Raw genomic sequence first — 55,755 nt, 5'->3', positions numbered from 1 at the left:
GGATTCGCCCTGCTGCTCAAGGTGAATTGCGGTACCGCCGAAGATGGCGAACCACACCACGGACACACCGGAGGGAACCAGCATGACGCCGAAGAGGAACTCGCGAATCGTGCGGCCACGGGAAATGCGAGCCAGGAACATGCCCACGAAGGGGCTCCAGGAAATCCACCATGCCCAGTAGAAGATGGTCCAGCCGTTGAGCCATTCGCCAGCGGTGCCGTCAGCGGACTCGGCCGTGCGGCCGATCATCTCGAAGAAGTTAGACAGGTAGGCACCGATGGAGCCGGGGAGGAAGTTCAAGATGGTCACGGTTGGCCCCACAACGAACACGAACAGCGCAATCAAAGCTGCCAGCACCATGTTCATGTTGGACACATACTGGATGCCTTTACCCACGCCAGACATTGCCGAGATCAGGTAGGCGAGGGTGAGCACCGAGACGATCATGATGATGCTCTTCATGCCGGGGTTTTCAATGATGCCCGCGGCGTCGAGCCCCGCGGCGATCTGGGTGGCACCGATGCCGAGGGAGCAAGCGGTTCCGAAGATCGTGGCGAGGATGGCCATGAAGTCAATGAAGTTGCCGAGCGAGCCCTTGGCACGTCGTTCGCCGATGAGCGGAATGAACGCGGAGCTCAGCAACTGACGGCGCCCGAGGCGGAACGTCGAATAGGCAATAGCCAAGCCGAAGATGCCGTAGATGGCCCAAGGGTGCAGCGTCCAGTGCAGCAAGGTAGTGGACATAGCTTGCGCAACGTCGCGCTCCTCGTGTCCAGGAACACCGTTCAGGTAATCGGTCAGCGGCTCAGACACGCCGTAGAACATCAGGCCGATGCCCATGCCGGCGGCGAACATCATTGCGATCCACGAAACCGTGGAAAATTCCGGTGCTTCGTCATTGCGACCGAGCTTGATGCGCCCGAACTTGCTCAGCGCCACCCCGAAGCCGAAGACGAGGAATACGGTACTGAAGAGCACGAAGGCCCAGCCGAAGTTCTCAACCACGAAGCTCAGCGCGGTCGAAGAGAAGTCCGAGAAGGTATCCCGACCAAAAATGCCCCACACAACCACGACTAGCGAAACAATGATGGCTGGAAGCGTGACACTCCAGTTCACCTTCGCGGCTGCCTCACCTTTGTATGAGCGATCCTCTTCTTTGTAGGTGCTCACGGTTTGGTCAACTTGACTCGCTTCGCTCAGAAGGGCTGCCAACTGCGCGGTGGCAGAGGACCCCCTACGCTGCTCTTCAAGTTCCGAGTTCGCCGAAGCCGACGCGGTGGCTAACTCCGGCGTCTCGTGGGGTGACACTCCCCCCTCGTTCTCATAATTTTCACCCGGTTGAGGGTTATTTTCGGCAGATTCTTTCATAGTTCCAATGATCCGAATAATCTTTGGCAATTCAAATTGAATCATCAGAATTTCAGCATTTTTGGGGGCTTCTGCCACGCTTTGCTCAAATTCATCTCTCGTATAAGCCCACTACGATCCATAGAAGCACCCCAAAGAAATAACAAAACTATAACAATTGCTGAGTACAGCCCTTTTTCGCCCCAACTACAACCGTTGCAGTCGCTTTCAAGCATCTCTCCTTGGCTAGGTTTTCGCTTCAGCACAACACCAAGTCAGTGCTTCTCGGGGGTCGTGTTCTACACTTTTTGCATGCTCGCCAAGGAACGTCTGCACACTCGATCACGTACCGGTGCGCCGCAGCGCTACGTTCCTCGATTCTCCACTCAGGCCGGGCACCTCGCGCCGGGAAGCAAGCCCTGGACTCGCGCCGATTCGATCAGCACGGCCATCATCAGCTCTCTGGCGATTCTGACTCGTTTCATTCGCCTGGGTGCTATCACTGATGAAGGCACACCGGTTTTCGATGAGAAGCATTACGTACCACAGGCCTTTGACATACTCGAGTCCACTTCGAACCCCTTGGTTGGCGGAATCGAGCTCAATCCGGGCTTTGGCCTCGTGGTGCATCCCCCTTTGGCAAAGCAGCTGATCGCGCTCGGTGAATTTCTGTTCGGCTATTCCCCTTGGGGTTGGCGCGTCATCAACGCCTGCATTGGGGTAGGCGTGGTGCTGCTGATCATGGCGATTACCCGCAGGCTCAGCAATTCCACCTTTGCCGCCAGCATCGCGGGTGTGATCGCGGTGTGCGACGGAGTACTGCTGGTCACCTCACGGTTCGGCATGCTCGACATCATCCAAGTCTTCTTTGTACTGTGCGCAGCGTATTGCTTTCTCCGGGACGCTCAGCAACAAGACGCTGCTTACTCTAACGCCTACGCATCAAGAGCCAACATTCCTACGCTCGGGTTTCGCATTGGGTTTCGTTGGTGGCGTTTTGCCTGCGGCATCTCCCTCGGCTTGAGCCTGAGCGTGAAGTGGTCCGGGCTGTACTATATGGCGTTTTTTGGCATGCTCGCTGTGGCTTTGGATGCTTTTCGACGCCACCGCGGCCAGGCCAAACGCCCCATCCTCGGAGCTATTGGCCTTGATGCCTTTCCGGCTTTCGCTTCCCTAGTTTTGCTTCCCGTCGCTGTTTATCTTCTCTCCTGGCGATCCTGGTTTGACAGCGAAACATCGGTGTACCGGCATGCACTCAGTGATGGCACCATTGCCGCGGATTCTTTCTTGCAGCGCTTGCCGGAAGCCATCGCGGGCTTTGTGTACTACCACACCTCAGTCCTGCAATTTCATTCCACCCTGACCAACGCAAATGGCCACCACCACCCCTGGGAATCTAAGCCGCTGTCTTGGTTAGTTGCGGGGCGACCGGTGCTGTACTACTCCAACACCGACGTCGCTTGTGCTGCCGGAAAATGCCAGCAAATGCTCTTCTTGTTCGGCACTCCTGCAATTTGGTGGATGACGATTCCGGTGCTGCTGTGGGCTGCATACAGCTTGATCGTTCGACGCCAAGTTCAGTATCTCCTGCCCTTCGTTGCATTCATGGCAGGCTTTGTGCCCTGGTTGCTGAATTATGACCGCCAGATGTACTTCTTTTACGCAGCAGTGTTGGTTCCCTTCACCATCGTGCTGTTGGCATTGAGCTGCCACGAGGCCGCCAATGCCTCTACGGGATGGCTTTCCCGCGGCCGGCGCTATCGCCTTATGCCGAGGTGCTTGGCGCTTTGCAGCAATGGACAGAGGCTCGTCCTGTGCTACCTCTCGCTGGTGGTGGCTGCCTTCGTGTACTTCTTACCCATCCTGTACGGCATTCTCATCCCAGGTACCTGGTATTCGCAACTGATGTGGCTGCCGTCTTGGTACTAGAGCTCCGAACGCGGGGCGGAACCCAGACTCCTCAACGCTTCGCGCACCATAACCCAACCGACGTGCGAAAGCCACGCCCACGCCAAGGTCATGAGCGTGGAAAGCAACAACACTAACTGCAACAACAATCCGCCACCGATGGTGCCTGTGATCAGATCGCGCACTGCCATGCCGAGGCTGAACATCCACAAACCACCGACAAACGGCAGCATGCCCACAATGAGTCGCGGCTGCCATGCGGCGAAGAATAATCCGAAAGCCAAGGCGCAGCGCATCGATACAGCCTCGATAAATAGCTGCGTTCCGTAGGCGTCATTACCCATAGCGCTGCCACTGGGACGAAGGAGAACTACCACAGCCCAGCTCAGCCACGCCACTGCTACGAGCACCATCGCGACACGGGCGAAAGCCATAGAGGTCGCTCGGCGCGCCGCACCTTTTTGAAATTCCGACTCCACACCGTCCAAAATCACTTCTGAGAGATCGGGCGCGGGCGCTTCCGGGGTGTGGAGAGCGAGGGTGCGATTCATCGCCGCTGCTTGTTCAAAAAAATTTGCGCAGTCCGTGCAGGCATGCAGATGCGCGTCGATGACGTCTTGAGGAAGCGGAGATTCCTCCCCGTCGAGATTGGCTGAAATCGCCGCTTTAACGTCCTCACAACTCAGCACGACTGAGCACTCCATCGATGCTGGCGCGACCAGAGCCAAAAACGATTACCACGATGAGCGAGGCGATGAGCACCAAGGGATATTCAAGCCCCGTATCCTCTAGAAAGAAGCCATTGCCCATGTGTACAAAATACAAGGCTGCGAGCATGAGGAGCGCCAACGCCCCAGCCACGAATGTGGTGAGCAGACCGACGATCAACAGCGCTCCGCCAAGCAACTCGCCAGAAGCCGAGAGCACAGCGCTCAACTTGGGCTGAGGAATCCCGAGAGCGCTGAATTGCCCGGTCACTTCAGTGATGCCCAGGAGGAAGAACTTTTGGTAGCCGTGCGCCACGAACACCACACCGATGACTGACCGGAGAATGAGTAACGCGGCATCGCGAATCGCTGGACGATCCATGGGTTCCTAGCCTGCTCGACGCTCTTGGTACTCGTCGAATTCATCGAGATGCTGCGCCGCGGCCGAGTCCAGGTAGGCGAAATCTGGGCTGTCGTCGTCGATCTCGAGCACCACTGCACCCGGGCGCCGAAGACGATCCGGTACGCCGTACTCCGCATCTTCTGCGTGGCGCACGCCAAGTCGCGCTCGACGAAGCTGGCGGATCCTCCTGCGGCGAAGCGCTTCTTCGGCGAGCACTTGGCGTCGCAAAGCAACCAAGTACACCACGAGCAGCACCGTGGCCAGACCAAACAGGAACCACAGCCAGCCCCCGAGGATCATGGCGGCGAGCAAACTCAGTAAGAAGGCTGCGCCGAAGCCGCCCACCCACTGCTTCCGTCGGCGCTGCAACTGCTCACGATGCGCACGCGCAGCCTCCGGGTCCCAGCCGCCTCGACCAACGCGACGAGCCGCAAATTCGAGATCGCTCTTATCCAATTCTTCTGGCTCGTCCTCGAGTTCATCTTCCGATGCAACATGGATGGGAGCCTCTTCAGCGGCGGCTGGATGCAGCAGATCGCCGGGCCCTTCATACGCTTCGCTGTAGGAGTATTCGCTGAGGTCCTCCTCCTCAACCGGCAGGTGTTCCGGCTCGGGCGCAGGCTCTTCCTCAGGTTCTTCTGCTGCGGGAAGTTCGTGGACTACTTCGCCTTCGATAACGGTGGCGTCCGAAGTTTCGGAGCGCTTCATCTTGAGCTTTTCTTTGGCGTCACGCAGCAAATCTCCCAGGGTTGCACCGGGGGTATCTTCAAGTACTTCGTCAACATCTTCAGCCACGAGTACCTCCGAGTTATCCGGCTCGTTGGAAAGATGAATGTCATCCTTGCTCAGCCTTGGCCTGCGGCTACGCGGCAGATCATCCTGGCCGCCCTGGTACACCACTCGGGTCTCTTCGAAGGCGTCACCGGCTTTGGAAATGGGGCGGTGACCACGAAGTAGCCAGGGAGCGAGCACGAACAACCACACCGAGGCGATGAGGATGATTGCGATAGTTCCAGACACGAGCCACAAGCCTTTCCAAAAATATTCGACACCGCGCGCGGTGAAACTCCCTTGATACGCGCAAGTGATACTTATCGAACCTTCAATGTATCTTCAGCACCGCATATCTCTGGGAAGGCGCGCCGCACAGCCAGCGAGCCTCAACGGTGGTGGCTTTGTTTCCCCAACAACCGTTGGACCGCGGTCCTGGTGAAATCATCACGGTTCAGCCCCATAAAGAAATGGTCCTCAAAGCGGCCATTGATGTGCATATTGCCGCGAAGCAGCCCCTCCTCCTGGAAACCATTACGCGCCAGCACTTTCCCCGAAGCAGGATTGTCTGGCATGAAGGTAGCCGTAAGTCGGTGGAGCCCAACCCTCTCAAATGCGTGATCGATTGCCAGTGCACACGCGGCGCTCGCGATGCCTCTGCCCCAGTAGTCGCGATCTACCCAGTAACCGAGTGTGGCATCGCACCAAGGCATGCCTCTGATCTCGTCTATCGTGATCTGACCTACGAAGGAACCATCTGCGATGATGGCGAAGGGAATCGCGTTGCCTTCGCGCGCTGCTTCTTGGAGAGAATAGAAATAGCGTTTCCAACCGGCGTCATCATGAGCGGATTCCCAAGTGCCGGGCAAGGTTGGTTCCACCGGTTCTAGGTGAATCTGATCGCGTAAACGCAGGCGGGACCATTCCCGGGAATCCTCAAACAACAAGGGGCGTAGGCGCACCTTCGTTTGCGTAGCCTGGTTCGCCACCATGCGCGGAACTACAATTTCCTTGGTGTACTCGCACCAACCCGGATGTCGAGGATCGCGTGGACCGGTCGCCGGCCGCATTGTCGGTTTCAACCAGCGCTGCAGCCAGTCGATCATCGCAGCCCCTGAGCCATGAAGAGGACTTCGACGATGTCACCGGGACGAATCTCAGTGACTTCTTCTGGAATTTGAATCATCGCGTTAGCTTCTGACATACCCGCCAATAAGTGGGCAGGTGCGCCGTTGGCGGCACCCAAGCCCTCAACCAGGTAATCCTGCGTTTCCGCATCACGCATCAGTCGGGCGCGAATGAAGCCACGCCGACCCGCCTTCGATCCCACATGGTTGAGTGCGCGGGCGCGTACGGTGCGTCGCTGGGCATTGCGTTTACCCAGGCTCAAGCGGATCATCGGGCGAACGAAAGTTTCAAAGATGACCAGCGAGCTCACGGGATTACTTGGCAGCAGAAACACTGGCGTTCCATCTGCGATTTTGCCGAATCCCTGCACGCTGCCCGGATGCATCGCCACACGGGTGGTGTCGATCTCGCCGATCTGTTGCAGCACTTCGCGCACATGCTCCGATCCCGAGCCACCAACCGCGCCCGAGATCACGATGATTTCACTGCGTACAGCTTGGGCCTCGATGATTTCCCTTATGCGCCGTGGTTCCCCGGCAGCAATGCCCACCCTGTGGACATCGGCACCGGCATCGCGGCCGGCGGCGGCGAGAGCATAGGAATTGACGTCGAAGATTTGCCCCAGCCCAGGATCTCGGTCAATATCGACCAGCTCATGCCCAATGGAAATCACAGAAAGACGCGGGCGTGGGTACACCAGCACCTTGGAACGCCCCACCGCGGCCAGCAGCCCGATATGCGCAGGGCCGATAATTGCCCCGCTGCTGACAGCTACATCACCGGGTGTAATGTCATCGCCTGCTTTACGTACGAACTCGCCCGAGCGCACCGGGCGGGTGGCTGTCATTCGCTTTTTCCCGCGATCCGACCATTCGAGCGGCAACACGGCGTCGGCAAGCGCAGGGATTGGAGCGCCAGTGTGCACACGAACCGCCTGCTTCGGCTGAAGCCTCAGGGGCTTTTGAGAACCAGCCGCAACCTCGCCCACCACTGGCAGCGAAGTCTCCACCTGCGCGGGCCCGGCGTCACGGGTAAGGCCGCGCTCACCGCCAACGTCTACTGCACGAATAGCGTAGCCATCGATCACTGCCTGATCGAATCCAGGAAGCGGGCGCGTTGCCTGCACCTCCTCGGCACACATGAGACCCAAGGACTCAGCGATGGCAATGCGGACAGGCTCGGGCACCACCGATGCTTCTTCAACGATGCTGAGCTGTTGCTCCACTGAGCGCATCCACACTCCCCTTTCTTCGACAATGGCCAACGGGTTGGCATTCGTTCTGACTTTAGCGCAGCAAGCCGATGGGCAACATGCAATGCATCACGGCTCTAGGCGCCGTGCGCATCCAGGATTTCGCGCAACACCTGCTTCAAATGGGGACCGTACACGGGGTGCGCCAGGCCGAAGTCCACCACAGCGGGGATATATCCGCCAGGATTGCCCAAATCATGACGCTTGCCCTCGTGAACCAGAATGTGCACCGGATGGCCTTCGTGAATGAGCAAATCGATGGCATCGGTGAGCTGCAGCTCGCCGCCCGAACCGGGTTCGATCCTGCGCAGCGCATCAAAAATTGCCCGATCCAGGAGGTAGCGGCCAGTGGCAACGAACGTCGAAGGCGCCTCATCCTTTGTGGGCTTCTCAACCATGCCACGTACCCGCTTGACGGTGTGCGCGCCTTGGTATTCGGCTTCTTCGATGGCGAATACGCCGTAATTGACTACTTCATCTTCGTCTACATCGAACGCGCACAACACACTGCCTCCGAGCTGCTGGCGCACCTCAAGCATTTTTTCCACCGCCCCGGTGGGCAGCACGAGATCGTCGGGAAGCATAACAGCAACGACGTCCTCATCTTCATCGAGGACTTGCTCGGCCAGCCCAACGGCGTGCCCAAGCCCGAGTGGTTCCTGCTGCTCAACAGCGACGGCCTTGATCAATTCGGCTGCCCGGCGGACCTTCCCAAGTTGCTCAGTCTTGCCGCGCGCCTCGAGTGTCTGCTCAAGGTGCGGGAAGCGCTTGAAATGCTCGAGCACCTCCTGCTTGTTCGGGGCCGTAATAACAGCCAGCCGGCTTGCCCCCAATTGGGCTGCCTCTTCAGCGATCAACTCAATACCGGGAGTATCAACTACAGGTAGCAGTTCTTTTGGCACAGTTTTCGTGGCCGGCAGGAATCGGGTACCCATTCCTGCTGCAGGTACCACCACGGTTTTCACTGCACACGCTTGGCGCTCGCTGGGTGTGGTCATAGGGGGAAGTGTACAACGCAGCGGGGGTGATTCCGACGCACGCCACAGGAGATATTGCACATAATTTCAGCCAAACGCCCCCTCTTTTAAGGGGTAGCTAGCATGGGGGCCATGGAGCCATCACAACAGCCGCCCTCTGCCCCGCAGCCGCCGCACAGCCTGAAGAAAGCTGCGCAGCGCCAGCATTATCAAACTCTGAGGAGATCCCAATCTGCTGAGGATCGTGCACGAGCAAACGATGCTATTCGGAAAAATATCAGCACACTGATCAGGAACCTTCGTGCCAAACGTGTCGCCGTGTACGCGGCTGACGCCGACGAGCCGGGCGGGGTTGGGCTCGCCGATTACGTTCTCAGTTTACATTGTGAAGTGTGGCTGCCGGTGAGCTTGCCTCAAGGTGTGTTGGAGTGGGGCCAATTTACTGGGCCTGAAAGTTTAACGGGAAAGCGCTACGGAATCCCCGAACCAGCGCAACCACACTATACAAGCGCGCTACTTTCTGAGCTCGACCTCGTCTTCGTTCCCGCACTCGCAGCCACGGCTCGCGGGATCCGGCTTGGCAAGGGGGGCGGGTATTATGATCGAGCTTTGGAGCACTGCCATACCCCCACTGCCTTGCTGCTGTTCGAGCATGAGGCCAATCAGACAATTGTGACGCATCCTCACGACGCGGCTTGCGATTGGACCATCACCCCCGGCAGCATTCAGGCGAACCTCATTGAGCCAACTTAAGCCAAGGGAACCTCACCGGTAGTTATTACGTCTAACAAGAGGTATGAGCACCTTGTTGGCACGCCTACAGCAACCAGGCTTCGCACGCAGCCGCTTGCTGAGGAAAATCTTCACTTTTATGCTGTTTGCCACCGCAGCCTTGCTGTTGCTGGCGTCTCGGACTACGCAGGAATCACAAGCGTGGCGTTATGCCCACGATGTACCTGCTGGAAACGTGCTACGCGAAGACGACCTCGAACGCATTGCAGTTCCCCCTGATTTTGATACCGCACTTTCCAAAGATCACTTGCTAGGCGGAATTACCGTGGTGGACCGCAAAGCCGGCACACTTGCCGCTGAAGGCGACGTGCTCGATCCACGCCTCCAGGCGGGCAATGTGGGCGAAATCTCTCCAAATTCTCCGGGGGGCTCACTCCACATTGTTCCACTCAAGCTTGTCGACGCCTCCGTGGCCGCTTTGCTGGTGCCGGGCGATACCGTCACCGTAGTTACCGCCTCAGAAGACGAAGGACCGCCGCGCGTGGTTGCAGACGGTGCACGCGTTATTTTCGCTGCTAGTGGCGTTGATATTGAGAACAACACTTTTCGAAGCAACCAGACAGCAGTGTTGCTTCAACTGCCGGCGGACGCAGCCAGAGAGGTTGCGGCCGCATCCCTATCGCAGCCGTTGGCGGTGGTGCTCAGTGGGGCTCGCGCACAATAGTTTGAGCGAATCTGCACGAAATACTTTCATTACTGAATTCAACAATTCGCTTTCGTGCGGACACGTCAACTAAGGTTGCAACGATTCCGGGCTGCAGACCGCAGCTCCTTGTACCTCGTTCACTCCCCAGAAAGGTAGTGCCCTCATGCTCAAAGGCTTTAAAGACTTCATCCTGCGCGGCAACGTCGTGGAACTCGCCGTTGCCGTGGTGATCGGTTCCGCGTTCACCGCCATCGTGACCGCGTTCTCTGATCACCTGATCAACCCCATGATTGCCTCGTTGGGGGGCGCAGATGTTTCCGGTCTCGGTTTCTATATCCGCCAGGGCAACGAGGCCACCTTTATGGACTTCGGCGCAGTTCTGACCGCCGCTATCAACTTCCTGATCGTCGCCGCAATCGTCTACTTCATTCTCATTGTTCCGATGAACAAGCTCGATGAGCTGCAGCGTCGCCGCAAGGGCGTTGAAGAGAAGGCTGAGGACGAGGCACCCGCTTCCATCGAGGCTGAGCTGCTCACCGAAATTCGCGACTTGCTGCGCAAACAAAACGGCGAGACTGCAATCCAGCAGGATCTCAACTAACTCTCCTGCATTGAAAAAGCGCCCTCGATAGGGCGCTTTTTGCTATATATCACCGCCGTAATGCGGCGGGCGCTGTTCGCGCCAAAATTGCTCCTCGGTCTGCGGAAGCTCCTCTTCACCGAGCCGAACTGTGCGAAGCTCATCCAAGCCGTCGGGATTCTCCTTTTCCTCGGCACTACGGTCGTAGTCTTCCGGGCTTACCCTTTGCGCGAATCTTCTCTGACGCCTGGGCACGATTACACGTCCATGGATGCGCGACGTAGTTCGTCGATAAGGTGATGCACCAAGGGGGTTAGTGTGGCCATGCCGTCACGAATGGCCGAGCGAGAATCCGCAAGATTCACGATCACAGTAGAGCCAGATACACCGCATATACCGCGCGAGGTACAGGCATCCACTGCTCCACACGCGAGCCCCGAAGAACGAATCGCTTGAGCAATTCCCGGAACGTTTTTGTCCAGCATGTCTCGGGTTGCCTCTGGGGTGAGGTCGCGCGGACCCACACCTGTGCCGCCTACGGTTAGCACTAGATCCACGCCACCGGCGACACCAGTTTCAATGGCCTTGCGGATTTCGGCCTTACTTTTTGAAACCTCAACTACGCCATCCACTTTGAAGTTGTCTTCACTGAGCAACTCTGCGATGAGCCTATCGGTATCTTTGCCGGAGCGGACGGAGTGATCGCTCACCAAGACGATGAGCGCGCAACGTGGTGCGTCAATGTGCGTCGATTCTTGTGCTTTAAAGAAATCCTCGGATGGTTCTTCGAAATCGAAGGCATCAACGTCGCGTTGACTAGTGGGAATGGTGTGCTTGGTCAATGCTATCGGCCTCTCAGATATGCGACGTGTGCGGCGTTCAGGTGGGTCTATTCACTATTGCTCATAAACTTACTCGCTCGTGAGCGTGACCTCTACCGTGTGGGAGTTCGATCCATTTTCATCACTCACTTCGAGGGTCACCGTTTCCCCGAAGTCGCTGGAGCGAACAGCCGCCACCAAACCGTCTGCACTTTCAATCGTGCGGTCATTGACTCGCGTGATCAAGTCGCCCGGCTTAATACCCGCCCGATCGCCGGGGCCGCCGGGCTTCACGGCAGAAACGAGAGCACCGCGCACATTAGCGTTTGCTGCCACTTCAACACCGATCATCGGCTGGGTGGCTTCACCTGTATCGATCAGCTGCTTCGCCACTCGGCGCGCAAAGTCGGCTGGAATGGCAAAACCAAGTCCGATCGAGCCTGCTTGCGCATCTTGTCCATTGCTTAACGAAGCAATCATGGAGTTCATACCGATAAGGTTGCCTTGCATATCAACCAATGGCCCACCAGAGTTGCCGGGATTAATGGCGGCATCGGTTTGAATCGCGTCGATTAGAGACGATTGCCCGGTATTCGCGCCCGCCGCGCGAACAGGCCGGTTGAGCGCAGAAACAATACCCGAAGTAACGGTGGCAGATAGTCCCAGCGGGGAGCCCACCGCTACTACTTCTTGCCCAACAGCAAGTTTGGAGGAATCCCCAAAGTTCATCGTTGGCAGCCCCTGCGCGCCGCGCAGTTTAATCACAGCCACGTCGGTGTTGGGATCACCAGCAACAAGATCGGCGTCGTATTGCGTGCCGTCGTTCAGCATCACGGTCATTTTCGCTCCGCCCTGCTCCGCGGCGGCGACCACATGGTTATTGGTGAGCACATAACCGTCGGGCGAAATAATAGAACCCGAGCCTTCCTCGCCCGAGGTCCTACTCAGCACTTGGATGGACACCACCGCCGGCAGCACCTTCGCCGCCACGCCTTCTACCGAACCCTCCGCTGGCGGTTCCCCAGTAGAGTTCTGGACTGGTGCTTCTAGGTTTTGAATAACCGAGCTCGGCTGGTCCTTTACCACCTGGCTTCCCACAACGCCTCCGACACCTCCGGCTACCAAAGCACCTACTAAAGCGAGGGCGATGGCAGAGCTCATTTTCATCGTCTTGGCCGAGCGCTGCTGCACCGGTACGGGCTGTGCTTGCCAAGCGTTCTGAGTGTCTTCAGAAGGCTCGGTGCTGTGGGGCTTGCTATAAGGGCTTTGAATGCGCCCAAATTCTTGAGTGGTCTTGTGTTCGCCTAGGTTATGGGGATCGTTCGTCGCAGTCATGTTGCTTACTATGCAACCACACACTGAATCGCTACTGGAACTGGACTAGCAAAATCTTGACCACTTCCTGTGAGCTCCCTAGGAGTCCGGCTGCGGGGCAAAAGAAAACCGCCACGCGAATCACGTGGCGGTTACAAAGCATGCAGAGGAGCTTAGAACTGCTCCACCTCAACGAGACCGAGCTGAGCGGCCTTTACCAGACGGCGCGGGATACGCACGGTCTGGCCATCGATCTTGACTTCCTGGAGGGCGACATTGTCGGCCTTCCACTGGGAACGACGGGAACGCGTGTTAGCACGCGACATACGACGCTTTGGTACTGCCATTGTTCTTCCCTCCTCTTACTTCTTCTTGCGGCGGGCCATGCCACCGAAACGACGCTGGAACTTCTCAACGCGGCCAGCGGTGTCCATCACACGCTGTGCACCGGTCCAGAAGGGGTGGGACTCGGAGGTCACGTCAACGACGATGAGCGGGTACTCGTTGCCGTCTTCCCATTCAATGGTGCGCTGGCTGGTTGCCGTGGAGCGGGTGAGGAACTTGGTTCCCGTGCCCGCATCCTGGAAGACTACCGGGTGGTAGTCCGGGTGGATGTCTTTCTTCATATGCGATTCCCTCAGGATTGATACTTCAGGTCGCTACTACGCACGCGTTTTAAGGCGCAGCTCGTGCCTGAGTTGGGTTCGTTTTCTTGGTGGCACCACCGGCGAAGGTGGAGACAACTTTGGAGATACTACACGCCCCGGGGCACGGAAGCTAATCGACGCCACGCGCCCGATCCCTTTCATATGCATTGCTGATGGGCCGCGAGGAACGTCGAAAAGCTAAAAGATTCTCAATAATCACAGGCGTTTCACTTTCGCGCAGAATTAGGCGTTTTCCAGTGCATTGGAGTAAGGTTGTCTCTTGCTGTTGTCGAAATTGTTCGTATATCGCCCTCGTCGACTGAGTATCCGCTCCTTTGAGCTGCAGGAATGCAGTGATTTTGGTGTGGAATTTTGCAGGTTGAACGTGGGCGGCTAGGAGAAAGAAACCCATGTCGGCTATTTGCCAGGTCACGGGACGTAAGCCGTCTTACGGCAAGTCCGTCTCGCACTCGCACCGACGCACGTCTCGCCGTTGGAACCCCAACGTGCAGCGTCGTAAGTTCTACCTGCCCTCCGAGGGCCGTACCATCACCCTGAATGTTTCCACCAAGGGTCTGAAGATTATCGACCGCGACGGCATTGAGTCTGTTGTGGCAAAGCTTCGAGCAGCTGGGGAGAAGATCTAAAAGATGGCACGTAATGACATTCGCCCGATCATCAAGCTGAAGTCTACGGCTGGCACCGGCTACACTTACGTCACCCGTAAGAACAAGCGCAACAACCCAGACCGCATCACGCTGAAGAAGTACGATCCGGTAGCCCGCAAGCACGTCGAATTCCGCGAGGAGCGATAATCTATGGCTAAGAAGTCCAAGATCGCCAAGAACGAGCAGCGCAAGGAAATCGTCGCCCGCTACGCGGAGCGCCGTAACGAGCTCAAGGCAATCATCAAGAACCCCAACTCCACCGACGAAGAGCGCCTGGACGCACAGTTCGAGCTCAACCGTCAGCCCCGCGACGCCTCCCCGGTGCGCGTGCGTAACCGCGACTCCCGCGATGGTCGCCCCCGCGGCTACCTGCGCAAGTTCGGTGTTTCCCGTGTCCGTATGCGCGAGATGGCTCACCGCGGTGAGCTGCCTGGTGTTCGTAAGTCCAGCTGGTAATCAGGGAGTTTTGAAATGAAGCGCAATAACATGAAGAAGGCGCGCATGGAGCAATCCCGCCGCCCCAAGAAGAACCCGCTCAAGGCTAAAGGCGTTGAGAAGGTGGACTACAAGGACATCGAGACCCTTCGTCTGTTCATCTCCGATCGCCACAAGATCCGCTCACGCCGCGTGACCGGTCTGACCCCGCAGCAGCAGCGTCAGGTTGCCACCGCCGTGAAGAACGCCCGCGAAATGGCTCTCCTGCCGTTCACCAGCCGCTAAACCGGCAAGGGCAATTCGCCCGCCGAGCGCGGGCAACGACAGCACTAGCGCCCCCAGAGATATTCTCTGGCGGGCGCGTTGTCGTTTCTATACCGGACGATTGGCGCGCAAGGCAGCGAGCCCGAAACTGCTACATTGTTGCAGAAAGTATCCCCTATCTCAGGAGCAAACTCCGTGCTGCATGAATCATTGCAAGAACTCGCGCAGATCGCCGGTGAATGCGAGGACCTCGCCATGCTCCGCGGAGTGGCCGCTGAGAGCCAAGTCCTTCTCCGCAATGCCATCGACCACGATGCCCCGGCACACGAGATTGTGCCCTGGTACTCCAAGCTGATCAGCGATGCCTTGCACTCTGAAGCAGTGCTCGACGCGACCGGTGGCGTCCATCTGGTGCTCAGCGGTGCCGTGGGACGCGGCGATGCGCTTCCCTCCTCCACCATCACGTGGCTAGCCGTCCGCGCGGAGGGCGCACGGATCGAGCATGATCCAAGTAATGTCATAGCCTCCACACTCGAAGATCTCGGATTCGTGGTAGCCAAACCACCCCAGCGCCTGGATCCCCGACCCAAGAGCGACTGGCTACACCATATCGATCACGCCGAAGGAACCGAACTTAACCTTTTTGCCGACGCCGGTACGTGGGCTCTGCGGAGGGTAAACGAACGCGAGGATTTTACGGATCTTCTGAAGGCCGCCTTGGAGTTGCAACCCCCGACAGTGCATGCGAAGGCCGGTATGCCTGAGACCGCAGCCGTGCTCAGTGTCCGCGATCAGCTTCTCGCCCCCATCGTGGGGCTTGCCCGATGGGCGGGAGCATGCGCTGAATGTCCCAGTGCTTCCACCCCAGAGCGTTTGCAGTATGCGCAAAGCGCCGAGGTCTTGCACCCGGAGGAAGCAAGCCTTTTATTAGAGGCGTTCAACGCCGCGCAGTCACTTGAATTGGAGCGCTGGGCACAGCGGGTTCAAGCTGCGCAAACCGCCCCTTCGAGCCTGACAGCCATCCAGCGCAGTATCTTTGGCGCGAGCGCCCGAAGCGTGGCAGATGTGATGCGTGCAGTTGCTGGGCGGCATACACGCTGAATCCCGAAGAGCATCTGCTCACTGGCGTAGAATAAACTGATCTTTTGCCCACCGCTCTGCAGCACGATTGCCGAGTCTGCGCAGAGTATTGAGGTGGTACACACGTTCTGGAAGTGGAGAAAGTATGGCTGGAGCCGTAGGAAGGCCGCGCAAACACAGCCCGCGCCGCCGCGGTAGCACCGCGCGTGAGGAAATCTTGGATGCCTCAGCAGAGCTTTTCACCACCCAAGGTTTCGCCACCACCTCAACGCATCAGATCGCTGATTCCGTGGGAATCCGTCAGGCCTCCCTGTACTACCACTTTCCATCAAAGACGGAAATTTTCCTCACGCTGCTTAATTCCACGGTGGAGCCTTCAACACAGCTTGCCGCCGAACTTGGCGACGCCAACGCAGACCCCTCCATGCGCTTGTGGGCACTCACCGCGTCAGAAGCGCGCCTGTTACTATCCACCCGCTGGAACATTGGTCGCCTGTATCAATTGCCCGTCGCTTCGTCTGAGGAGTTCGCCGCCTATCACGACCATCGTGCGCAATTGTTCAGCATTTTCCGCGATCTCGCGCAGAAGATCGTGGGTGAGCATGATCCCCGCGTCGATCTGCCCTTCCACATCGCGTTGAGTGTGATTGAGATGCGCCCCAACGATGGTGTGGTTCCAGAACCCCTGCGTGAGGATCAGCTTCCTGCTTTGGCGGTCATGCTTGCCGACGCCGCGCTGAGCGTCCTCGGCGCCCCGCTGCCGGAGAATCGCGAGACCCGCACTCTGGCAATGCTGGCGGAGGTCGCACGCCGGCATGATCGCGATTGATCAGCAGCGCTATTGCGCCCGCTCAATCACCCTTCTTGCTTGCGCGATCAACGGCGCGTCTACCATTTCCCCGTCGAGTTGAAATGCGCCCGGGAATTGTGCCGCTTTCTCTACCACTCGCTTGGCCCACTCGAGCTGCTTCGCTTCTGGTTGATAGGCGCGACGCACTACTGAAACCTGTTTGGGGTGGATGCAGGCGGTGCCAGCAAACCCACTGCGCGCGGCATCTACTGCTTCTTCAAATTGTCCGGCGTCGTCATTGAAGTCCGCATGGACTGCATCGATACTCAGCTTCCCGGCAGCGGTAGCGTGGATGTGCATCAATGCCCTGGTCAGGCGCATAGTGTCGCGATATGCCAGGCGGTGTGGCTCATCTTCCTGATAACGCGAGTGCGTTCCGCCCAGCATGGTGGTGAGGTCTTCTGCGCCCCAGAACAGCCCCACGACGCTCGGGTGTTCCGCGATTTCTCGGATGTGAACCACGGCGGTAGGTGTTTCAATCATCGCAATCACGTCCAGCCCGTTGAGGGATTCGGGAATGTTCGCATGAACCTTGGGCAACATCACTGTGGTGTACTCGGTGCTTCGCACAAAGGCTAAATCCTCTTCGAAGTGCGGATCCCCCGGACCTACCAGGCGCACGATGGTTCGAGCCGGATCTAACCCCGCCTCGCGAATATTTCGGTATGCCCGTGCGCGATCGAGTTCACCTGCGCCGTCTTCCAAGTCGAGAATCACCATGTCTGCCTTGGCCGCGGCTTTTGGAATCACCTCTGCACGGTTGGCGGGGGCGAACAACAATGCGGGACCTGGAATGGCAAACGTCATGCAGATAAGCCTAGCGCCCCAAGCACGAGCTCGGGGCGCATCAAGTACGCAGGCTTTCAGTGGTGATCAGTGGGCGAAGTGGCGCGCGCCGGTGAGGTACATGGTCACCCCTGCCTTGTTTGCGGCCTCGATCACCTCGGCGTCACGGATGGAGCCACCTGGCTGAACCACCGCCTTCACACCTGCATGAGCCAGCACTTCAAAACCGTCTGCGAAAGGAAAGAAGGCGTCGGAGGCAGCCACTGCCCCATTGGCCCGCTTTTCACCATCACCGAGCGTATTGGCACGCTCCACGGCGAGCTTCGCGGCGTCCACGCGATTGACTTGGCCCATGCCCACACCGACGGTGGCGCCGTGTTTGGTGAGCAAAATGGCATTGGACTTCACTGCGCGCACACTGCGCCATGCAAATTCCAGCTCCGCAAGGAGCTCTTCGGATGCAGCCTCGCCTGCGGCCAAGGTCCAATTCGAGGGATCGTCACCTTTTGCGTTTACCAGGTCGCGCTCTTGCACCAAAACGCCGCCGGCGATGTGGCGCTGCTCGAGGCTGTCGCGCTCTGGCTTTTCAGCCTGCAAGATGCGAATGTTCTTCTTTTGCGAAAGCACCTCAACCGCACCGTCTTCATACTCCGGCGCAATGATGACTTCGGTGAAAATCTCGGCGACTTGCTTGGCCATCTCCACGCTCACAGCTCGATTCGACGCGATCACGCCGCCAAAGGCTGAAACCGGGTCACAGGCGTGCGCATTGCGGTGCGCCTCGGCAATGGACTCGGATACTGCAATGCCGCAGGGATTGGCGTGTTTGATAATGGCAACGCAGGGCCGCTCATGATCCCACGCCGCGCGCCATGCTGCGTCGGAATCGGTGTAATTGTTGAAGCTCATCTCTTTGCCGTGGAGCTGACGAGCTTGCGCCAGGCCACTCGCCTGGGCGGGATCCAAGTACAGGGCGGCAGCCTGGTGAGGGTTTTCGCCGTAACGCAAGACGTTGGCACGCTGCAGGGTTTGGCCCTGCCATGTGGGGAACTGCCCCTGATCTTCTTGCGATTCTGCGAGCTGCTTCCCCATCCAGCCGGCCACGGCGACGTCATAGCTGGCAGTGTGCTGGAAGGCTTCACATGCAAGCTCGGTGCGTTCCGCGCGGGTGAAGCCGCCGCGACCAATCGCTTCTGCCACGTCACGGTAACGCGCTGGGTTCACCACTACGGCAACGGATGGATGGTTCTTGGCGGCAGCGCGCACCATGGAGGGCCCACCGATGTCGATTTGCTCAACGCAGGCGTCAAAGTCGGCGCCTGAGGCCACGGTCTCGGTGAATGGGTATAGATTGACCACCACGAGTTGGAACGCGGCTACGCCCAGTTCCTCTAGCTGGTTGAGGTGATCTTCTTTGCGGGTATCAGCGAGGATGCCAGCGTGCACTTTGGGGTGCAGGGTTTTCACGCGACCTTCGAAGCATTCGGGGAAGCCAGTGAGCTCTTCTACACGGGTGACTGCAATGCCGAGATCCGCGATCTTCGCGGCGGTCGAGCCTGTGGAGACGATCTCGACTCCCGCGTCGTTGAGGGCGCGGGCGAGATGTTCCAAACCCTGTTTGTCGTACACACTGATCAGTGCGCGTTTGATGGCTTTGCGGTCTTCGCTCATAGCTGGAAGCTAACCTCTTTCGTTTCTTGATCCACCCGGCAGGCGTTGAGCACGGACACAATGAGCATACGCTCTGCCCGTTTGATCTCCTCATGAACTTCCGCCTCCGACGCACCCGCCGGGACAGGAACAGCCTCTTGGGCAATGATCGGCCCGGTGTCTACCCCTTCATCAACAAAGTGCACGGTAGTGCCGGTAATTTTTACTCCATATGCGAGCGCGTCACGGACCGCGTGAGCACCTGGGAAGGAAGGCAAAAGTGCCGGATGCGTGTTGATGGTTCTGCCCCCGAATTGGGTCAAAAATCCTTCCCCTAGGATCTTCATGAATCCCGCACTCACCACGAGATCGGGGTGGAATCTAGCTACCTCTTCCGCGAGCCTACGGTTCCACGCCTCGCGATCCGCCCCGGCTTCTAGGCGAACAAGTTTCGTTGGAACCTCGGTACGTTGAGCACGTTCGAGCGCTGTGCAGGGGACATCAGCTACCACCCCTTGCACCCGATACGTGCCTTGATTGTCCAAAATCGCTTGGAGAAGCGTGCCCGATCCAGACGCCAGTACTACAACATTGAGGGAATCATTCACCTAGGCAATGCTATTGCTCTTCGGAATCCTTTTCTAGCTTTTCGACGTCCTCCGCCTCATCTTCTTCCTGGGTAGCCTCAGGTTCTTCCGGGGCTTGTTCACTCTCGATCACTTCACCTTCGAGAACCTCGGCTACGGGCTCCTCCTCTTGAGGATCGACCTCCACTTCCGTCTCTTCTGGCTCGACGTCTTCGACGATTTCCGGTTCCACCACAGTTTCACGGGAGATGTAAGAAACCACGGCCACGGTGACGGCACCGATACCCGCGTACCACGCCATGATGAGCAAAGCACTGAGCCAGAGGCTCGGCCCCACCGTGCCGAAGTATCCCAGAGCACCCCCAGTGAAGGCGGTGGTCAGCAGCGCCGCCAGAACCAACGTTGCAGTGTTGAGCGCCAGTTGCTTCCAAGATGTCAGGGAGCTCATCGCGTGCCGGAAGATGAAAGCCGCAGGAATAGCCATGAGCAACGGCATCCAGGCTGCGTGGCTTTGAGGCAAAGCTGCGAACCACGGCACCGGGGGAAGGATGGGCAGTTGGGCGTCGAAAAGCGAAATTGAGAGATCCTGGATCTGGAAGTCTGCACCCAACAGCATGGCGAGTCCAGCGACCGCAACGTTTGGCAGATAGAGCACGCAGAGCAACACAACGGCGGCGATTCCGCGAGGATTATATGGTTGGAGGGATTCCGCAACGGCCTGGTAGTGCAGAGCGAGGCTGATCAGAGCCGCGCCAAGACCCAGGAACAATAAGCGAGCCCCAAAACCTAAAACGTGTACTGCGGAATCTACCCAAGCAGGTGAGACGCCAACATGCTTGGACAACGCTCGCCACAGCCTGGGCCCCATGCCAAAGATGACGGCGATCAGGTGCACCGCAAACGTCCTGGCGATTGCCGCGAAGATATTGGGGGGTGAGACGTCGAATACCTGGGAGGCATCGAGCAGCATCGCTGCTGCCGTAAGAGTGAGCAGCAGTGGCAAACCTAACGAGACCGCAACAATACCGCCGAGGGTGCGAAGGCTCACTGTTTCTTTAACATTGCGGCGGATTCGGCGAGCAACTGCCACCATGAGCAAGATGGCGGGAGACATTGGAAGAAGCCCCACGGTGATTCCGCCGCCCTGGACGGGCACCATATTGCTGACTAACCAAATGTTCGCGACCGTCGCGGGCAGCGCCGCGAGTGTTGTGGAGCTCAGCACGAGTAAGAGAAGCGCCAAGATGATTGCGATCAGCACCGCGGTACCGTTCGGAACGATGGCGATACTGAGATAGCTGCGGATGCGCTGAGCCGCGGACTGTTCGGCGATATTCTTTGATGCCACTTGGCTCGCGCGATCTTTTTTCCTGGCTTTTGCGCCGGGACGCGACGCGGTGGAGCTTGCCTTGGTCGTTGCACCCGCAGGACGTGACCGCGGCCTACGGGTGGGGCCAGCTTTCGGACTCGTCTTTTTCTTCATCGATGTAACTGTGCCACGAAATCACTACGAAGGTTGGCAGCCACTCTCAGAAGCAGACAAATGACACTGTTGTAACAGCAGGGCATGATAGGTGATACGGCAAGCAAAAAATTGTTGGAAAAACTGCCAAACGGCTTGCTTGGTCGTCCCCCTACCGCTATCGTTACATCGGGTTAGATAACAACTTGATTACATTCAGGCAAACAATTGCCCGAATGAGTAACGAAGTTACGCGTAGATTTGCGCGGCTTCACCCATCCGGCAATCGGCACTGAAAAGTGCTTCATCAACACGGAAGAAGGCTCATGCAGCAGAATCAGCGCGCGGCAGCAGGCAAACACCGCAAGCAAGCCTCACCGGCTCGTAGTCGCGTAGCATTTGTTGCTCTCGCCACCGGCACCGTGTCTACCGCAGGTGCCACGGGTCTCGCCTTGGCACAAAACCAGAGCCCCAGCATCGCTCTCGCAGCAGACTCCGCCGCGCCGGCCGCCGATAACTCGCCGCAGATCCTCGCAATTCCCGAGTTTAAGCCGATGCCCAACTTGAGCGATCAGCTCAACAAGGCTGTTGAGTACTCGAATGTCCTCGCTGCCGCAGATGTTGCCGCACGCACGCCGAAGCCCAAGGTGCACACCCCTGCAGAAGGTGCTTTTACCTCCGGTTTTGGCATGCGGTGGGGCGTATTGCACGCCGGCATTGACATCGCCAACGCCACCAACACTCCAATCTATTCAGTGCTTGACGGCGTTGTGATCGACGCTGGTGCCGCCTCGGGCTTCGGCCAGTGGGTTCGTGTCCAGCACGAGGATGGCACCATCACCGTCTACGGCCATGTCGAGACGATCAACGTTACCGTCGGCCAAAAGGTCACAGCCGGCCAGCAGATCGCAGGCATGGGCAGCCGCGGCTTTTCCACCGGCACACACCTCCACTTCGAGGTCCACCCGGGCGGTGGCGGCCCAATCGATCCGATTCCCTGGCTCGCAAACTTGGGCATCGTCGTCGCCTAGAAATTCCCCACGCTGCGGCGTGGGATTTTTTGCCTTGCACACCTCAAAGTTACCCGGTAACTTTCTGGTTACCCAGTAACCTTTAGCGAAGGTGGCCCATGGCGATTAAGTACGCACTCCTCGCACTACTGAGTGTGCAGGATCAATCCGCAAGTCAATTGCGCCACGGCTTCCAGGAAGCCACCGGCGAAATCTGGCCACTGAACATCGGCCAGGTTGCCCAAACACTCACCCGCCTCGAGCGCGACGGCCTCATTTATGAAGCCAGCACCACCCACAGCAACAACGGCCGCGAAGTCCAGCTCTACTCCATCACCGAAGAAGGACGCAGCACACTCGAACAATGGTGGCACACCCCCACCCTGCACACGGGACTCGAACGCGACGAGCTCGTCACCAAGATTGCACTCGCCGCCGGCCGAGGGGACGTCGATCTTCTGCGGCTGCTGGATTCGCAGCGTGCGGGGGTCGTCGAAAAGCTGCGAGCCCTCCACAGAGAAAACCGCACCCTTCCGGACACACGGACGGCGAAAAAGTTGCTATACGAACGCAGAATCTTTGACCTTGAAGCCGAAGCCAGGTGGCTCGACCGAGTTGAAGCGCTGGCACCCCACAACGCAGAAGGAGCATGGCCATGAGCACCCCTATCGAGCTGCGCGAAGTAAACATGATCTTCGGTTCGCAGCAATTCCCCGTCACCGCACTCGATCGCGTCAACCTGCAACTACAACCCGGCGAACTCGTCGCCGTCATGGGGCCATCCGGATCAGGAAAGTCCACCCTGCTCAACGTGGCCGGACTTCTGCAACGCCCCACCAGCGGCAAGGTTTTCATCCATAGCGAAGACACCGCAGGGCTTTCCGACGCAAAGTTGGCAGCTTTTCGACGAACCTCCGTGGGCGTCGTGTTCCAGCGCTTCAACCTCGTTCCCGAACTCACCATCGGTGAAAACGTCTCGCTCCCACTCGAGCTCGAGGGCCAACGCCCCGCCGACATTGAGCACCTCGTCGAACAGGCGTTGGAGGAAGTGGGGCTGCCCAACATGCGTGAACGCTTCCCAGATGAAATTTCTGGCGGACAGCAACAACGCGTGGCCATTGCCCGAGCGCTCATCGGATCCCGCGATGTGATCCTCGCCGACGAACCCACCGGCGCGTTGGATACCGCAACCTCCGATGCCGTGATGAAAGTGCTACGCGACCGCGTAGACGCCGGGGCCGCGGGGCTCCTTGTCACCCACGAGGCACGTTTTGCCGGATGGGCAGATCGCGTGATCTACATGCGTGACGGCCAAATCACCGAGGCAGGTGCCTAATGTCCGCCTTGAACACCATGCGCGCCGCGCTGCGGCCAACCTTGCGCGACATTCGACGGCATTGGTGGCGCTCGATCCTTGCCGTGCTACTGGTTGCCCTTCCCGTGGGGCTGTACTCCTACGGGGTCAGCGACAACGCCACGCGGACTCAAGCTGCACAATCACTGGAATTGCGCAATAAGGCGAGCTACTTTGGCAAGCCTTGCGAACAAAACATTTATGGTTGGGCTGCCGATTGCCAGGGGGCTCAAAGCCAAGGCGCGGGGCCTGAAGATGAGATGCAAGCGGCCCTTCCGGATGGGTTCCGCGCCGACCTCGCCGCCAGCATCACCGTGCGCCTGGAAAACCCTGGCGAGCACTCGACGCCTCCGGTCTCCACTTCCCTGCAATTGCGTGATCCCGAAACTCTGAGCTTTGGAGACGCTACGCCAGGTGAAGGCGAGATTGTCATAGGCCTCTCCGACGCCGAACGCCTCGGCATAGGCGTGGGCGATCAGGTGACGGTTACCGTCACCGATGAGGACTCTGGTTTCGATGACCGCCGCGAAAACCTCACAGTCTCTGGAGTCATTGGTGCCAGCAGCAGCGTTGCTCGCCCTGGAACCTTACTGAGCGAACAAGAGATTCAATCACTGCCGGATTCCTACTGGGTACTCAGCGGCACCCGCGCCATGAGATGGCAGGACGTCAAGGACCTCAACGCCCAAGGCTATGTCGTTGAATCCCAAGACGTCGCGGACAATCCGCCGCCCAGGGAAGAACTGTATCCGCAGTTCTCGGACGCCGACGCCAATAATGGGCTGTACGAAACGGACGAATTCTTCCTGCTCATTTCAGCGTCCGTGCTGGCGATTGCCGGGCTGCTCATCTTGCTGTGCATTGCCCCCGTCTTCTCTATCAGCGCAGCGCAGCGAGGAGAGGCATTCGCGCTCATGCGCTCCCAGGGCGCTACCCGGCGCCACATTCGCATCGCGGTGCTCGGCTACGGGCTCGTGGCGGGAATCATTGGCGCCACCGGTGGCCTTGTGGTGGGTGCCAGCGTGTGCGCGATCGTTTGGAAGTCTCGCCTGCCGGAGGCCGCCATCGCTTTGCCATGGAAGGAGTTGCTCTTTGGCTTCGTCTTGGCGATCGTGGGCGCCCTGCTCGCTTCCTACCTGCCCGCGTGGCTGGCTTCCCACAATAATATTTCCCAGGCCGCAAGTGGTGGGCGCGTTGACAGAATGCGGCGTTGGAGCTCGTGGATGGCCATTGGTCCTGTATTCACCGCGATGATCCTGCTGGGTGCAGGACTATTGACCTCTGGTGTGTTCTTCCCACCAGAGCGGTTTGCTTTCTTTGCGGCCGGCCCTTTGGCCGTGCTCGCCCTGCTGGTGAGCATCGTGTTGAGCGTGCCTGCGATGATCCTCGCGTGCTCGGCACTGCGGCGCCCACTGATGGTTCGGCTTTCCGCTACTTTGATGCGGCGCCAAATGCTGCGCTCCGCCTCTGCTCTGGCGGCCGTCGCTGGCGTGACGCTGGTGGCCAGCCTGCTAGTGCAGGGAGAAAATCTAATCAGGGCGAAACAGGTCGATCTCAATTCCCGCACCTACAACACTTCGGTGTTGAGCCTCGAGTCATTCAACGACGAAACCAGCGCGGATGCACCAGCGTTTGGGGAAGCTCGCGAAGTTTTGGAACAACACCTAGCGATTCGCAATTCGGTAGAAGTGGAGATCCCAGAGCGCGACTACGATCTGACCCCAGATCCAGCAGATGTGTCGATCGAGCGTTGCGGCGAGACCGGTTCCGCTGAGGTTCAGGCCCATTGCCCATTGTCGGTGAATATGGAGCCGTCAGTGAACTTCGTGCTCAGCACTCCTTCTTCGATGTTCATTGCCGAGCCAACAATCATTGATGCCTTCAGGCTGAGTCCCGAAGACCGCAAAAAGGCTCAAGATGCCATGCGTTCTGGTGCCGTGTTGGTGTCGCGCGCCTACGCCGAGTTCCACCCGTCTGTGCTCCACGAATACTCCTACGACGACGATGAAGAGTGGTTTATCGACGCCCAGATCGCCGCATTATTGCCTGAAGATTCGCGCGAAATCCTGATGACTGAGGCGACCGCCAAGAAGTTGGGCATCAAGGCGCAGAACGCCGCCGAGCTACTCTTCGCAGAACATCAGCCCAGCGATGATGAGATCTCGCGGGTTCGTGAGGCGCTCTCGAAGGTGGATCCAAGCGCCAGCGTGGGCAGCTACCCCTCGCCACGAAGTGTCCACGATTCGATGGTGATGTCCGCCAGCATTGCCCTGGGGCTTCTCATCATTGTTGCGATCACCCACGTGTTGGGGTTAAAAGATCTGCGCCGAATGCAAGAGCAATTGGCAAATATTGGTGCCTCCTCCAAGCAATTGCGGTTGTTGGCGGCAACGTCTACCGGGCTGCTGGCAGCGTTGGGCACATGGGTCCCACTTGCGGTGGCGTACGCCATGAGTTGGTTAAACGCCACACCCGCCAGCCGAGATGCCAATGGCATGATCTACGACTACGGCACTCGCGCCTGGGTGGGCATCGATCCGGTGTACACCGGCTTCATTGCCTTGCTCGTCCCACTGGTGGCCTTCACCATCGGGGCTGTGAGCAGTTGGAAGCCGAAGCCTCCGGGGTACCGAATGGATTAACTGGCAGGAACTGCTAGAGCTTTTCCATCGGTAGGCCCGGCAGCAGCATCAGGCGCACCGTGCCGGATGATCCGAAGTCGATGGTGGCGGTGGCAGCACTGCCAACCATTGTGACTTCCTGTACGGTGCCGAGACCGTACTTGTCGTGATTTACGCGGTCGCCCACCACCAACTTCAGCGCTGGGGCGTTGGAACGCGTGGGCATTTTTGGTGCCACCTTCTTGGGGCGCCCAGCTTGGGGGTGCGCACCGGACCATCCGCCGCCGTTATAGCTGCGGGAGCTAAAGCCACCCCAGGGGTCTTGGGCAGTGGGTTCTTCACGGCGCCAATCCAGCAGCTCTTCGGGGATCTCGGTGAAGAAGCGTGAGGGCGGATTCGTTACTGAGTTACCCCACGCGGAGCGCAGCATGGCACGCGAGAGGTACAGGCGCTTGCGGGCGCGCGTGATGCCCACATACGCAAGGCGACGTTCCTCTGCCAGTTCCTTGGGGTTGCCAAGGGCTCTCATGTGGGGGAATTGTCCGTCTTCCCAGCCGACGAGGAACACCACAGGGAACTCGAGACCCTTCGCTGTGTGCAGGGTCATGAGCGTGACCACGCCTTGGTCGTGTTCCGGGATTTGATCGGCGTCTGCTACGAGCGAGACGCGCTCAAGGAAGGCCTGCACACTGCCGGGCTCTGGTTCCCCTTCCGCCAGCTCTAGCTCCGATCCGTCCATCTGTTCATAGGCCATCTGGTTGGCGGCTTCGGATGAAAACTCGCGCGCCACTGAGACGAGCTCCTGCAAGTTATCCAGGCGTGCGCCGTCTTGGGGATCATTGCTTTGCTCGAGTTGTGCCTTGTACCCCGTGGCGTCCAGGATGCGGCTGATGATTTCACCGATATCGGGCATGCCCGTGACCTCGGAGACCCGGGTCTCGGCCTCGGCTCGAAGGGCGTCCATCATTTCCACGAACTTGCCCACTGCGTTGCGGCTTCGAGGGTTCAGGGCGTTGACGTTGCCCGCGTGGGCGTCGATAAGCGCCTGGTGCAAACTCACCTGATGTTGTTGGGCGTGAAGCGCGAGGGTCGCCACAGCTTTGTCACCGATGGCTCGGCGCGGGGTGTTGATGATGCGCCGCAGGCTGACTTCATCATCGGGATTGTCCAGGAGACGCAGGTAGGCAACGATGTCACGGATTTCTTTGCGCTCGTAGAATCGGGTGCCGCCAACCACCTTGTAAGGGATGCCGGTGCGCATGAATACGTCTTCAATGGCGCGCGAGGAATTGTTGGTGCGATACATCACCGCGATGTCCTCGTAGGACATCCCGCGCGACTCCAGCGCGTCAATCTCGTTGGCGATGAAGCGCGCTTCGTCGTGTTCGTTGTCGGCAACGTAGGCGGCGATCTGCTCCCCCTCGCCGAGGGCCGTCCACAACTTCTTTTCTCGCCGATGCTCATTCTGGGCGATCACCGCGTTGGCGGCGCTGAGGATGGTTTGTGTAGAGCGATAGTTTTGCTCCAACAGGATGGTGGTGGCCTGCGGGTAGTCCTTCTCAAACTCTTCAATATTGCGGATGGTGGCCCCACGGAAGGCATAGATGGACTGATCCGAGTCGCCCACCACACACAGTTCGCTGGCGTCTGCACCGGTGCCGACGAGCTCACGCACCAGGACGTATTGGGCGTGGTTGGTGTCCTGATACTCGTCGATGAGCACGTGGCGGAAACGGCGCCGATAGTAGGCCGTGACTTGCGGATGTTCACGGAAGATGCGCACCACTTCGCCGATCAGATCATCGAAATCCACCGCGTTCGATTCGCGCAAGCGTGCCTGATACACGCCGAAGACCTCAGCCACCGTGGTTTCAAAGGGATTGCGGGTGCCCTGAGCAGCGTCGAGTGCTTCCTGCGGTGAGGTGAGCTCGTTTTTCAGATTCGATATGGCGGTGGCGAGCACGCGCGGGGTGAACTTCTTAATGTCAAGGCCCTGATCCTTGGCGATCATCTGCAGCAGGCGCTTGGAATCATCGGAATCATAGATGGTGAAGTTGGTGTTCAGCCCGGGCACCAATTGTGCCTGCTCACGCAAGATGCGCACGCAGGTTGAGTGGAAGGTAGACACCCACATGCGATTCGCTACCGGCCCCACCAATTCCGCCACGCGCTCGCGCATCTCCGCCGCGGCTTTGTTTGTAAAGGTGATGGCGAGAATCTGCCCCGGCGGCACGTGACGAGCGGACATGAGGTAAGCAATACGCCTGGTCAGCACCGCCGTTTTGCCCGATCCTGCACCGGCCACGATGAGCAGGGGGCTACCGATGTGCTCAACGGCTGCCCGCTGCTGCGGATTGAGCCCTTCCACTAATGCCTCTGGTGCGCTGGTTTGCGACGCGCCGTGGGGTGTCACGTGGGCTTGCTGCGTTTGGAAAGGGTTGCTGTTGTGCGGCTGAAAAGGTGACTGCGTATTCATCGCCTACCAACCTACAACCCCACCCCGGATTCGCATTCGAACAGCCATTGCGCGGCGAAAATGGAGTCAATCATGGCACAATAGTTCCCCATGAGCGAGGAGCTATTCCAGGTACGCATGCCCACGGGCACCGACGATCCATTGTCTGATGCGGAAATCCAGCAGTATCGCAAGGAAATCGATCGCCTGGACCGCGAAATTCTCGACGCCGTCAAACGTCGTACCCTCATCTCTAAGGCGATCGGTCAAACACGCATGGGCTCCGGCGGCACTCGCCTGGTTCACACTCGCGAGGTTGCCATCATCAATCAATTCCGCGAGGAGATCGGCGAGGAAGGCCCCGTCCTAGCGAGCTTGTTGCTGCGTATGGGCCGTGGCAAGCTCGGCAACGCCAGTGAATGATCTGGCACAAAGCTTTTCGACGTCCCCCGCTCCCCACTTCCACTGTGATGCATTTGGGTGACTGCCTGGCAGCGATTCGGGCAAAACTGGACTAGCGTTGAAGGTGAACTATGACCGATCGGAAATAAAGTCGGCATAAACCCAAACGCTGTTTTCTGAATGAGAAATGGAGCTCGACTATGTCCTTCGACGTCACCGCCACCCCCGAGTGGGAGGCGCTGGGCAAGCGCCACGAGGCGCTACAAGCAACCAACTTGCGCTCGCTGTTTGGTGCCGATGTACACCGCGCCGAGCGCTTCAGCTTTGATGCCGCTGGCCTACACGTCGATTTGTCCAAGAACCTCATCGACGCCGACACCCTCGATGCACTGGTAAACCTCGCCAACGCCGCTGATCTGAAAAGCAAGATCGAGGCGATGTTCACCGGTGAGCACATTAACAACACCGAGGACCGCGCCGTGCTGCACACGGCGCTGCGCATGCCAGTCTCGGACGAACTCGGGGTAGATGGCCAAGACGTCGCCGCCGACGTGCATGAGGTATTGGCTCGCATGCGAGACTTCGCCACCGCTTTGCGCTCCGGTGCATGGCTAGGCTACACCGGACACACCATTAAGACGGTGGTGAACATCGGCATCGGTGGCTCCGATTTGGGGCCTGCCATGGCGGTGAAGGCGCTGCGGGCGTATGCCACCGCTGGCATTAACGCCAAGTTCGTCTCCAACGTGGACCCCGCAGACATGGTCGCAGTCTTGGACGAATGTGATCCCGAGTCCACCCTCTTTGTGGTGGCCTCCAAGACCTTCACCACCCAGGAGACCCTTGCCAATGCCCATGCCGCCAAGCGTTGGGTGCTGGAGAAGTTCGGCGATGAGGCCGCCGTGGCTAAGCACTTCGTGGCTGTTTCCACCAATGCCGAGAAGGTGGCCGAGTTCGGCATCGACACCAAGAACATGTTCGGCTTCTGGAACTGGGTCGGTGGCCGCTACTCCGTGGATTCCGCCATCGGCTTGTCGCTGATGGCCGTGATCGGCCCGATGGACTTCATGCGCTTCCTTGAGGGCTTCCACGCCATGGATGAGCACTTCCGTACCGCCGATTTCCGCGAAAACATCCCGGTACTCATGGGCCTGTTGGGCGTGTTCTACAACGACTTCTTCGGTGCCGAGACCCACGCGGTGCTCCCGTACTCCGAGGATCTGGGCCGCTTCCCCGCCTACTTGCAGCAGCTCACCATGGAGTCCAACGGCAAGTCTGTGCGCCGCGATGGCACCCCGGTAACCGCCGGTACGGGCGAGATTTTCTGGGGCGAACCCGGCACCAATGGCCAGCACGCCTTCTTCCAACTCATGCACCAGGGCACCAAGCTGATCCCCGCGGACTTCATCGGCTTTGCCCGCCCCAAGCAGGATCTGCCCACGGCTAGTGGCGAGGGCTCGATGCACGATCTTTTGATGAGCAACTTCTTCGCGCAGACCAAGGTGCTGGCCTTCGGTAAGACCGCCGAGGAGATCGAGGCCGAGGGCGTGGCCGCCGAGGTCGTGCCCCACAAGGTGATGCCGGGCAATCGCCCCACCACCACGATCCTTGCCGAGGAACTCACCCCCTACGTGCTTGGTTCGCTGATCGCCCTCTACGAGCACATCGTGTTCACCCAGGGCATGATCTGGGACATCAACTCCTTCGACCAGTGGGGCGTTGAGCTTGGCAAGCAGCAGGCCAATGACCTTGCCCCGGCCGTCAGTGGCGAGCAGGACGTCGATTCCGGCGATTCCTCCACCGACGAGCTCATCCGCTGGTACCGCTCCAAGCGCTAAGGCCCCTTAGCTTTTACGCGCCACCCCTCCCCGCCTCGAATGCCAGACGCGGGAGGGGTGTTGGTGTTTGCTAACTCAGCAAGAAGGGCAACGCAACGCACGCCACCACGGTGCCAATGATGATGGCGGCAAATAGCTTGCCCTGCCAGTGCGCATAGTTGAAGTCGATGCCGATGCCAAAGCGACGCTCAACTGTTATGCGCGGATCCTCGGGGTTGTAGTAGAAAAGCCCGAACTTGTAGTGGTCATTCACGCCTTCTACCTCAGCACCCTGTGGCATCCTCCCGGCTTGCTGGGCCTTCTCGATTGCCTGTTGCAGACCTCGCGTTTGCGCACTGGCCCACCACAGCAACAGCACCAGCACCACCAGCACGAGAATCATGACGCCAATGAACAGTCCCATCCCATCCATCACGTGCTGGTACTGGGGCAGCGCCGAACACACTTGAATCACCGCGGTTATAAGCGCTAGTGCAAGGCTGATATAGGCAATCATTTTGGCTGTCAGCACCCGGTTGAGTGCACTTTGCAGGCGACGGTCGACGGGGTGTGCTTCGGATTCATTTTGCTTCATTGCGTAGGTGGCAAACCCGGTCACCACCACCATGAGCACAATGGTGCCGATAAAGACGAAGCTGCCCATAAAAACAGCGCTGATCGATTTCGGCGCAAAATCATCTGGCCCGTCTACGCCCCAGTGGGTGGGCACCCGCGAGGGAATGTCTTCCCATCGCATCCCCACATACGCCATTGCCCCACCAATGATGAGGGCACACAGCAGGTAGAGCCACTTCACGCTGCGAGCCGAAGGTCGCGGACGATCCACCAGCTGCCAAAGTTCTGAGATACCCATTGAAGGCTCCTCTCGGGGCTTTTTCTTTTCATAGTAAAAGCTCGTAGGGTAGTTCGCACCTGACGGGGGCTACCCCACCCCTAGGTATTCAGTTGGGCATGAAGGCGTTGGGCATACCACAGGCAAAATGCGGCAAACGGCAATTCCACGAACCAGAGCCCGAGCGCTTGATCCAGGCCCTCACTCATCGCGTCGAGTAACACAACACCGCCAAGTGCAGACAGCACCACTCTGGCCAAGCGCAAAGACGTCAGCAGCGCAATTGCGGCGAGGACGAGCAGGATCACCTCCACCGAATCCAGGCCCAGCCAACCCACCTGCCCCAGCGGCGTGAGCGTTCCCCGCCAACCAGTACATCCACGCGCACAGCACCAAGGCAATGAGCACAAACCCGGCGGAGAGTCCGGTTCGCGCCGACTTTGCGTCAAGCACCTTGGTATCAAATGCGATCATGCTGTGATCGTGCCCCAAGAATTGAGCAATGCTCTGGCAGCTCGATAGGAACGCCGGAATAATTGATTGTTAGCTGGCCCGCCTCAGGATTCGTGACCACAGCTGTCGCTTAGCTTTTTGATTCATCACTAGGTGGCTCTGGCCCGGAAAACGGGACCCCTCACCCCACCGCTCACTTCGGGCGAGGCGCTCCAGAACCGTTTTCGTCGATCTTCTCCACTTTGGCTCGATTGTCGAGGTTTGAATGGACAACTTCCTGCAGATACCACACCAGGTGTCCGACACTTGTTCCCGCGCTCAAATCGAATTGTCCGTAGCTAACTTCTGGAAGATTTCTACGCGCAATTTGCCAGTTGTGTAATGGAAAATCTTCCGCGAGGTATTTCTTCTTGCGAGCATCGACCAGGCGGAGTTCGGCTGCTTTTCGCTGCACCTGCTGCACGGTGTATGGAGAGCGCACTTCCTCAACATGCGCAGTCAGCCAAGCTTCAAAGCACGGAATAGTCACCACCAAACGGTACTGAACACCCCCGACCCCCTTTTTGGATGCAGGTTTAGAGGCAGCTTCACATTTCCGTCTAGCTTCCCTCAGGTTCTCCGGCAGAAATTCATCTTTGTCGACAATCACAAACACCGCGTCATAAGTTTCGTCACGGTTTAGCTGAATTGCCTTGTGTACGAGTCTCGCTGGATCTAGGGGGTCCGATTGAACACGAACCCCCGGAATACGTTTATCGCTAACAAGCCTCCGGAAATAATCGTGTTCAGTTCTCACCCCTTGACACAAGAGTAGAACGGTGAATCGTTCCTCTCGCACCCTGCGACTTCGCCGAAGCTTACCCATTACACACCTCGCACATTATTGCTTAACGCTTCCCATCTTGGATGATGTGAGTAGAGAGCGCAGCTTGAAAATATCCGAGGGGGCAAGATAACCAGGTTGCGGCAGTGCACCGTACTTACCTGTGAGATAACGCTTGCGTCGATTGTGGTTTTCCTTGACCGGAAAGTCTGAAAGATGAATCAGCTCAGACTCGCCACGGTGCTTTTCAACAAGCCACACGTAATCATTATCCATAGCTGTCTCAGATTGTGAATCAAGGACTATGAAATCATGTGATGTGAACAGTAACTGCGCGCCGTACCTATTAAGGTTCGGATCCGCAAACATGCTGACTAAGTGATCACTCAGTACCGGGTGAAGACCATATGCGAATTCATCTACAACGACCGTCGAGCCAGTTGCAAGGGCTTCTAGTAAAGGGATAGTAAGCTCGAGCCACCAAAGTGTACCTGTAGATTCCGCCGAACGATCCAGCTCGAATTTTTCGCCGTGATGCTCCCCGTGTGTGAATCGTAATGAAAGCGACCTGAGCTTCTTCCTGTCCGCGTCCGTCATCTCGGTCTCCGCTAAGAGGTCAGGAGTCGGCTCTTCGCCTGCAAGGATCGCTGCGGCAACACGATTCACGCGTTCAATCTTTTCGACTAACTCAACAGGTGCTTGATGTTCCTCCACTCGCACACCCGTGATACCAACATCAGCAACACGAAGCAGTTTCATTCCGATAGCGAGCCGAGCAGGATCCTGGAACCAACTAGCTACAGTTTCCGTCCGTACAGGCCATCCAGGGCGAAAGGCTCCTAACTGGTCTGGTCCGGACGACTGCCCAACCCGAATTGGCTGAAGATCGAACCAAAAGTCACGGGCGCTCGATAAAGAACCTTGATCTCTCACACTTCCCCAGGCGGAAAGCACACTCGCCCAGGGCAGTAGCAGTGCCTCAATACTTTTTTGAGACGCCTTCGGAATTTCTGAAGAACCGCCAAACTTGATTTGTTCACGGCTTCGCTCGAATACTACTCGCCAACGAGACGTGGTGGCCGCCTCGAGAATTTCCGCCACAATGCCTGAATCATCTAGCTCTAAAGACCAGCGGTACCTGATGGATCTTTCCGGATTGACCGGATCAGCACCTAAGTAGTCGAATGCGAAACTCGACGCTTTCTCAGTGTGGCAGGCATGCGGCTGCCTAAGCGTCTTGGTCGAGTCCGGATCCCTCACCGAATCCATAACGATCCACTTTGCGACACTCAGGGGTTCGATAAGGTTCGATTTTCCAGAAGCATTCGGGCCAAACACTCCGGCTAATGGATGCACTACATCGTCCCATTCCCGCCCCTCCGGAGGGCGGGTTCTATGGAAGGAGGATTTTTGCAGGTCGAGAATAGCCTCGCCAGCAAAACTCTTGTAGTTAGAAACCCGAATCGCAAGTAACACAACTCAATATTAAACTCTGGAATTTGAAATCGCACTATTTGTGCCAAAATATTGTCGAAATTTTAAAGAATGACCGCAAAAGTCAATTTGACCCTCAATCGTCGATACTAGGAATGAGGGATCCCTCGTAGCCTTTTGCTTTTAATGCCGCTTGTTACACATCGTCAAGGATGCCTAGCGGTCGCCTGCGGTTGACCAGGCGGTGATTACAAACAGCGCCACCGAGACGAACACCTTCGCAAGCGTGGCATCCAATCAGGCGGCGACGAAGCCCGCGAACAGAATCATTGCCGACCAGTAGCACACGCCGGGCTTGCTGAGGCGCCCATGCAAAGGTCAGTGCTGTAAGCATCAGCACTGCGCCAACACACATTGTGTAGGAAGCGCTGCCGTCGAGCGCAAAGACTGCGACCAATTGCGCGAGGAGCAACAGTAATGCGGTGGGCATCCACTTGTTCATAGGGTGGATTATCCCTGAATCGCCAGCCATCTCCGCACAGAGCTTGGGCAGATGCGTCAGAATCTTCGTTTCAACAGCCTTGAGGTGCACGCCACAGGGGCGCTCAGCCGACGCGTTGAGGGTCGATGAGCTGACAGAATCGGTTCCGCTATTAATTGCTACGTGGTCACTGCCGTAATCCGGATTCGAGAAGATGAGAAAAGGCGGACAAGCCCATTGATGGCTGCACTTCCAACAAACGCGGCCTTAGGAAAGAGACTGATGAATAGTTTTTGTTGGCAGCATCCCTTGGAACTCCTCTTGGACGGCATGGACTAGTGGCGTTGGTTGATACCATAGCGTGGCGTCGAAAAGCGTGGGCACAAAATGTCTGAAAATCTCCGAACTCGGGTATCCTCCCCTGAGTAAAAATTTTTCTTACCCCGTGAAAGGCCTCGATCCGTGTCCCAACCAGCTCAAAAGCCAAACACCATTAGCAGCAAGATCGCCCATGTGATGGACGATTCCATTAAGGTGCCCGGTACGCAGCGGCGCTTCGGGCTCGATCCGGTGATGGGCCTGGTGCCAGGTGTCGGCGCGGTCGCCGGTGCGTTGGTGGCGATGGGCATTGTGGCCGACGCGATCCGCTATCGCGTGCCAATCATTGTGCTGCTGCGCATGGGGTTGATGATCATGGTGGATATGATCATCGGCGCGATCCCTTTCATCGGCCAGGCCTTTGACTTCGGTTTTAAGGCCAATAAGCGCAACCTGCGCCTGCTGGAAGAGGCCATCGCCAGCCCAGAGGCAAAGCGCAAGGAGGCCAAGGCCTACATCATCGGCGCGATCCTCGTCTTCGTGCTCTTGCTCATCCTCATCCTGGTGGGATCTGGTGTGGCCATCTACTTCATCGGCAAGGCGCTGGGGCTTTGGGGCTAAGGCGAATACTCATCACCTGCCCCTGATGCTGGTGCCACGTTGCACTCGTCTCGCTGCCGAGGTTACAAGACGCCTCGGCGGCGTTTCTTTTTTGCTTGATCCAGACCACCGCCCACATCCGGGAGTTTTGCAGCATCGCAGAAGCTACTGCACGTTTACTACCCTCCTTCAGGGTCTAGGCATTGCTGCGGCGTTGAAGCCAGCGATAACGTGAGGAGCAACCGCAAGCGAAGAAGGTGCATGCCATGAACTCCAAATTCACTCCCCTGATCGCATCCATCGCGCTGCTTGCCCTGCTACTCGGGACGTTTGTATATGCGCTTATTTCCAAGCCATCTACCTCCATAACCTCGCAGTGGTTTCCCGCCATCTTTTATGTCGCGGTGCTGCTCATTGCCGCTCTGAGCATCGCTGCAATGCGTAGACACCGCCAGCGCAGCCGCCCTGTGGCGATCATCCACACCATCTCGATGCTGTCAGTGATCCTTGGTGTTACTTCCTTCTACATCTTCAATGCCCCCACCACCATCAACATCTTCGGTTTCTTAACTGTTGCTGGTGGTTCAATCATTGCCTGCCTCAGCGCCATCCCCCTCACCGTAAGCCCCGAGCCTCAGTAGCCCGTTTTTTGCCGATAGCCCAGCAGCATCCCAGGTGTCGCTCGAAGTGTGATGGGCACCTGCCCTACACTTTCTGCCATGGGAGCATTGCTGTGGTTCAGAGATGATCTTCGAGTCCAAGACAACCTGGCGCTGCTCGCTGCCTGCGAATCTGCCGAGGAAGTGGTGGCGGTCTATCTGCTCGATGAGCACTCCCCTGAGATACGCCCCCTCGGCGGAGCGTCCAAGTGGTGGCTCCACCACAGCCTCAAAGCCTTGCACGCAGAGCTTAGAGCACTCGGCATTCAACTCATCTTCCGCACAGGTGCCGCACGCGAGGCAATCCCCGCGATTGCGAAAGAAATCCAGGCCTCCGCGGTGTTCTGGAATCGCCGCTACGGTGCTTCGCGGGCCATCGACGCCGATATCAAACAGCACCTCCACCACGAAGGCATCCAGGCGAGTTCTTTTCCTGGCCACCTGCTTTTTGAGCCATGGAATATCGCCAATAAGCAGGGCGATCCCTATAAGGTCTTTACCCCCTTCTGGCGGGCATGCCGCGAACAACCTGCCCCCGCCTACCCCAAAGATGCCCCCGATCCCCTTGGTGGCACCCCGAGCGAATTTCCCACAGCCTCATTGGATCAGATCCTGCCGCTGCCAACCTGGCCGCATGAATTTGCCCAGCACTGGCAACCCGGCGCGGCGGGCGCCTTCGAAGCCTTGGAGGATTTCTTAGACCACACCATCGACGAATATGCCGATGGCCGTGATGTTCCTGCGTTGGGCCACACCTCCAAGCTTTCCCCGCACCTGCGTTTTGGTGAGATCAGCCCCCGCGAAGTCTGGCACGCCGTGGCCGAGCACCCCGCGCACGATTCCGAGGGCGCACGGGTATTCCTCTCCGAGCTGGGTTGGCGCGAATTCGCCTGGCATACGCTCTATCGCCACCCCGATCTTGCCACCTGCGGCCTTGATCGCCGCTTCGATGCGATGGTGTGGGAGCACGACCCAGAGGGCTTGACACTGTGGCAGCAGGGCAAGACGGGGTTTGGGCTTGTCGACGCAGGCCTGCGCGAACTTTGGCGCACCGGCACCATGCACAATCGCGTGCGCATGGCCGCAGCTTCCTTACTGGTAAAGAACATGATGATCGACTGGCGCCTTGGCGAGCAATGGTTCTGGGATACCCTGCTGGATGCCGACGAGGCCAGCAACCCTTTTAACTGGCAATGGGTGGCCGGCTGTGGCGCGGACGCCTCACCCTATTTCCGCATCTTTAACCCAGAAACGCAGCAAAAGAAGTTCGACGCCAACGGCAAGTACGTCAACCGCTGGGCACCCGACTGGATGGCTCACACCCCTGTGGTGGATCTACGCGAATCGCGCGCCAGGGCACTGACTGCCTTTGATGCGATCAAGGGGCTGCCGCGCTAGCTGCTGCCTTAGCGCGGCCTAGTTCCCGCGCAGGGGCTGGCAGTGCGGGCACCACCAGATGATGCGCTCAAGTTCGGCACGTGGGTCGTCGACAAGCGAAGATTTTTCAATCAGGCTGCCGCAACGCCTGCAGGGCTTGTGATTGCGCCCAAACACATAGGAGGTTTCGCCTGCGCGGCGCACCCCGGTGGATACGCGAATGGGTGAAAGTCGGTTGTCCCACATCAGATTGCGCGTAACCTGAAGGATCCGATCCACGTCCACGTATCGCACTCGCTCGGCGGGATGCACCCCGCAAATAAAACAGATCTCCGCGCGGTACTCATTGCCCACACCGGCGAGAATTTTCTGATCCAACAAGGCCAAACCGATGGCTCGATCAGGTTGCGCGAGCATCCGCCGGCGCGCTTCTTCTTCGCCGCCTTCCAACCAAGCATCGCCTAACACATCAGGGCCAAGGTGGCCGATCTGGTTGTGGTATTCGCTGGTGGGATACACCCGCACCATGCCTAAATCGTGGCCTACCACCTCGATGGGGCGCGGCTGCGGGGCACCTTCGAGCTCTAACACTACGCGCGCACTAAAGCCTGGCTTGCGCCACTTATCACCCTTGAGGTGCACCGCCCAGGTGCCTTCCATTTTCAGGTGCGTGTGCAAGATCTCCGGGCCGAACTGCATAAAGAGGTGTTTGCCATAAGGCCACACGCGATCCACGATGCGCCCATCAAAATTGGCCAGGGCGAAATTGGGCACGCGGATGCTGGTGCCAAGCACCTCGCGGCCTTGCATGAACTGCATGCGCCTGGATAGTTGATAGACGGAATCACCCTCTGGCATGCCCAACAGTGTATGACTTGTTGGCATGAGCACCACGCACCCATCCCCGCTCGGCGGCAGGCGCCCTACCCGCGATGAGCTTCCCGGATTCTATGACCATCCTGTCAACGACCGCCTACCGGAACCCGGCGCGCCGCAATTAGAGCTTCTGATCGTTGGTGTGAACCCCGGTTTGTGGACGGCCGCCGTCAACGCCCCCTTCGCTCACCCCGGCAACCGCTTTTGGCCCTCGCTTGATCGCGCGGGCATTATCAGCCCTGTGGTGGACTGCTCAGCTGGCATGAGCGATAGCGACGAGCAACGCTTGCGCGAGCTTCGCATCGGCATTACTAACCTGGTTGCCCGCGCCACGGCTCGCGCCGACGAACTAGAAAAGCAGGAGCTTATCCGCGGGGCCCGCCGCGTGATTGATTTAGTGTGCGAGCTTGAACCCAAGCGCGTGGCCGTTGCCGGCATCACCGCGTTTCGCACGGCCTTCGGGCTGCGCAAGGCAAAGCTGGGCAAGCAAGATACCTCGCTGATTCCCGGCTGGCCTGCCCATGTGCCGCTGTGGGTCGTGCCTCAGCCAAGTGGGCTGAATGCGCACGAAAATATCGACACCCTGGCCGCCAAGTGGCAGGCGGTGATGCACGACTAGCGCCGCCAACCCCCAGAGCCGTACCCTCCGCGCTTCGGCCCGCGGTCGCGGAAGGGATTTAGGCCCTTCTCCCCCACGCTGCCATCGGGGTTCACACCGGTCTGGCCATTGAAGGGCACATCTTCAAGCGCGCTGCTTAAATCACGGCCGCGTCTTGCACCCGAGCCCGTATCCACGGGTTGGCCGGCAATGCGGATACCGCGCGGGGTAATCGATGCCCCGGCACCGCGCATGAGCTCCACATACCCGCCTGTCAGTGCTGCTTCGCCATTGACCTTCTCAATAACCAAGCGGCTGAGCATGTTCTGGCCTACCGCCTGGCTTAATGCTTGCACCACCAATTGTGCGAATACTTCTTGGCTAATACCTGGCGGAGGATCTAAGAGCGTGAGCGTTTTTCCGCCACGGGTGAGGTGGGCTGCAAGGAGGCCGTCGATAAGCACCACAACCGCACCGGCTGATCTGCTAAGTGTTCCCTGCACCTCTGGCCACGGCAATGCCGCACCATAGGGATTGGCGGGATCGCAGGCGGCAAGTACCACCACGGCTGGTTCCTTGGTGCCACTGGGCCAGCCTTCAACATCTGGGGTATCACCAAGCCCGCGCAACCAATCAATCACCGCAGGGGTAGAAAACTGTGCGCCGCCGAGGCCTTCGATAATGTAGCCGCGCATGGCTTTACCGGACTCTTCAAAGCGCGTGAGCACGCGGTAGGCCAGCGCAAAGCCACCCAAGACATCTTCTGCCACCACGCTGCCGCGGGTGACCACACCATAGCGATCCAACCAAGCCTCGCCGTGAGCTACTGAACGGGCGGTGGCATCGGAATTGGCCTGCGGCGCCATGGCCCAACGGCCTTTCATATCCTCCGGTTGGCCAGCCCTTTGCGCCTGGGCAAAGCTGGTGCGGCCCATGCGTAAGCGGGAACGATTCGGTGTACGCCGTGCGCGGTGCGATGCCTTGCCACCACCTCCTGCTGCAGCAAGGCGCGCGCGGATCGGGGTGAAGCTATCGGGAGATACTAAGCCTGCCTCGAACAAACCCCAGAGGGCCTCGCGGATCTCCAGGTCCGTGGCCGTGCCCGTGACCAGCCCTAGATCCTCACCACTGACTTCCTCACGTAACGCCGCAAATAAGAAGCTACCGCCGTGGCGCATTACTTCGAGCAACTGGGTTTGTAAGTGGCTTAGTTCCATTTCTGCCGGCTCTGGCATGAGCTCTGCTGCATAGTCACTCGGCAACAACATCACCCAAGGATCCGCTGCCCCAGCGCTTCCCGCGCCCACCACGAGTACCTCACCGGAGGCGGTGAGCTCGTCTAAGTCCAGTGGTGAATAGTTGCGCACACGCTGCGGTAACACCAGCGTTTCCCACGCCGAGGCCGGAAGGCGCACACCGGCGAGTTGTTCGATCACGGCAAACACACCATCGGCCCCCATGGCCTCGGGGCGTGTACCCATGGTGGCTACTTGCTGCCAGGCAGGCAGGAAGCGCCCATAGGCGCTGGGGCTTACCGGCTGGGTTTCTGCACGCGCTGCCGCCAAAGAACGCGAGCGGATGGTCTTGAGCACCTCCGGAGCCACATACTCAGACTCATCGATGCCCTGGCGGAAATGCCCCGTGACAAGTCGGCCATCGGCCTCGAAGGCGCCCAACACCGTGTGCGCCACGCCCGCCGCCAAGCCAAATGCTCGCTGCAGATCACCCAGCACGAAGGGGCCACGGGTGCGCGACCACCTGGCCACTAATTGCTCTAGGGCATCGGGAATGGTTTCTACCTGCGCGGCTACCCCAGGTGGCACGGGCACTCCCAACGCGTCTCGCAGCAAGGGGGCATCCAACACCTGCGCAAGGTGAGGAACACCAGCAATACGCAGCGTCATCACACGATCACCCAGCGCAGCGATGGCTTGGGCGTGTACATCATCCGGAGAATCCCCAAAGATCGCGATGGTGGAAAGTTGCTCGACTGGCACGGGGCCGAGGACGCGGAGGGCGTCGGCAAGCTCCTCGGGGGTTCGCGCCTGACGGTCGGGGGCAACGCGGCGCAGGCGCTCATCTACCTCTGTGATGATTTCAGGATCCAATAGATTCCTGAGCTCAACGGTGCCTAAGAGCTTCGCCAGCAAGGCTGGGTCGAGCGCCAGTGCAGCCGCGCGCTTTTCTGCCAGCGGCGAATCGCCCTCGTACATGAAGGCGCCGGTGTAGTTAAACAGAATTGAAGAAGCGAAGGGGCTTGGTTGCTGCGTGGTGACCTCCGCAATCCGGACCTTGCGCAGTGCAATCGCTCGCAACAAGGATTGCAGCGCGGGCAGATCGTAGACGTCCTTGAGGCACTCGCGCACCGTTTCCAGGATGATTGGGAAGGACGGATACTTCCGCGCCACATCTAGCAATTGCGCTGCTCGTTGACGCTGCTGCCACAAAGGCGCCCGCTTCCCTGGGTTCTTGCGGGGCAACAGCAAGGCGCGGGCGGCGCATTCGCGGAAACGGGAGGCAAACAGCGCCGAGTTGCCCACCTGCTCGGCAACAATGTCCTCAATCTCGTCCGGATCCACCACGAATACAGACGCCGAGGGCTCTTGCTCAGCCTCCGGTAGCCGCAGGACAATGCCATCATCGGAACTCACCGCTTGGGCGTCCATGCCCGTTTCTTGGGCAATCCGCGCGCCCACCGCCAGTGCCCACGCCGCATTGACGCCGCGACCATATGGGGTGTGGAGCACCACGCGCCAATCGCCTAATTCATCGCGGAAGCGTTCTAAGACCAGGGTTTGCTCGTCAGGCACGATGCCCGTGGCCTCGCGCTGCTCTTGCAAAAACGCCACCAAGTTGCGTCGGGCGCGTTCGTCCAGGCCGATGCCGTCAAGTTCCTCAGGGTTTGCGAGCACGTGGCGTCGAAAAGCTCCCAATGCCGCGCCGAGTTCTGCTGGGCGCCCGGCTTGGTCGCCGGACCAAAACGGCAAACGCCCGGTGTGACCAGGGGCGGGGGTCACGAGCACTTGATCGCGGGTGATCTCCTCGATCCGCCAACTGGAGGCGCCGAGCGTGAAAATGTCGCCCACGCGGGACTCGTACACCATTTCCTCGTCCAGCTCGCCCACGCGCCGCGGCACACCTTCGCCGCCCACTAGGAACACACCGAACATGCCACGATCCGGAATCGTTCCACCCGAGGTCACCGCCACGCGCTGAGCACCTGGGCGCGCCGACATCACGCCGGTGATGCGATCAAACGTGATGCGCGGGCGTAACTCTGCGAAATCGGTTGAAGGGTACACGCCACTGGCTAAGTCAATCACCGCGTTAAACACTTCGCGCGCCAGATCGCGGTAGGGGTAGGAGCGCAGCACCGTGGCGTACCACTCATCAACATCGAGGTCTTCCATCGACACCGCCGCCACCGTCTGCTGGACCAAGACGTCAAGAGGATTCATGGGGACACTCAGCTCCTCAATCAAGCCCTCGCGCATGCGCCGCACCGTCACCGCCGACTGCACCAGATCCGAGCGATGCTTGGGATAAAACGATCCCTTCGACACAGCACCCACCACGTGCCCGGCGCGGCCCACTCGCTGCAAGCCGCTCGCCACCGAGGGCGGCGATTCCACCTGAATCACCAGCTCAACGGCACCCATATCGATACCCAACTCCAGCGAACTCGTGGCCACCACGGCCTTGAGCGCACCCTCTTTGAGCATCGTTTCTGTCAGAGCACGCTCATCCTTGGACACAGAACCGTGGTGCGCCCGGGCGATCACCGGCGGCGCTTGGCCTGCCACGTCACTCGCCTTCATCAACTGCGCGGGGGTGCGCCGCAACTGCGGCGATAAGGTTTCCGGCGCGTGCTGCATCGCATGCAGCTCATTGAGCCTGCTAGTCAGCCGCTCCGCCGTGCGCCTGGAATTGACGAACACCAAGGTGGAGCGGTGCGCCATCACTTCATCGAACACTTCTTGTTCAATAAATGGCCAGATGGAACCTTGTTGCGGCAAAGCAGATTCTTGGTTCATCGCCGCCGCCTCGGCGCCATCTTCAAGCCCGTCGCCAACTCCACCGGGTTCGCCGCCAGGCGCTTCGTCCAGAGGCGACATCAACCCCAGCGGGTCATCAATGGTCGCCTCACCGATGGTGGATCCAGGTTCAGGTGTGGGCAGGTCCGACATGTCATCCACCGGCACGTGCACGTCGAGTTGCCAGCGCTTTTCCAAGGGCGGATCAACGATCTGCACTGGCCGATCGCCACCCAAGAACTTCGCAACCGTATCCAAAGGCCGCACCGTCGCCGAAAGTCCGATGCGTTGAATCGGTTGCTCAGCCGTGCGCTCCAGGCGCTCCAGGGTGAGTGCGAGGTGCACGCCGCGCTTAGTACCAGCGAGGGCGTGGATCTCGTCGATGATGACCGTTTCCACGCTCTTGAGAATCCCGCCAGCTTTGGACGTGAGCATCAGGTACGCCGACTCGGGCGTGGTAATCAGAATGTCCGGTGGCCTGCGCACCTGGCGCGAACGCTCCGCCTGCGGGGTGTCACCACTGCGCACCCCCACGGTAATGTCCGCATGATCCAACCCGAGCCTCGCAGCCACATGATTAATGCCATTCAGCGGCGCACGAAGATTGTTCTCCACGTCCACACCCAGCGCCTTCAGCGGCGATATGTACAGCACCTTCACCCCGGCGCCGTCTTCTTTGCTTTTCGACGCAGCGTGACCCGTCGGCAACGCCGTCTGCCCGGGGGCTTCTACTAAACCATTGAGCGCCCACAGAAAGGCTGCCAGCGTTTTACCCGAGCCGGTGGGGGCCACCACGAGCGCGTGTTCACCAGCGGAAATGTGGCTCCACGCTTGCTCTTGCACTGCGGTTGGGGCTTCGAAGACTTCCTGAAACCAGGTGGCAACCTGGGGGCGAAAGCGCGTGAGAATGCTCTCGCTGGGAACGTTGGACATGTGCCTATTCAACCAAAGAACTAAGCTGGCATACATGACTGCTCACTTTGACGATGCGACTTTAACCCGACGTTTAGCTCAAGGCACTGGTGAAGTGCTCAAGGGCGTGCGCAACGTCGGTGTGCTGCGTGGCCGCTCCCTCGGCGACGCAGGCGATGACCTCGCACAAAACTGGATTGCGCGAGTGCTGGAGCAGCACCGCCCCGATGATGGTTTTCTTTCAGAAGAAGCCGCCGATAACCCCGAGCGCCTCGGCAAAGAGCGCGTGTGGATCGTGGACCCGCTCGACGGCACCAAGGAGTTTGCCACCGGCCGCCAGGACTGGGCGGTCCACATTGCTCTGGTAGAAAACGGCCACCCCACCCACGCCGCCGTTGGCCTACCCGATTTGGGCGTGGTGTTCACCACCGCCGATTCCCGCGCGGTCAGCGGCCCTTATGCCAAGCGCATCGCCGTATCCCACAACCGTCCTCCCGCTGTGGCGGAATACATTGCGGACAAGCTCGGTTTTGAAACCGAGCCAATGGGCTCCGCTGGCGCCAAGGCCATGCACGTGCTGCTGGGCGACTATGACGCATACATCCACGCCGGCGGACAGTACGAGTGGGACTCCGCCGCCCCCGTGGGTGTGAGCCTGGCGGCTGGCTTGCACTGCTCACGACTCGATGGCACTCCTTTGACCTATAACAACAAGGACACTTACCTGCCCGATGTGCTCATCTGCCGCAAAGAGTTGGCCGATGACATTTTGAAGATGCTGGCAGAGTTCCGCGAGGAACACGGCTCCTACTAAGAGGTTTTGGGGGTGGCGCGTGGGGCGTCGAAAAGCACAATTGACAGCTCCGATAGGCTAGGTGCCATGACCGCCATCCCCACCCCATACGAGGATCTTCTGCGCAAGATCATGGCCGAAGGCACCCACAAGGACGACCGCACCGGCACCGGCACCCAGAGCCTATTCGGCGCACAAATGCGCTTTAACCTGCAAGAGCTCTTCCCGCTTATCACCACCAAAAAGGTTCACATGAAGTCGATCATCGGCGAACTGCTGTGGTTCTTGCGCGGTGACTCGAATGTGAAATATCTCCACGAACACGGCGTGAGCATCTGGGACGAATGGGCCGATGAAAACGGGGACCTGGGTCCAATCTATGGCGTGCAGTGGCGTTCCTGGCCCACCCCTGATGGCCAACACATTGATCAGATCGCGGCGGCAATTGAAACGCTCAAGCAGAACTCGGACTCGCGGCGCAATATCGTGAGCGCCTGGAATGTTGCCGAGCTGCACAACATGGCGCTGCCACCGTGCCACATGATGTTCCAAATGTACGTGGCCGACGGCAAGCTTTCCGTGCAGCTCTACCAGCGCAGCGCCGACATGTTCCTGGGCGTGCCCTTCAATATCGCCAGCTACTCACTGCTCACGCACATGCTGGCACAGCAGGCCGGCTTGGAGGTGGGCGAATTCATTTGGACCGGCGGCGATTGCCACATTTACGACAATCACCGCGAGCAGGTGGAACTGCAGCTCAGCCGCGAGCCGCGCCCCTACCCGCAACTCAATCTGCGCAAAGCGGAAACCATCAATGACTACGACTTCGAGGACGTAGAGATCATCGGCTACGATCCTCATCCCGCCATCCGCGGTCAGGTGGCCGTATAAATGAAGGCGATCTGGGCACAATCGCGCGATCGGGTGATCGGCGACGGCAAGGACATGCCTTGGCACATTCCCGAAGATCTCGCCCATTTCAAAAACACCACCTCAGGCGAGGCCGTCCTCATGGGCCGCGCCACATGGGAATCGATCCCTGAGCGCTTCCGCCCGCTGCCCGGCCGCAAGAACCTCGTGCTTTCCTCCCGCAATCCGGGCGATTGGTCCGGTGGCGCCGAGGTCGTTGCGGCAGTTCCAAAGCTTCTCGACGCCTGGGTGATCGGAGGCGGCAGCGTCTACGCCCAAACTTTGCGTTGTTGCACAGAGGTAGTCATCACCGAGGTGGATGCGGAGTTGGCGGATATGTTGGGTGAGTTGGCGGTGTTTGCCCCGGACGTCCGCGGCTTCGAGCTTGTGTCCTGCAGCGATTGGCAGGATTCCAGTGGTTGGGTGCTCGGAGCGGATGGGCAGCGTCATCCGGTGCGTTTTCGGATCAAACACTTGCGCCGGGCCGATTGATTCAGCACCATGGGTAGGCATGAGTAACGAACAACATGTGACCATTTTTGCCGCCGATTGGTGCCCATTCTGCCAGCGTTTGCGCAAGGCACTGGATCGCACCGAAACCCCCTATGCCCTGGTGGACGTGGAAGCTGACGAGCAGGCCTCCGAGTGGGTGAAGTCCGTGAATAATGGCGACCGCATCGTCCCCACCGTGAAGTACTCCGATGGCACCACCGCCACCAACCCAGCCGCGTCAGAAGTGCGACGCAAACTTGAGGAACTGCAGGCATAAAGAATGCGCCCCCGCGGGGGCGCTTTTTAAGTGGGTTTGTTTTCCGGCGTGGCCTCATCGAGCTCGCGCAGGAGGTAGATGTCCATGATCCAGCCGTGCTGCTCTCGCAATTGTTGTTTCAGTGCCGCAACTTCTTCACCGATCTCGGTGATGAAGCCTTCCCGCAGCACTTGATGTTCGGTGCCCAGGTAAGCTCCCCACCACATATAGGTGTTGTGCGTTGGCCCATCCAGCCAGCCTGCACCGCCGTCGAGCATCACTACGCAATTGCGGCGATCCTTCGGCGAGGCTTTGGCCAAATTGCGAGCGGTGGTGACGTGGATGTCCTCGCCAATGCGGTTGAGCAACATCTTATGCTCAGCGGTGAGCAATTGAATGGCTGTTACGCCCGGGATTACTTCTACGGTGCACTCAAGGCCTTCGTGTCGCTGCATCCGCTCAATGATCCGAAGCGTGGAGTCATAAAGCGAAGGATCGCCCCACACCAGAAATGCCGCGCTATCGTTGGTGTGCTTCCGGATCGCATCGGCCAATAGCCGCGCGCGTTCAGCGTGCCAACGGCGAACCTCGGCGGCGTAGTGCTCCGGGTTACGATCGCGTGGCGGATCTTGCACGGTGACGATGGGCAGATCGGGTGCATGCGCGTGAACGATGTGTTCCCTCAAAGCAAGCAGATCGCTCTTCGCGTCTCCCTTATCGAGCGCAATCACGGCATCGGCGCGTTCTAAGGCACGAATTGCCTTGAGCGTCAGCAACTCGGGATCGCCTGCACCGATACCAATAACGTAGATGGTGCGCATCGATTTACTCGTCGTCGTCATCACCGTAAAGCTCTGCGCGGTCAACCTCGGTGAGCAGAGTGTTCACGCTGGCGTAAGACAGGGAGTTCTGCTGGTGCAGGTAGCGGTCGCACGCAGCGGAGAGCTGCTTGGCGTCAAACTTGTTCAAGGTCAGCAGGCGGGTGAGGCTGCCGTCTTCTGCAAGTTCGTCGAGGGCGAGCACTAAGTTGCCGTCCTCCGTGAGGACGTTCGCGACGACGGGACGACGCTGAACATCATGGAAGATTGGGTGGACGTTGCTCATGACACACTCCTTGGGTAGCTGATGTAGGTAGTAGAACCAGCTTATTCCCTTACAGGGAGTTTGTAAGCCGGATGGCAAAAATTTCACTCCCACCAAGTGAATCCGATTACTGTAATGCCCCTTTTTGCGGTAGCATGTCACCCGCTGACACAGTTGTCCGCACGCCCCAGTAGCTCAGTGGATAGAGCACGGCTCTCCTAAAGCCGGTGTCGTAGGTTCGATTCCTACCTGGGGCGCTTTCGCATCTTTACACACATCCACACACTCTGTTCCCTTCGAACCCAGCGGACGTCAATACTCAACGAGGCAGTCCGCTCCACATCGAACTTGCAACTGTGAGACAGCAGCCCTACCCGGGCCCGCGCCAGCACGGAGCAAGCACTTCGTCCGCCTCATTCTCCGACCCCGAAATCCGTTGCCACGTCACCCAATCTGTTGCAGTTTCCTTTCCCTACATGAAATACTGTTACGGAAGTAAACTCCTGTGACTCAAGAGGTTTCATCATGCATCTGAAACGCGCGGCTCTTTCCCTCGCATCCGCAGCAGCCCTCATCGCCGCTGCCGTTCCGGCTCATGCCGCCAATCTTGTCTCCCAACTGCCCGGCGCTTCCGCTGATGGTGCCGTGGTGGTGACGGACAGCCCGCATGTCAGCGTGGACGTCGAAAAGCTTGGTGCCGAACACACCGCCAAGGTCAATGTGAAAAACAACTACGACCACGCCTTTGAGTGCTACGCGCCCGGCGCTTCCACGGATCCGGCCAAGCCGGAGAAGTTGCCCAATGTTGTGACGGAAGCTCGCATCGTCACCGACTCGATGAACTACTACCGCGCACAACCCTTCCTTCCGAAGAATGGTCAGAATGTGCCGCTGCTCGGGGTGATCCCCACCGATGTTTTCCTGCAGTACGTGCCCCAAGGCAGTGCCGGCAATCTCCTGGGCAGCGACACAGCAGCCCGCGCGGAACTTTCCCGCCAGTGGGATCGCGCACGCATCGCTGGCCACACCGGCGAGATCGCCCCCTTTACGCTCCAGCCCGGCGCTAGCGAAACACTCGAGGTCAAACTGGGCGCTCCCGGACATGGCGAACGCAGCGATTTTGACGCTGCAGCGCTGCTGTATTGCACCGACGTGCAGGATCAGCAGGCCTACGTTTTCGCAGGCTACGAGCCCGGCGTGAACCCGATGTGGTCTGGCCTAAGCTCCCATCTTCCCGCCCAGCCCGCAACAGGCTCCAGCAACCGCAACTAAGAAGTTCTGAAAGGTTTTCTCATGAAGTCACTTCACCGTGGCACCCTCGCGGTTGCCTCCGCCATCACCCTCTTGGCCACCTTCGGGACAAACACCGCCCAGGCCGCCAACGTTGTGCCCGGCGCTGAAACCACCGCCGAAGTGGTCATCACCGATAGCGATGCGCTCAAGGTGGAAGTAAACGCAGCCGATGCCGCAGCAACCTCCATTACCGGCAAGGTCACCAATACCTCTGATCGTGAGTTCGTGTGCGCCGGTGCCAAGGGCAAGGACGACACCGCAGGCGACGTTGCCCCCGCAGATCTGGTGGCCAAGTCAGTGGCCTACTACCAGTCAAATCTTTACCGCGTTGCCCCGGAGCTCCCCGTGAAGAGCCCCTCACTCCCCCTCATCGGTGCGATTAACCTGGGAACCATCGACCTCGGATCTTCCCAGGGCGCACTCCAGGGCTCCGGCCCCTTGCTCGGCCAGGCCAACGGCATTCGCAAATACATCGGCGAGGAATACTCCAAGGCACGCCTGGCGGGGCACGCAGGTTTGATCAAGAAGTTCACCATCCCAGCCGGTGAGGAAGTGCTTTTCGACGCTCCCCTGCCCGCTCCAACGCAGGGCGCCCGCACAGATTTCAACGCGGCAGCATTCCTCATGTGTACCCCAACCGACACGCAGCAGCCCCATGTCTTCGCTGGCTTTGAGGAAGGCGCCACCGGCCCGCAGACAGGTTCATCCCAACTCGGCATTCTTGGAAAGCGCTAAGGAGACTTTAAGATGAAGATGAACAAGATCGCCGCTGCCTGCTGCACATTCGCAGTCGGCTGCAGCCTGGTCGTTCCCACCGCCAGCGCAGCCACCGCCGAGGCTTCTCACCAGGACTCAAACTCCATCTACACCCGCACAATCAGCGATACTGAGGCGACGGTCGGGCAAACGATCACCTACAGCCAGACGTTCACCACTACGTCGGCAAGCAGCAAGGACTACATCTACTCTTGGTCAAACAACGTTGATACCTGCCTCGAATTTGTGCAGGGGTCCGCAACGCTGAATAGCGAGAAAATCGCTGACTCGCAGGTCGTTCACGTTCCTGGCAAAACCACCATCAACGCACCAAGCAACTACTGGACCTTCACCCAAGCAGCGCCGCACGCATTCAGCTTGAGTTACCGTCTGGCACCGAGCTGCGCTGGTAAAACGTTGGAATCGGGCTTCTGGTACAAGTACGGGAGCTGGTTTGGAACCAAAACTTACGCCCCTAATCTCTTCAACGGTGGCCCCGCCATTACCGTAAACGACAACTCGAAAGCAGCAAGCACCACCGTGTTGAGCCCGCTGCCTGAATGGGTTGCTAAGGATCAACAGATTCCTCTGGTGGCGAGCGTGACGGCCGAGGGCGCAGCGCACAACGGCGGCACTGTCACCTTCGCCAACAATGGGCGCGAGATTTGCACTAGCGCGATCAACAATGAGGGGCTAGCAACCTGCGATTGGCAACCAGCTGAGAAGGGCGAAGCCTCCATCACCGCTGCTTTCTCTGGCAATGACACCATCGCGGAATCTGCCTCCGCGCCAATGCGTACCAAAGTAATTAGTACGGCACCCAAGAAGCCCACTGATCTCCGCTTCACCGAGGAACAGCTCAACAACGCCACGCAAACCATCATCACCGGCAAAGCCACTCCCGGCGCAACGGTGGAAGCTCTCGCCCCGGGCGGAAATCGCTGCGTTGATACAGCCGACGAGAACGGCGAGTTCTCCTGCAACTTGGGATTCTTGCCCGCAGGCCAAGAGCGCGGCGTGGCCGTCACGGAAAGTTTTGATGGCGTGAAATCGGAGGTTGCCACCTTGGTTGCCGATGTGAACGAGGGCGGCTCCAGTTCCTTCGACTCGTTCCTGTCTTTCCTGCGCAAGCTCGGATTTGATATCCAAGGCTTCTTCCAACGCCTCTTAGACCCCAACACTTGGGTTTCGCTCGGCAGTTCCTCCTAGAACCTCCAACCACTTCCGTTATGCCTCCAAGCACGGCTTGGGGGCATATTCTGTTTTCAACCTCATTGATTGCCTAGGAGTACTAGATCCCCATGTTTCACCGACTGGAATCGCGTATCCTCGCCACATTCATCGCCGCAGGGTCTGCCACAATGTTGCGCCGTGGCATGTTGAGGCGCAAGAACCTCAAGACGCTTAGCAGTCCTGCTGATTCCGCCCAACCTGAACTGCCCCAATCTAGCGGCCCTGCTGCCGGGGTGCCGCTGGTGGGCAATCCCATCAAGGGGTACGGGCAGTTCCCCTTAGGCCTCGTGGCACCGGATTTCGGCAACGTGGGCTACGCGGATCTTCCCGTGGCACGGCGCGAGGATCTTCCAGACCAGGTGCTGTTCCGAAGCAATGCCGAAGGTTTCAATCAAAAAATCGAGGTAGCGCTTCGCGGCGGCGAGCTCTTCGTGCGCAACATTGGTGATACCACTTGGCGCTGTGTCCCCACTCCGGAAAGTCTGAGTGGCAACATTCACGGCATCTCTATCAATGAAGACGCCCTCGTTGCCGTGGATACTGCGGGCTGGATGTATACCTTGAGCAATCTTCTCTCAAGCCCCAGCCGTTGGGGCTGGATCCGCGCATGGGGTAGCCCTTTTTGGTTCGGGCGTGGCCAACAAAGCCCCAACACTTCACCCGGCAAATGGAGTTTGAGCCTGATTGGCAATCACACGGATCGCTTTTATGAGACCTCCGATGGCAAACGGCAACCCATCTCCTTAGCCAAGGTCACCCAGGTCCTTGCTCTTTCACCCGACGGCAGCCGCATCTACTCGCTAGACCCTTGGCTCGCACGCGATTATTCCTACGAGGTCGGAACCCCGCTGAACGGCCGTTTCCAGGTGCACTCATTGTCCGCTTCGGGTTCGCAGATCTTTGTGATGAATCGCTACGGCGACATGTTCACCCGACTCGACGACTTCGATATCAAGGGTGCTGACCCCGCCCAATTCCGCTATACCTGGGGCTTTGATCCCCGACCGGCAGCAGCAGGCGCGCTCAGCCACCGCCTCAACCCAACAACAGCACCAATTGCGCTCCCCAGCGACGATTGGCACCAACAGCCCAAAATTCCCGGCGCCATCACCGACCGAATCTCGATCCACTCCACCGCCCAAGGCTCCAAGCAGCGAGAACTGCGTGTGGAAGGGCAACATAAGGGGCTCAATGGGTACTGGCATAAGCAGCTTTTCGACGCCCACTGGTCTTTCACCCCAACCGGTCTCCCCCTCGAAGGGCACCGCCTTGAAAACCCTTCCGAAGATTCCAGTACCCGCACACTCGCCGCACCCAGCCCCTTTGCTTATCGCGGGGAACTCAGCAACGGGGTGATGCTGAGCGTCGAGGAATTCTCATACGCCTCACCAAAGCGCGAAGTGCTGATCCATACCGGCAAGCGACACTATCCCCTGGTGTTGCACACGATCGATGGTCGGCTCGGCTCTCCACTGTCCATGCGCATGAGTCCGGTGAAGGGGCAATTCGGCCCACGGCCAGCAGGACTCGTGGAATCCACACCACGCAATTACGCTGCCGCTTTTGAGCTGCCAAAGAGCACACAACGCGCCGCACACTCGGACCCGGTGCTTGCGCGCTTTCTTGCACAGTATTTCAAAGGCCAACAATTCCGTCCGGTGTACCTGAAGGTCACTCCCGCACGGATGCGCGTGCTCCACTCCCCGATTCTGGGCATTGCGCTAGCACTGCCCAGAAGCGTTGTTGATTTGCACGCGGTGGCGTCGAAAAGCTCAACCCGGCGGGGTACTCTAACCGCATGACGCACGACCTTGCCACTACGCTGCTCGCAGAAGCGGGCCCCGATCCTGAGCCACTCGTTTCCTTTGCATGGATCATGGCGGTGGCACTGCTTGGACCGCTGTTGTCCTATGCAACAGGCAAGCGGATACCAGGCGTGGTGGTCTTGATCGCCTTCGGTGTGCTCATCGGCCCACACGGCCTGCAGCTCGCGTCCGAAGCCGGCGGCGTACACCTGGTGAAAGAGATGGGGCTCGGCTTGCTCTTTTTGCTGGCAGGTTATGAAATCAACCCCAGTATCGTTCGCGGGCGTGAAGGTAAGCAGGGCGTCATCACGTGGCTGATCTGCATGCTTTCGAGTTTTATTGGCGCCTACGCTGTGCTCGGATTCACTCGGCCAACCACCGCAATCGTGTTGGCCATCGCCTTTACCTCCACCGCTGTGGGCACACTCCTGCCGATCATGAAAGAACAGCGCATGCTGGATAAGCCAGTTGGGCGTTCACTCATGGTGCACGGTGCCATCGGCGAAATTGCACCCATTCTGGCGATGGCCACGTTGCTGTCTACGCGTGCAACCTGGCTCACGGCTTCAGTGCTCCTCGCGTTCTTTGCCATAGCCTTCCTCGTGGCCGCGGTGCCTAAGACTGTGCGGATCTTCGCGCCGTGGATGCGACGCGCCATGATCCACGGTGCAGGTTCAACCAATCAAACCATGGTGCGCATGGTGATGCTGCTTCTGGGCGTGTTAATGGCCGTGGCCGCAGTGTTCGAACTCGATGTGGTTCTCGGAGCTTTTGCCGCGGGCGTCATTTTGCGGCAGATGATGCCGGAGAAGTACCGAACACCCCTGGAACAGCGGCTCGACATCGTCGGCTATGGCTTGCTCATCCCCGTGTTCTTCGTGTGTTCCGGCATGGCCATTGATCCCGAAGCGGTGATACATAACCCCTGGTTCCTGGTGCTCCTCATCCCGCTCATTTACTTCACTCGCGGTGTCCCCATCCTATTGCGTGAGCGCTTCGGCCAAACCGGTTCGGAGATTCAAGGGTGGCGCGAGGCAATCCAGTTGAGCTTCTACGCGGCCACTGCTCTGCCGATCATCGTGGCGGTCACCGATGTTGCCGTGACGTCCAAGCTCCTGACTTCCGAAACGGCCTCAGTGCTCGTTGCCGCCGGCTCCATCACCGTGTTGCTCTTCCCGCTCATTGGCAGCATCGTGAAACCCGCCGATGACTACGAGGAGGAAGACCCCGAGGAGCGGGAGAGAAAGCTCCAGGCTGAGCGCGCAGAGAAAGCCTAAAGGCGCTCGCCCAGTTGGCGTTGGACGTACTCGCTGAGGTCGTCTTCACTGCCATACACGGCAGCGGCGACGATGTAGTCATCGCCAATCGTGGCGGATGAATGCAGGCTTCCGTCGCTCGACCAACCAAACTTATTAGCTTTCGCCCCAGGCAATTGCGCGGTGCCGAAATCCTGTCGGGTTCCATCGGCGGCCTTTGGCGTGGTTTGGGTCATCGCCTGTACCACCGGAGAGTGCGGGTTCTCCCTCAGAATCGCCAGGAGGAACTGCACCACGTCGTAGGTAGACGTTACTGAGTAACCCCACCGCTGCCCCTGTTGGCTAGTGGACTTCAGCTTGTACTGCTTAGCAATCTTGTCAATGCTGTTTGGGTAGGCGTCGAAGAGCTCGTCGGCAATCTCGTCGTCTGAAGTCTGGATCATTTGCTGTGCCAGATCCTGTTCATCCTCGGAACCGTGCTCGAACACGTACTGGGCGATGTACAGCTTGCTCAGGCTCAAACTTGGGCGGGAAAAACGTTCATTGGTGCTTCCCTTGTGCGTTCCATTGCGCAAATCGAGGTAGGTGAGTTGGCTTGTGCCCAGATCTGCCTTCGGCTCAAACTTCCAGGACTCATCAAAGGCGGTGCCTGAGGAAGGGACGGTGAAGTTCATTGGAGCTTCTTCAGGCGCCTCAGGGCCACGCATCGCTGCGAATGGCATGGCGACGACTCCCGCGGCGGCACAGACGAGAGGAGCCACCTGCCACCAGCGAAGTGACGCAATTTTGGACATGTAGACATATTAAAACCCCGCGTGCAGAATCAGAATTCCGTACGCGGGGCCAGCACCCTTGGGGTGAGATGCTTTAGTGGTCGACGGCAGCTTCGACGCCAACGCCAGTCAGCGAGCGAACTTCCATCTCAGCTTGGAGGTCATCCAGGTTGTCCGGCTTACCAACGAAGGCACCGATAGCACCGGCGAGGAACGCCAGCGGAATCGAAACGATACCGGGGCTGGTCAGCGGGAACCAGTGGAAGTCGACGTTGGAGAACATTGAGGTTTCGGTGCCCGACACCGCTGGGGAGAAGATGATGAGCACCAGCGCGGCCACCAGACCGGTGTACATGGAGGCCACTGCGCCGGTGGTGTTGAAGCGCTTCCAGTACAGGGAGTACAGGATCGTGGGCAGGTTTGCGGACGCGGCGATTGCGAAGGCCAGCGACACCAGGAAGGCGACGTTCTGCGACATTGCCAGGATGCCGAGCACAATCGCGGCCACGCCAATGACCACGACGGTGATGCGAGAGACGCGAACCTGCTCTTCCTCGCTGGACTGTCCATCGCGCAACACGGCGTCGTAAATATCGTGCGCCACGGATGCGGAGGCAGTAATTGCCAGGCCGGCGACCACGGCGAGCACCGTCGCGAATGCCACTGCGGAGATAGCAGCCATGAACAGCGGGCCCCACAGCTCCAGTGCCAGCAGCGGCGCTGCAGCGTTTGCGCCACCGGGGGCAGCAAGAATCGTGTCTGGACCAACGAGTGCAGCGGCACCAAAGCCCAGAGCCAGAGTCATCAGGTAGAACGCACCGATGAGCACGATGGCCCAAGTGACGGAACGGCGCGCCTCGGTAGCGGTAGGCACGGTGTAGAAGCGCATGAGCACGTGAGGCAGACCAGCGGTACCCAGCACGAGAGACAGTGCCAGCGAGAGGAAGTCAAGCT

57 protein-coding genes and 1 tRNA gene (2 of these 58 only partly in view) are annotated in these 55,755 nt (G+C 58.9%); 30 read left to right on the top strand and 28 right to left on the bottom strand.

Features of this window, described 5'->3' with window-relative positions; translation table 11 throughout:
- Positions 1-1,368 carry the 5' portion of a BCCT family transporter gene (locus CGERO_RS03540; RefSeq protein WP_123933506.1) on the bottom strand. 522 nt of this gene lie to the left of the window's left edge, so 1,368 of the gene's 1,890 nt are visible here — the first part of the coding sequence; the start codon lies at positions 1,366-1,368; its stop codon lies beyond the left edge, outside the window.
- Positions 1,369-1,659: 291 nt separating this feature from the next.
- Here CGERO_RS03540 and CGERO_RS03535 point away from each other — a divergent pair, with 291 nt between their 5' ends.
- Positions 1,660-3,276 carry a dolichyl-phosphate-mannose--protein mannosyltransferase gene (locus CGERO_RS03535; protein ID WP_123933505.1) on the top strand — a complete coding sequence of 539 codons (1,617 nt, stop codon included), beginning with the start codon at positions 1,660-1,662 and terminating at the stop codon, positions 3,274-3,276.
- Here the strand turns inward: CGERO_RS03535 and CGERO_RS03530 are convergent.
- From CGERO_RS03530 to CGERO_RS03505, 6 genes are all read right to left on the bottom strand, one after another.
- Complete coding sequence (locus tag CGERO_RS03530) at positions 3,273-3,944, bottom strand: zf-HC2 domain-containing protein (RefSeq protein ID WP_245998876.1); 672 nt, start codon at positions 3,942-3,944, stop codon at positions 3,273-3,275. The two genes, CGERO_RS03535 and CGERO_RS03530, sit on opposite strands and share 4 nt — an antisense overlap.
- The gene (locus CGERO_RS03525) at positions 3,931-4,344 is read right to left on the bottom strand and encodes a DoxX family protein (protein WP_123933503.1); all 414 of its coding nucleotides are present in this window, start codon (positions 4,342-4,344) and stop codon (positions 3,931-3,933) included. Before CGERO_RS03525 ends, CGERO_RS03530 begins: the two co-directional genes overlap by 14 nt.
- Before the next feature lie 6 nt (positions 4,345-4,350).
- Positions 4,351-5,385 carry a divisome protein SepX/GlpR gene (gene sepX, locus CGERO_RS03520; RefSeq protein WP_123933502.1) on the bottom strand — a complete coding sequence of 345 codons (1,035 nt, stop codon included), beginning with the start codon at positions 5,383-5,385 and terminating at the stop codon, positions 4,351-4,353.
- A 140-nt stretch (positions 5,386-5,525) separates the two neighbouring features.
- Positions 5,526-6,242 (bottom strand): GNAT family N-acetyltransferase, encoded by a 717-nt coding sequence (locus CGERO_RS03515; RefSeq protein ID WP_123933501.1) that lies wholly within the window; start codon positions 6,240-6,242, stop codon positions 5,526-5,528.
- Positions 6,239-7,498 (bottom strand): molybdotransferase-like divisome protein Glp, encoded by a 1,260-nt coding sequence (glp, locus tag CGERO_RS03510; protein ID WP_123933500.1) that lies wholly within the window; start codon positions 7,496-7,498, stop codon positions 6,239-6,241. The genes CGERO_RS03515 and glp overlap by 4 nt, the downstream gene beginning before the upstream one ends.
- Positions 7,499-7,593: 95 nt before the next feature.
- Positions 7,594-8,514: a UTP--glucose-1-phosphate uridylyltransferase gene (locus tag CGERO_RS03505; RefSeq protein ID WP_123933499.1), complete on the bottom strand. Its 921-nt coding sequence runs from the start codon at positions 8,512-8,514 to the stop codon at positions 7,594-7,596.
- Between the two features lie 111 nt (positions 8,515-8,625).
- Here CGERO_RS03505 and CGERO_RS03500 point away from each other — a divergent pair, with 111 nt between their 5' ends.
- The 3 genes from CGERO_RS03500 to mscL all read left to right on the top strand — a co-directional run bounded on the left by CGERO_RS03500 (position 8,626) and on the right by mscL (position 10,532).
- A complete protein-coding gene (locus CGERO_RS03500) occupies positions 8,626-9,246 on the top strand; it encodes a 5-formyltetrahydrofolate cyclo-ligase (protein WP_164470255.1) in 621 nt (206 codons plus the stop codon).
- A 43-nt stretch (positions 9,247-9,289) separates the two neighbouring features.
- Entirely contained in the window at positions 9,290-9,949 is a 660-nt protein-coding gene (locus CGERO_RS03495) for a hypothetical protein (RefSeq protein WP_123933497.1), read from the top strand.
- A 145-nt stretch (positions 9,950-10,094) separates the two neighbouring features.
- Positions 10,095-10,532, top strand: a complete 438-nt coding sequence (gene mscL, locus CGERO_RS03490; RefSeq protein WP_123933496.1) for a large conductance mechanosensitive channel protein MscL — start codon at positions 10,095-10,097, stop codon at positions 10,530-10,532.
- 42 nt (positions 10,533-10,574) lie between these two features.
- Here mscL and CGERO_RS03485 read toward each other — a convergent pair whose 3' ends face one another.
- The 5 genes from CGERO_RS03485 to CGERO_RS03465 all read right to left on the bottom strand — a co-directional run bounded on the left by CGERO_RS03485 (position 10,575) and on the right by CGERO_RS03465 (position 13,272).
- Entirely contained in the window at positions 10,575-10,766 is a 192-nt protein-coding gene (locus CGERO_RS03485) for a hypothetical protein (RefSeq protein ID WP_245998875.1), read from the bottom strand.
- 2 nt (positions 10,767-10,768) lie between these two features.
- On the bottom strand, positions 10,769-11,353 hold the full coding sequence (locus CGERO_RS03480; RefSeq protein ID WP_245998874.1) for a MogA/MoaB family molybdenum cofactor biosynthesis protein: 585 nt from the start codon (positions 11,351-11,353) through the stop codon (positions 10,769-10,771).
- A 69-nt stretch (positions 11,354-11,422) separates the two neighbouring features.
- Positions 11,423-12,667 (bottom strand): S1C family serine protease, encoded by a 1,245-nt coding sequence (locus tag CGERO_RS03475; protein ID WP_123933493.1) that lies wholly within the window; start codon positions 12,665-12,667, stop codon positions 11,423-11,425.
- 152 nt (positions 12,668-12,819) lie between these two features.
- A complete protein-coding gene (rpmF, locus tag CGERO_RS03470) occupies positions 12,820-12,993 on the bottom strand; it encodes a 50S ribosomal protein L32 (RefSeq protein WP_013911085.1) in 174 nt (57 codons plus the stop codon).
- A 15-nt stretch (positions 12,994-13,008) separates the two neighbouring features.
- Positions 13,009-13,272, bottom strand: coding sequence for a type B 50S ribosomal protein L31 (locus CGERO_RS03465; RefSeq protein WP_123933492.1), 264 nt, complete (start codon positions 13,270-13,272; stop codon positions 13,009-13,011).
- 431 nt (positions 13,273-13,703) lie between these two features.
- Here CGERO_RS03465 and rpmB point away from each other — a divergent pair, with 431 nt between their 5' ends.
- The 6 genes from rpmB to CGERO_RS03435 all read left to right on the top strand — a co-directional run bounded on the left by rpmB (position 13,704) and on the right by CGERO_RS03435 (position 16,569).
- Positions 13,704-13,940 (top strand): 50S ribosomal protein L28, encoded by a 237-nt coding sequence (gene rpmB / locus CGERO_RS03460; protein ID WP_123933491.1) that lies wholly within the window; start codon positions 13,704-13,706, stop codon positions 13,938-13,940.
- A gap of 3 nt (positions 13,941-13,943) precedes the next feature.
- Positions 13,944-14,108, top strand: coding sequence for a 50S ribosomal protein L33 (gene rpmG / locus CGERO_RS03455; RefSeq protein WP_012359793.1), 165 nt, complete (start codon positions 13,944-13,946; stop codon positions 14,106-14,108).
- Between the two features lie 3 nt (positions 14,109-14,111).
- A complete protein-coding gene (rpsN, locus tag CGERO_RS03450) occupies positions 14,112-14,417 on the top strand; it encodes a 30S ribosomal protein S14 (protein ID WP_123933490.1) in 306 nt (101 codons plus the stop codon).
- A gap of 15 nt (positions 14,418-14,432) precedes the next feature.
- Entirely contained in the window at positions 14,433-14,681 is a 249-nt protein-coding gene (rpsR, locus tag CGERO_RS03445) for a 30S ribosomal protein S18 (RefSeq protein WP_123933489.1), read from the top strand.
- Positions 14,682-14,855: 174 nt separating this feature from the next.
- Positions 14,856-15,761 carry a putative nucleotidyltransferase substrate binding domain-containing protein gene (locus CGERO_RS03440; protein ID WP_123933488.1) on the top strand — a complete coding sequence of 302 codons (906 nt, stop codon included), beginning with the start codon at positions 14,856-14,858 and terminating at the stop codon, positions 15,759-15,761.
- A gap of 124 nt (positions 15,762-15,885) precedes the next feature.
- Entirely contained in the window at positions 15,886-16,569 is a 684-nt protein-coding gene (locus tag CGERO_RS03435) for a TetR/AcrR family transcriptional regulator (RefSeq protein ID WP_123933487.1), read from the top strand.
- Between the two features lie 9 nt (positions 16,570-16,578).
- Here the strand turns inward: CGERO_RS03435 and CGERO_RS03430 are convergent, their stop codons facing one another.
- The 4 genes from CGERO_RS03430 to CGERO_RS03415 form a co-directional block, all read right to left on the bottom strand.
- Positions 16,579-17,397 carry an HpcH/HpaI aldolase/citrate lyase family protein gene (locus CGERO_RS03430; RefSeq protein ID WP_123933486.1) on the bottom strand — a complete coding sequence of 273 codons (819 nt, stop codon included), beginning with the start codon at positions 17,395-17,397 and terminating at the stop codon, positions 16,579-16,581.
- A gap of 66 nt (positions 17,398-17,463) precedes the next feature.
- Complete coding sequence (gene purH, locus CGERO_RS03425; RefSeq protein ID WP_123933485.1) at positions 17,464-19,047, bottom strand: bifunctional phosphoribosylaminoimidazolecarboxamide formyltransferase/IMP cyclohydrolase; 1,584 nt, start codon at positions 19,045-19,047, stop codon at positions 17,464-17,466.
- Positions 19,044-19,634, bottom strand: a complete 591-nt coding sequence (gene purN, locus CGERO_RS03420; protein WP_123933484.1) for a phosphoribosylglycinamide formyltransferase — start codon at positions 19,632-19,634, stop codon at positions 19,044-19,046. The genes purH and purN overlap by 4 nt, the downstream gene beginning before the upstream one ends.
- A 10-nt stretch (positions 19,635-19,644) precedes the next feature.
- Positions 19,645-21,096, bottom strand: coding sequence for a cell division protein PerM (locus CGERO_RS03415; RefSeq protein ID WP_123933483.1), 1,452 nt, complete (start codon positions 21,094-21,096; stop codon positions 19,645-19,647).
- A 305-nt stretch (positions 21,097-21,401) separates the two neighbouring features.
- On the opposite strand from CGERO_RS03415, the gene CGERO_RS03410 reads away from it, so the two are divergent.
- The 4 genes from CGERO_RS03410 to CGERO_RS03395 all read left to right on the top strand — a co-directional run bounded on the left by CGERO_RS03410 (position 21,402) and on the right by CGERO_RS03395 (position 26,081).
- The gene (locus CGERO_RS03410) at positions 21,402-22,106 is read left to right on the top strand and encodes a M23 family metallopeptidase (protein ID WP_123933482.1); all 705 of its coding nucleotides are present in this window, start codon (positions 21,402-21,404) and stop codon (positions 22,104-22,106) included.
- A 98-nt stretch (positions 22,107-22,204) separates the two neighbouring features.
- On the top strand, positions 22,205-22,744 hold the full coding sequence (locus tag CGERO_RS03405; RefSeq protein ID WP_123933481.1) for a PadR family transcriptional regulator: 540 nt from the start codon (positions 22,205-22,207) through the stop codon (positions 22,742-22,744).
- Positions 22,741-23,421, top strand: a complete 681-nt coding sequence (locus tag CGERO_RS03400) for an ABC transporter ATP-binding protein (RefSeq protein WP_123933480.1) — start codon at positions 22,741-22,743, stop codon at positions 23,419-23,421. The genes CGERO_RS03405 and CGERO_RS03400 overlap by 4 nt, the downstream gene beginning before the upstream one ends.
- Positions 23,421-26,081, top strand: a complete 2,661-nt coding sequence (locus tag CGERO_RS03395) for an FtsX-like permease family protein (protein ID WP_123933479.1) — start codon at positions 23,421-23,423, stop codon at positions 26,079-26,081. Before CGERO_RS03400 ends, CGERO_RS03395 begins: the two co-directional genes overlap by 1 nt.
- Positions 26,082-26,094: 13 nt before the next feature.
- Here CGERO_RS03395 and pcrA read toward each other — a convergent pair whose 3' ends face one another.
- Positions 26,095-28,536 carry a DNA helicase PcrA gene (gene pcrA, locus CGERO_RS03390; protein WP_123933478.1) on the bottom strand — a complete coding sequence of 814 codons (2,442 nt, stop codon included), beginning with the start codon at positions 28,534-28,536 and terminating at the stop codon, positions 26,095-26,097.
- Between the two features lie 90 nt (positions 28,537-28,626).
- Between pcrA and CGERO_RS03385 the strand changes: the two genes are divergently transcribed.
- Both CGERO_RS03385 and pgi read left to right on the top strand, forming a co-directional pair.
- Positions 28,627-28,938 (top strand): chorismate mutase, encoded by a 312-nt coding sequence (locus CGERO_RS03385; RefSeq protein ID WP_123933477.1) that lies wholly within the window; start codon positions 28,627-28,629, stop codon positions 28,936-28,938.
- Positions 28,939-29,117: 179 nt separating this feature from the next.
- On the top strand, positions 29,118-30,755 hold the full coding sequence (gene pgi, locus CGERO_RS03380) for a glucose-6-phosphate isomerase (RefSeq protein WP_123933476.1): 1,638 nt from the start codon (positions 29,118-29,120) through the stop codon (positions 30,753-30,755).
- Positions 30,756-30,825: 70 nt separating this feature from the next.
- On the opposite strand, the gene CGERO_RS03375 is transcribed toward pgi, so the two are convergent.
- From CGERO_RS03375 to CGERO_RS03355, 5 genes are all read right to left on the bottom strand, one after another.
- Positions 30,826-31,608 (bottom strand): DUF5808 domain-containing protein, encoded by a 783-nt coding sequence (locus CGERO_RS03375; RefSeq protein ID WP_123933475.1) that lies wholly within the window; start codon positions 31,606-31,608, stop codon positions 30,826-30,828.
- An 80-nt stretch (positions 31,609-31,688) separates the two neighbouring features.
- Positions 31,689-32,036, bottom strand: a complete 348-nt coding sequence (locus tag CGERO_RS03370; RefSeq protein ID WP_123933474.1) for a hypothetical protein — start codon at positions 32,034-32,036, stop codon at positions 31,689-31,691.
- 197 nt (positions 32,037-32,233) lie between these two features.
- Complete coding sequence (locus CGERO_RS03365) at positions 32,234-32,905, bottom strand: RloB family protein (RefSeq protein ID WP_123933473.1); 672 nt, start codon at positions 32,903-32,905, stop codon at positions 32,234-32,236.
- A 15-nt stretch (positions 32,906-32,920) separates the two neighbouring features.
- Positions 32,921-34,339: an AAA family ATPase gene (locus CGERO_RS03360; RefSeq protein WP_123933472.1), complete on the bottom strand. Its 1,419-nt coding sequence runs from the start codon at positions 34,337-34,339 to the stop codon at positions 32,921-32,923.
- A gap of 154 nt (positions 34,340-34,493) precedes the next feature.
- Positions 34,494-34,799 carry a hypothetical protein gene (locus CGERO_RS03355; RefSeq protein ID WP_123933471.1) on the bottom strand — a complete coding sequence of 102 codons (306 nt, stop codon included), beginning with the start codon at positions 34,797-34,799 and terminating at the stop codon, positions 34,494-34,496.
- A 441-nt stretch (positions 34,800-35,240) separates the two neighbouring features.
- Here CGERO_RS03355 and CGERO_RS03350 point away from each other — a divergent pair, with 441 nt between their 5' ends.
- From CGERO_RS03350 to CGERO_RS03340, 3 genes are all read left to right on the top strand, one after another.
- Positions 35,241-35,717 carry a DUF4112 domain-containing protein gene (locus CGERO_RS03350; RefSeq protein WP_123933470.1) on the top strand — a complete coding sequence of 159 codons (477 nt, stop codon included), beginning with the start codon at positions 35,241-35,243 and terminating at the stop codon, positions 35,715-35,717.
- 245 nt (positions 35,718-35,962) lie between these two features.
- Positions 35,963-36,337 (top strand): hypothetical protein, encoded by a 375-nt coding sequence (locus tag CGERO_RS03345; protein ID WP_123933469.1) that lies wholly within the window; start codon positions 35,963-35,965, stop codon positions 36,335-36,337.
- Positions 36,338-36,415: 78 nt separating this feature from the next.
- Positions 36,416-37,753: a cryptochrome/photolyase family protein gene (locus CGERO_RS03340; RefSeq protein ID WP_123933468.1), complete on the top strand. Its 1,338-nt coding sequence runs from the start codon at positions 36,416-36,418 to the stop codon at positions 37,751-37,753.
- A gap of 18 nt (positions 37,754-37,771) precedes the next feature.
- On the opposite strand, the gene CGERO_RS03335 is transcribed toward CGERO_RS03340, so the two are convergent.
- Positions 37,772-38,590, bottom strand: a complete 819-nt coding sequence (locus tag CGERO_RS03335) for a DNA-formamidopyrimidine glycosylase family protein (RefSeq protein ID WP_123933467.1) — start codon at positions 38,588-38,590, stop codon at positions 37,772-37,774.
- 25 nt (positions 38,591-38,615) lie between these two features.
- Here CGERO_RS03335 and CGERO_RS03330 point away from each other — a divergent pair, with 25 nt between their 5' ends.
- Complete coding sequence (locus tag CGERO_RS03330) at positions 38,616-39,227, top strand: mismatch-specific DNA-glycosylase (RefSeq protein ID WP_123933466.1); 612 nt, start codon at positions 38,616-38,618, stop codon at positions 39,225-39,227.
- Here the strand turns inward: CGERO_RS03330 and CGERO_RS03325 are convergent.
- Complete coding sequence (locus CGERO_RS03325; protein WP_123933465.1) at positions 39,224-44,173, bottom strand: Lhr family ATP-dependent helicase; 4,950 nt, start codon at positions 44,171-44,173, stop codon at positions 39,224-39,226. The genes CGERO_RS03330 and CGERO_RS03325 overlap by 4 nt on opposite strands.
- A 34-nt stretch (positions 44,174-44,207) precedes the next feature.
- Here CGERO_RS03325 and CGERO_RS03320 point away from each other — a divergent pair, with 34 nt between their 5' ends.
- The 4 genes from CGERO_RS03320 to CGERO_RS03305 all read left to right on the top strand — a co-directional run bounded on the left by CGERO_RS03320 (position 44,208) and on the right by CGERO_RS03305 (position 46,623).
- Positions 44,208-44,966, top strand: a complete 759-nt coding sequence (locus CGERO_RS03320; RefSeq protein WP_123933464.1) for a 3'(2'),5'-bisphosphate nucleotidase CysQ — start codon at positions 44,208-44,210, stop codon at positions 44,964-44,966.
- 66 nt (positions 44,967-45,032) lie between these two features.
- Positions 45,033-45,836, top strand: coding sequence for a thymidylate synthase (locus CGERO_RS03315; RefSeq protein ID WP_123933463.1), 804 nt, complete (start codon positions 45,033-45,035; stop codon positions 45,834-45,836).
- Positions 45,837-46,346, top strand: a complete 510-nt coding sequence (locus CGERO_RS03310; protein ID WP_123933462.1) for a dihydrofolate reductase — start codon at positions 45,837-45,839, stop codon at positions 46,344-46,346. It begins immediately after the preceding gene.
- A 19-nt stretch (positions 46,347-46,365) separates the two neighbouring features.
- Positions 46,366-46,623, top strand: a complete 258-nt coding sequence (locus CGERO_RS03305) for a mycoredoxin (protein WP_123933461.1) — start codon at positions 46,366-46,368, stop codon at positions 46,621-46,623.
- Between the two features lie 26 nt (positions 46,624-46,649).
- On the opposite strand, the gene cobF is transcribed toward CGERO_RS03305, so the two are convergent.
- Positions 46,650-47,423, bottom strand: a complete 774-nt coding sequence (gene cobF, locus CGERO_RS03300) for a precorrin-6A synthase (deacetylating) (RefSeq protein WP_123933460.1) — start codon at positions 47,421-47,423, stop codon at positions 46,650-46,652.
- A gap of 4 nt (positions 47,424-47,427) precedes the next feature.
- On the bottom strand, positions 47,428-47,706 hold the full coding sequence (locus CGERO_RS03295; RefSeq protein ID WP_123933459.1) for a cg0963 family protein: 279 nt from the start codon (positions 47,704-47,706) through the stop codon (positions 47,428-47,430).
- Between the two features lie 163 nt (positions 47,707-47,869).
- Here CGERO_RS03295 and CGERO_RS03290 point away from each other — a divergent pair.
- The 6 genes from CGERO_RS03290 to CGERO_RS03265 all read left to right on the top strand — a co-directional run bounded on the left by CGERO_RS03290 (position 47,870) and on the right by CGERO_RS03265 (position 54,049).
- Positions 47,870-47,942: transfer RNA gene (locus CGERO_RS03290), tRNA-Arg, on the top strand.
- 268 nt (positions 47,943-48,210) lie between these two features.
- Complete coding sequence (locus tag CGERO_RS03285; protein ID WP_123933458.1) at positions 48,211-48,957, top strand: hypothetical protein; 747 nt, start codon at positions 48,211-48,213, stop codon at positions 48,955-48,957.
- Positions 48,958-48,978: 21 nt separating this feature from the next.
- Positions 48,979-49,713, top strand: a complete 735-nt coding sequence (locus CGERO_RS03280; RefSeq protein ID WP_123933457.1) for a hypothetical protein — start codon at positions 48,979-48,981, stop codon at positions 49,711-49,713.
- 12 nt (positions 49,714-49,725) lie between these two features.
- Positions 49,726-50,943: an Ig-like domain repeat protein gene (locus tag CGERO_RS03275; protein WP_123933456.1), complete on the top strand. Its 1,218-nt coding sequence runs from the start codon at positions 49,726-49,728 to the stop codon at positions 50,941-50,943.
- A gap of 92 nt (positions 50,944-51,035) precedes the next feature.
- Positions 51,036-52,769, top strand: coding sequence for a hypothetical protein (locus CGERO_RS03270; RefSeq protein ID WP_123933455.1), 1,734 nt, complete (start codon positions 51,036-51,038; stop codon positions 52,767-52,769).
- Positions 52,766-54,049, top strand: coding sequence for a cation:proton antiporter (locus CGERO_RS03265; RefSeq protein ID WP_123933454.1), 1,284 nt, complete (start codon positions 52,766-52,768; stop codon positions 54,047-54,049). Before CGERO_RS03270 ends, CGERO_RS03265 begins: the two co-directional genes overlap by 4 nt.
- On the opposite strand, the gene CGERO_RS03260 is transcribed toward CGERO_RS03265, so the two are convergent.
- Together CGERO_RS03260 and CGERO_RS03255 are read right to left on the bottom strand one after the other, a co-directional pair.
- Positions 54,046-54,822: a serine hydrolase family protein gene (locus CGERO_RS03260; RefSeq protein WP_164470252.1), complete on the bottom strand. Its 777-nt coding sequence runs from the start codon at positions 54,820-54,822 to the stop codon at positions 54,046-54,048. The two genes, CGERO_RS03265 and CGERO_RS03260, sit on opposite strands and share 4 nt — an antisense overlap.
- 73 nt (positions 54,823-54,895) lie before the next feature.
- On the bottom strand, positions 54,896-55,755 hold the 3' portion of the coding sequence (locus CGERO_RS03255; protein WP_123933453.1) for a solute symporter family protein. The gene runs 787 nt beyond the window's last position; the window shows 860 of its 1,647 coding nt (coding positions 788-1,647); its start codon lies beyond the right edge, outside the window — the gene reads right to left on this strand; its stop codon occupies positions 54,896-54,898.

The sequence above is a fragment of the Corynebacterium gerontici genome (genome assembly GCF_003813985.1).
GTDB classification, from domain to species: domain Bacteria; phylum Actinomycetota; class Actinomycetes; order Mycobacteriales; family Mycobacteriaceae; genus Corynebacterium; species Corynebacterium gerontici.
This window is presented reverse-complemented; position numbering and strand designations above follow the sequence as displayed.

Excerpts from the sequence above, each read along its gene's own strand:
- CGERO_RS03535 (WP_123933505.1), top strand. The coding sequence starts at position 1,660 with ATGCTCGCCAAGGAACGTCTGCACACTCGATCACGTACCGGTGCGCCG.
- CGERO_RS03525 (WP_123933503.1), bottom strand. The coding sequence starts at position 4,344 with ATGGATCGTCCAGCGATTCGCGATGCCGCGTTACTCATTCTCCGGTCA.
- CGERO_RS03515 (WP_123933501.1), bottom strand. The coding sequence starts at position 6,242 with ATGATCGACTGGCTGCAGCGCTGGTTGAAACCGACAATGCGGCCGGCG.
- glp (WP_123933500.1), bottom strand. The coding sequence starts at position 7,498 with ATGCGCTCAGTGGAGCAACAGCTCAGCATCGTTGAAGAAGCATCGGTG.
- CGERO_RS03505 (WP_123933499.1), bottom strand. The coding sequence starts at position 8,514 with ATGACCACACCCAGCGAGCGCCAAGCGTGTGCAGTGAAAACCGTGGTG.
- CGERO_RS03500 (WP_164470255.1), top strand. The coding sequence starts at position 8,626 with ATGGAGCCATCACAACAGCCGCCCTCTGCCCCGCAGCCGCCGCACAGC.
- CGERO_RS03495 (WP_123933497.1), top strand. The coding sequence starts at position 9,290 with ATGAGCACCTTGTTGGCACGCCTACAGCAACCAGGCTTCGCACGCAGC.
- mscL (WP_123933496.1), top strand. The coding sequence starts at position 10,095 with ATGCTCAAAGGCTTTAAAGACTTCATCCTGCGCGGCAACGTCGTGGAA.
- CGERO_RS03475 (WP_123933493.1), bottom strand. The coding sequence starts at position 12,667 with ATGACTGCGACGAACGATCCCCATAACCTAGGCGAACACAAGACCACT.
- rpmF (WP_013911085.1), bottom strand. The coding sequence starts at position 12,993 with ATGGCAGTACCAAAGCGTCGTATGTCGCGTGCTAACACGCGTTCCCGT.
- CGERO_RS03465 (WP_123933492.1), bottom strand. The coding sequence starts at position 13,272 with ATGAAGAAAGACATCCACCCGGACTACCACCCGGTAGTCTTCCAGGAT.
- rpmB (WP_123933491.1), top strand. The coding sequence starts at position 13,704 with ATGTCGGCTATTTGCCAGGTCACGGGACGTAAGCCGTCTTACGGCAAG.
- rpmG (WP_012359793.1), top strand. The coding sequence starts at position 13,944 with ATGGCACGTAATGACATTCGCCCGATCATCAAGCTGAAGTCTACGGCT.
- rpsN (WP_123933490.1), top strand. The coding sequence starts at position 14,112 with ATGGCTAAGAAGTCCAAGATCGCCAAGAACGAGCAGCGCAAGGAAATC.
- rpsR (WP_123933489.1), top strand. The coding sequence starts at position 14,433 with ATGAAGCGCAATAACATGAAGAAGGCGCGCATGGAGCAATCCCGCCGC.
- CGERO_RS03435 (WP_123933487.1), top strand. The coding sequence starts at position 15,886 with ATGGCTGGAGCCGTAGGAAGGCCGCGCAAACACAGCCCGCGCCGCCGC.
- CGERO_RS03430 (WP_123933486.1), bottom strand. The coding sequence starts at position 17,397 with ATGACGTTTGCCATTCCAGGTCCCGCATTGTTGTTCGCCCCCGCCAAC.
- purH (WP_123933485.1), bottom strand. The coding sequence starts at position 19,047 with ATGAGCGAAGACCGCAAAGCCATCAAACGCGCACTGATCAGTGTGTAC.
- CGERO_RS03415 (WP_123933483.1), bottom strand. The coding sequence starts at position 21,096 with ATGAAGAAAAAGACGAGTCCGAAAGCTGGCCCCACCCGTAGGCCGCGG.
- CGERO_RS03410 (WP_123933482.1), top strand. The coding sequence starts at position 21,402 with ATGCAGCAGAATCAGCGCGCGGCAGCAGGCAAACACCGCAAGCAAGCC.
- CGERO_RS03405 (WP_123933481.1), top strand. The coding sequence starts at position 22,205 with ATGGCGATTAAGTACGCACTCCTCGCACTACTGAGTGTGCAGGATCAA.
- CGERO_RS03400 (WP_123933480.1), top strand. The coding sequence starts at position 22,741 with ATGAGCACCCCTATCGAGCTGCGCGAAGTAAACATGATCTTCGGTTCG.
- CGERO_RS03395 (WP_123933479.1), top strand. The coding sequence starts at position 23,421 with ATGTCCGCCTTGAACACCATGCGCGCCGCGCTGCGGCCAACCTTGCGC.
- pcrA (WP_123933478.1), bottom strand. The coding sequence starts at position 28,536 with ATGAATACGCAGTCACCTTTTCAGCCGCACAACAGCAACCCTTTCCAA.
- CGERO_RS03385 (WP_123933477.1), top strand. The coding sequence starts at position 28,627 with ATGAGCGAGGAGCTATTCCAGGTACGCATGCCCACGGGCACCGACGAT.
- pgi (WP_123933476.1), top strand. The coding sequence starts at position 29,118 with ATGTCCTTCGACGTCACCGCCACCCCCGAGTGGGAGGCGCTGGGCAAG.
- CGERO_RS03375 (WP_123933475.1), bottom strand. The coding sequence starts at position 31,608 with ATGGGTATCTCAGAACTTTGGCAGCTGGTGGATCGTCCGCGACCTTCG.
- CGERO_RS03365 (WP_123933473.1), bottom strand. The coding sequence starts at position 32,905 with ATGGGTAAGCTTCGGCGAAGTCGCAGGGTGCGAGAGGAACGATTCACC.
- CGERO_RS03355 (WP_123933471.1), bottom strand. The coding sequence starts at position 34,799 with ATGAACAAGTGGATGCCCACCGCATTACTGTTGCTCCTCGCGCAATTG.
- CGERO_RS03345 (WP_123933469.1), top strand. The coding sequence starts at position 35,963 with ATGAACTCCAAATTCACTCCCCTGATCGCATCCATCGCGCTGCTTGCC.
- CGERO_RS03340 (WP_123933468.1), top strand. The coding sequence starts at position 36,416 with ATGGGAGCATTGCTGTGGTTCAGAGATGATCTTCGAGTCCAAGACAAC.
- CGERO_RS03335 (WP_123933467.1), bottom strand. The coding sequence starts at position 38,590 with ATGCCAGAGGGTGATTCCGTCTATCAACTATCCAGGCGCATGCAGTTC.
- CGERO_RS03330 (WP_123933466.1), top strand. The coding sequence starts at position 38,616 with ATGAGCACCACGCACCCATCCCCGCTCGGCGGCAGGCGCCCTACCCGC.
- CGERO_RS03325 (WP_123933465.1), bottom strand. The coding sequence starts at position 44,173 with ATGTCCAACGTTCCCAGCGAGAGCATTCTCACGCGCTTTCGCCCCCAG.
- CGERO_RS03320 (WP_123933464.1), top strand. The coding sequence starts at position 44,208 with ATGACTGCTCACTTTGACGATGCGACTTTAACCCGACGTTTAGCTCAA.
- CGERO_RS03315 (WP_123933463.1), top strand. The coding sequence starts at position 45,033 with ATGACCGCCATCCCCACCCCATACGAGGATCTTCTGCGCAAGATCATG.
- CGERO_RS03310 (WP_123933462.1), top strand. The coding sequence starts at position 45,837 with ATGAAGGCGATCTGGGCACAATCGCGCGATCGGGTGATCGGCGACGGC.
- CGERO_RS03305 (WP_123933461.1), top strand. The coding sequence starts at position 46,366 with ATGAGTAACGAACAACATGTGACCATTTTTGCCGCCGATTGGTGCCCA.
- cobF (WP_123933460.1), bottom strand. The coding sequence starts at position 47,423 with ATGCGCACCATCTACGTTATTGGTATCGGTGCAGGCGATCCCGAGTTG.
- CGERO_RS03295 (WP_123933459.1), bottom strand. The coding sequence starts at position 47,706 with ATGAGCAACGTCCACCCAATCTTCCATGATGTTCAGCGTCGTCCCGTC.
- CGERO_RS03285 (WP_123933458.1), top strand. The coding sequence starts at position 48,211 with ATGCATCTGAAACGCGCGGCTCTTTCCCTCGCATCCGCAGCAGCCCTC.
- CGERO_RS03280 (WP_123933457.1), top strand. The coding sequence starts at position 48,979 with ATGAAGTCACTTCACCGTGGCACCCTCGCGGTTGCCTCCGCCATCACC.
- CGERO_RS03275 (WP_123933456.1), top strand. The coding sequence starts at position 49,726 with ATGAAGATGAACAAGATCGCCGCTGCCTGCTGCACATTCGCAGTCGGC.
- CGERO_RS03270 (WP_123933455.1), top strand. The coding sequence starts at position 51,036 with ATGTTTCACCGACTGGAATCGCGTATCCTCGCCACATTCATCGCCGCA.
- CGERO_RS03265 (WP_123933454.1), top strand. The coding sequence starts at position 52,766 with ATGACGCACGACCTTGCCACTACGCTGCTCGCAGAAGCGGGCCCCGAT.
- CGERO_RS03260 (WP_164470252.1), bottom strand. The coding sequence starts at position 54,822 with ATGTCCAAAATTGCGTCACTTCGCTGGTGGCAGGTGGCTCCTCTCGTC.